General features: G+C 61.9%; 37 protein-coding genes (1 of these 37 running past the window's edge). 28 read left to right on the plus strand and 9 right to left on the minus strand.

Annotated features, from left to right (window positions below):
- Positions 1 to 254: 254 nt before the first annotated feature.
- A complete protein-coding gene (locus tag AB4Z20_RS19710) occupies positions 255 to 1,499 on the minus strand; it encodes an acyl-CoA dehydrogenase family protein (protein WP_442090456.1) in 1,245 nt (414 codons plus the stop codon).
- 375 nt (positions 1,500 to 1,874) lie between these two features.
- On the opposite strand from AB4Z20_RS19710, the gene msuE reads away from it, so the two are divergent.
- The 8 genes from msuE to AB4Z20_RS19750 all read left to right on the plus strand — a co-directional run bounded on the left by msuE (position 1,875) and on the right by AB4Z20_RS19750 (position 10,084).
- Complete coding sequence (gene msuE, locus AB4Z20_RS19715) at positions 1,875 to 2,438, plus strand: FMN reductase (protein WP_253474309.1); 564 nt, start codon at positions 1,875 to 1,877, stop codon at positions 2,436 to 2,438.
- A gap of 39 nt (positions 2,439 to 2,477) precedes the next feature.
- Positions 2,478 to 3,575 (plus strand): dimethylsulfone monooxygenase SfnG, encoded by a 1,098-nt coding sequence (sfnG, locus tag AB4Z20_RS19720; protein ID WP_027911753.1) that lies wholly within the window; start codon positions 2,478 to 2,480, stop codon positions 3,573 to 3,575.
- Positions 3,576 to 3,589: 14 nt separating this feature from the next.
- Positions 3,590 to 4,750 (plus strand): AMP-binding protein, encoded by a 1,161-nt coding sequence (locus AB4Z20_RS19725; protein ID WP_442090457.1) that lies wholly within the window; start codon positions 3,590 to 3,592, stop codon positions 4,748 to 4,750.
- 13 nt (positions 4,751 to 4,763) lie between these two features.
- A complete protein-coding gene (locus AB4Z20_RS19730; protein WP_442090458.1) occupies positions 4,764 to 5,546 on the plus strand; it encodes an ABC transporter ATP-binding protein in 783 nt (260 codons plus the stop codon).
- 327 nt (positions 5,547 to 5,873) lie between these two features.
- Positions 5,874 to 6,755: a branched-chain amino acid ABC transporter permease gene (locus AB4Z20_RS19735; protein ID WP_442090459.1), complete on the plus strand. Its 882-nt coding sequence runs from the start codon at positions 5,874 to 5,876 to the stop codon at positions 6,753 to 6,755.
- Positions 6,756 to 6,766: 11 nt separating this feature from the next.
- Positions 6,767 to 7,834, plus strand: a complete 1,068-nt coding sequence (locus AB4Z20_RS19740) for a branched-chain amino acid ABC transporter permease (RefSeq protein WP_442090475.1) — start codon at positions 6,767 to 6,769, stop codon at positions 7,832 to 7,834.
- Between the two features lie 72 nt (positions 7,835 to 7,906).
- Positions 7,907 to 9,232, plus strand: a complete 1,326-nt coding sequence (locus tag AB4Z20_RS19745) for an ABC transporter substrate-binding protein (protein ID WP_214512245.1) — start codon at positions 7,907 to 7,909, stop codon at positions 9,230 to 9,232.
- Between the two features lie 57 nt (positions 9,233 to 9,289).
- Positions 9,290 to 10,084 (plus strand): ABC transporter ATP-binding protein, encoded by a 795-nt coding sequence (locus tag AB4Z20_RS19750; RefSeq protein ID WP_442090460.1) that lies wholly within the window; start codon positions 9,290 to 9,292, stop codon positions 10,082 to 10,084.
- A 165-nt stretch (positions 10,085 to 10,249) separates the two neighbouring features.
- Here AB4Z20_RS19750 and AB4Z20_RS19755 read toward each other — a convergent pair whose 3' ends face one another.
- The 5 genes from AB4Z20_RS19755 to AB4Z20_RS19775 all read right to left on the minus strand — a co-directional run bounded on the left by AB4Z20_RS19755 (position 10,250) and on the right by AB4Z20_RS19775 (position 16,430).
- Positions 10,250 to 11,353, minus strand: coding sequence for a sigma-54 interaction domain-containing protein (locus AB4Z20_RS19755; RefSeq protein WP_253474330.1), 1,104 nt, complete (start codon positions 11,351 to 11,353; stop codon positions 10,250 to 10,252).
- Between the two features lie 327 nt (positions 11,354 to 11,680).
- Positions 11,681 to 12,712, minus strand: coding sequence for an HlyD family secretion protein (locus tag AB4Z20_RS19760; protein ID WP_442090461.1), 1,032 nt, complete (start codon positions 12,710 to 12,712; stop codon positions 11,681 to 11,683).
- A gap of 6 nt (positions 12,713 to 12,718) precedes the next feature.
- Positions 12,719 to 14,284, minus strand: a complete 1,566-nt coding sequence (locus AB4Z20_RS19765; RefSeq protein ID WP_253474335.1) for an MFS transporter — start codon at positions 14,282 to 14,284, stop codon at positions 12,719 to 12,721.
- Positions 14,281 to 15,729 carry an efflux transporter outer membrane subunit gene (locus AB4Z20_RS19770; RefSeq protein ID WP_442090462.1) on the minus strand — a complete coding sequence of 483 codons (1,449 nt, stop codon included), beginning with the start codon at positions 15,727 to 15,729 and terminating at the stop codon, positions 14,281 to 14,283. Before AB4Z20_RS19770 ends, AB4Z20_RS19765 begins: the two co-directional genes overlap by 4 nt.
- A 329-nt stretch (positions 15,730 to 16,058) precedes the next feature.
- The gene (locus AB4Z20_RS19775) at positions 16,059 to 16,430 is read right to left on the minus strand and encodes a response regulator transcription factor (protein ID WP_253474342.1); all 372 of its coding nucleotides are present in this window, start codon (positions 16,428 to 16,430) and stop codon (positions 16,059 to 16,061) included.
- Positions 16,431 to 16,901: 471 nt separating this feature from the next.
- Between AB4Z20_RS19775 and AB4Z20_RS19780 the strand changes: the two genes are divergently transcribed.
- From AB4Z20_RS19780 to AB4Z20_RS19805, 6 genes are all read left to right on the plus strand, one after another.
- The gene (locus AB4Z20_RS19780) at positions 16,902 to 22,391 is read left to right on the plus strand and encodes a trifunctional serine/threonine-protein kinase/ATP-binding protein/sensor histidine kinase (protein WP_442090476.1); all 5,490 of its coding nucleotides are present in this window, start codon (positions 16,902 to 16,904) and stop codon (positions 22,389 to 22,391) included.
- Positions 22,392 to 22,508: 117 nt separating this feature from the next.
- Positions 22,509 to 23,087, plus strand: a complete 579-nt coding sequence (locus tag AB4Z20_RS19785; RefSeq protein ID WP_258691091.1) for a lecithin retinol acyltransferase family protein — start codon at positions 22,509 to 22,511, stop codon at positions 23,085 to 23,087.
- 95 nt (positions 23,088 to 23,182) lie between these two features.
- Complete coding sequence (locus AB4Z20_RS19790; RefSeq protein ID WP_018601909.1) at positions 23,183 to 23,833, plus strand: response regulator transcription factor; 651 nt, start codon at positions 23,183 to 23,185, stop codon at positions 23,831 to 23,833.
- Positions 23,834 to 24,000: 167 nt separating this feature from the next.
- Entirely contained in the window at positions 24,001 to 25,263 is a 1,263-nt protein-coding gene (locus AB4Z20_RS19795; RefSeq protein ID WP_320390430.1) for a serine hydrolase domain-containing protein, read from the plus strand.
- Between the two features lie 118 nt (positions 25,264 to 25,381).
- On the plus strand, positions 25,382 to 26,719 hold the full coding sequence (locus tag AB4Z20_RS19800) for an alginate export family protein (protein ID WP_320390431.1): 1,338 nt from the start codon (positions 25,382 to 25,384) through the stop codon (positions 26,717 to 26,719).
- 39 nt (positions 26,720 to 26,758) lie between these two features.
- Positions 26,759 to 27,862, plus strand: coding sequence for a polyamine ABC transporter substrate-binding protein (locus AB4Z20_RS19805; protein ID WP_253474354.1), 1,104 nt, complete (start codon positions 26,759 to 26,761; stop codon positions 27,860 to 27,862).
- 68 nt (positions 27,863 to 27,930) lie between these two features.
- Here AB4Z20_RS19805 and AB4Z20_RS19810 read toward each other — a convergent pair whose 3' ends face one another.
- Positions 27,931 to 28,542 (minus strand): TetR/AcrR family transcriptional regulator, encoded by a 612-nt coding sequence (locus AB4Z20_RS19810; RefSeq protein ID WP_253474357.1) that lies wholly within the window; start codon positions 28,540 to 28,542, stop codon positions 27,931 to 27,933.
- A gap of 478 nt (positions 28,543 to 29,020) precedes the next feature.
- On the opposite strand from AB4Z20_RS19810, the gene gabP reads away from it, so the two are divergent.
- The 4 genes from gabP to AB4Z20_RS19830 all read left to right on the plus strand — a co-directional run bounded on the left by gabP (position 29,021) and on the right by AB4Z20_RS19830 (position 35,165).
- Complete coding sequence (gene gabP, locus AB4Z20_RS19815; RefSeq protein WP_214512255.1) at positions 29,021 to 30,421, plus strand: GABA permease; 1,401 nt, start codon at positions 29,021 to 29,023, stop codon at positions 30,419 to 30,421.
- Between the two features lie 307 nt (positions 30,422 to 30,728).
- On the plus strand, positions 30,729 to 32,450 hold the full coding sequence (locus AB4Z20_RS19820; RefSeq protein WP_253474360.1) for a type I secretion system permease/ATPase: 1,722 nt from the start codon (positions 30,729 to 30,731) through the stop codon (positions 32,448 to 32,450).
- Complete coding sequence (locus tag AB4Z20_RS19825; protein WP_214512257.1) at positions 32,443 to 33,813, plus strand: HlyD family type I secretion periplasmic adaptor subunit; 1,371 nt, start codon at positions 32,443 to 32,445, stop codon at positions 33,811 to 33,813. The genes AB4Z20_RS19820 and AB4Z20_RS19825 overlap by 8 nt, the downstream gene beginning before the upstream one ends.
- A 2-nt stretch (positions 33,814 to 33,815) precedes the next feature.
- Positions 33,816 to 35,165: a TolC family outer membrane protein gene (locus AB4Z20_RS19830; RefSeq protein WP_253474363.1), complete on the plus strand. Its 1,350-nt coding sequence runs from the start codon at positions 33,816 to 33,818 to the stop codon at positions 35,163 to 35,165.
- Between the two features lie 606 nt (positions 35,166 to 35,771).
- Here AB4Z20_RS19830 and AB4Z20_RS19835 read toward each other — a convergent pair.
- Positions 35,772 to 41,384, minus strand: a complete 5,613-nt coding sequence (locus tag AB4Z20_RS19835) for a putative Ig domain-containing protein (protein WP_442090463.1) — start codon at positions 41,382 to 41,384, stop codon at positions 35,772 to 35,774.
- Positions 41,385 to 41,799: 415 nt separating this feature from the next.
- Between AB4Z20_RS19835 and AB4Z20_RS19840 the strand changes: the two genes are divergently transcribed.
- From AB4Z20_RS19840 to hemN, 3 genes are all read left to right on the plus strand, one after another.
- Complete coding sequence (locus tag AB4Z20_RS19840; protein ID WP_214512260.1) at positions 41,800 to 42,243, plus strand: CopD family copper resistance protein; 444 nt, start codon at positions 41,800 to 41,802, stop codon at positions 42,241 to 42,243.
- Positions 42,244 to 42,339: 96 nt separating this feature from the next.
- Positions 42,340 to 43,713: a coproporphyrinogen III oxidase gene (locus tag AB4Z20_RS19845; protein ID WP_442090464.1), complete on the plus strand. Its 1,374-nt coding sequence runs from the start codon at positions 42,340 to 42,342 to the stop codon at positions 43,711 to 43,713.
- Positions 43,710 to 45,098, plus strand: a complete 1,389-nt coding sequence (gene hemN / locus AB4Z20_RS19850; protein ID WP_253474369.1) for an oxygen-independent coproporphyrinogen III oxidase — start codon at positions 43,710 to 43,712, stop codon at positions 45,096 to 45,098. The genes AB4Z20_RS19845 and hemN overlap by 4 nt, the downstream gene beginning before the upstream one ends.
- Before the next feature lie 199 nt (positions 45,099 to 45,297).
- Here the strand turns inward: hemN and AB4Z20_RS19855 are convergent, their stop codons facing one another.
- The gene (locus AB4Z20_RS19855) at positions 45,298 to 47,955 is read right to left on the minus strand and encodes an excinuclease ABC subunit UvrA (protein WP_253474372.1); all 2,658 of its coding nucleotides are present in this window, start codon (positions 47,953 to 47,955) and stop codon (positions 45,298 to 45,300) included.
- A gap of 195 nt (positions 47,956 to 48,150) precedes the next feature.
- On the opposite strand from AB4Z20_RS19855, the gene AB4Z20_RS19860 reads away from it, so the two are divergent.
- From AB4Z20_RS19860 to AB4Z20_RS19890, 7 genes are all read left to right on the plus strand, one after another.
- Entirely contained in the window at positions 48,151 to 49,629 is a 1,479-nt protein-coding gene (locus AB4Z20_RS19860; RefSeq protein WP_442090465.1) for a hypothetical protein, read from the plus strand.
- A gap of 353 nt (positions 49,630 to 49,982) precedes the next feature.
- Positions 49,983 to 52,151 (plus strand): transcriptional regulator NosR, encoded by a 2,169-nt coding sequence (gene nosR / locus AB4Z20_RS19865; RefSeq protein WP_320390436.1) that lies wholly within the window; start codon positions 49,983 to 49,985, stop codon positions 52,149 to 52,151.
- A gap of 53 nt (positions 52,152 to 52,204) precedes the next feature.
- Positions 52,205 to 54,124 (plus strand): TAT-dependent nitrous-oxide reductase, encoded by a 1,920-nt coding sequence (gene nosZ / locus AB4Z20_RS19870; RefSeq protein WP_003201412.1) that lies wholly within the window; start codon positions 52,205 to 52,207, stop codon positions 54,122 to 54,124.
- A gap of 25 nt (positions 54,125 to 54,149) precedes the next feature.
- Entirely contained in the window at positions 54,150 to 55,463 is a 1,314-nt protein-coding gene (locus tag AB4Z20_RS19875; protein WP_253474381.1) for a nitrous oxide reductase family maturation protein NosD, read from the plus strand.
- Positions 55,460 to 56,377 (plus strand): ABC transporter ATP-binding protein, encoded by a 918-nt coding sequence (locus tag AB4Z20_RS19880; RefSeq protein ID WP_442090466.1) that lies wholly within the window; start codon positions 55,460 to 55,462, stop codon positions 56,375 to 56,377. Before AB4Z20_RS19875 ends, AB4Z20_RS19880 begins: the two co-directional genes overlap by 4 nt.
- Positions 56,374 to 57,204, plus strand: coding sequence for an ABC transporter permease (locus tag AB4Z20_RS19885; protein WP_046062341.1), 831 nt, complete (start codon positions 56,374 to 56,376; stop codon positions 57,202 to 57,204). Before AB4Z20_RS19880 ends, AB4Z20_RS19885 begins: the two co-directional genes overlap by 4 nt.
- 30 nt (positions 57,205 to 57,234) lie before the next feature.
- Positions 57,235 to 57,671, plus strand: the 5' portion of a protein-coding gene (locus AB4Z20_RS19890) for a nitrous oxide reductase accessory protein NosL (protein ID WP_442090467.1). It continues 91 nt past the right edge of the window; the window shows 437 of its 528 coding nt (coding positions 1-437); its start codon is at positions 57,235 to 57,237; its stop codon lies off the right edge, out of view.

A 57,671-nucleotide genomic window follows, 5' to 3' on the forward strand; every position in this document is an offset into this window, starting at 1 on the left:
CCGAACGCAGGCATTGCGCAGTGGGCATCCCGGCATGGATGCCGGGATAGCCGCGCTGGGCCATGGATGGCCCTTCGCGGCGGGCCCACGGAGCAATGCCGGAGTGAGGGCACACCGAGCCTAGGCGAGGTGCCGAGTGGTGGGGCAGAGCGTTTTTGGTTACTTTTGGCGCTCTTCCAAAAGTGACCCGCCGTAAGGGCGGAACCCTAAGCCGCCGTTACCGCAGCAACGGATATACACACCAACCCATCAACTCAAAGCTGCTTGGACCCCCCGCCAATCTGCCAAACATACGGCGGCTCCGTACCATTGATTTCCCAATCACCAATAATGCGCTCCTTGTAGATCAACGGATTATGCGAAGCAGCAGTGCGGGCATTGCGCCAGTGACGGTCGAGGGCTTTGCTGGTGCTGGTGGCCGAGGCACCCAGGGCATTGAACAGATCACTGGTAGCGCGTAACACCAGGTCGGAAATCACCACCTGGGCCTGGGCCGATTCCAGTTCGGCGGCGATGTTGGCGGTGTGTTCGGTCTCGGCGTTCTGACTGAAGCGGCTTTCGTAGGCGCGTTGGGAGGCGCTCGCGGCTCGCAGGGTGGTGGCTTCGGCGGCATAGACCTGGGCCGAGGCCTTACCGACCACTTGCTGCACCTGCACATCCTGGCTCACTTCGCTGGCGTTGCCGGTGCTGAAGACTCGCGTGCGTTTGCGTACTTGCTCGGTAATGTCATGAACCGCCGCGCGGCCGGCACCGGTCAGCACGGCCAGTAACACCAGTTGATAAAACGCGGTCTGGTATTTGAAGCGGGTAGAGAAGTCGATGAGATTTTCCGCCTCGACCAACGCATTCTCGAACAGCGACGTGCCGCTGCCGGTGGTGCGTTGGCCAAAACCGTCCCAGTCATCGCTTTGCTTGACGCCCGGCTGATGCACACGCACAGCGGCAATCACGTCGGCGCCGTTGTCGTCGCGTTGGGCATACACGTCGATCCAGTCGGCGAAGATACTGCCGGTGCTGTAGTACTTGGTGCCGTTGACGACCCACTGATCACCCTGGCGAGAAACCCGAGTAACGACGTCGCCGATTTTCACGGTGCCGACTTCCGTCCAGGCATTGCCCACCAGTTCACCCTCGACGAAGCGCTTGAACCAGATGTCTTGTGGGCTGCTGGCGTGGGCGTTGAGACGGTCCTCGACAAATGCAAAGTGCCCGCGCAGCGCCTGGGGCAGGTTGGAATCGGCTTCGGCCAGTTCGATCAGCAGTTGCAACAGCTGCGGCAACGAAGCCCCGGCGCCGCCATATTCGACCGGTACGCGAATGGCACCAAAGCCTGCTTCCTTCAGCCATTTCACCTGTTCAAAGGGCAGGCTGCGCGTCTGCTCACGCTCCAGGGCGCCGGCCTGGATGCGTGCAAAGATCGGCCGAAAGCGTTCGGCCAAGGGCTCATAGTCGGTGCCGGTGGACAGGATCGGCGGCAGGTGTTGTTGCTGTGCGGTCATGGTGATGTTCCTTCTTATGACGAATAGGTGGGCAGGGGAGAAACCTGCCGGTGCCAGCGGCTATTGCACAGTCCATGCCTGAGGCCCAACGCCCGTAAATACGGGCCTGTACAGCGTTCATCAGGGAAAGGGCTGCCCTCGCTGCGAACAATCTGTTGCGCAACTGTGTGCCCGGCAACAGTTGCTGCCACACACATCGACGCGGCGAATGTTCGTCAGGCAACAGTGGATCAACAGCTTGTCCGTCAAGCGACAGTGAGATGATCCAGCAAAGCTCCTAAGACATTGATTAATAAATGAATATTCAACTGGCACGGTTGCTGCTCTACACCTTGTGCAGACGCTGAGGTGGCGTCTCCAGGCATGGGGTAAACGATGAGCAAGCAATTCAAAGTGGTGGCGGTGTCAGGCAGCGTGCAGCACCCGTCACGCACGCTGGTCCTGCTCCAGGCATTGGTCGACAGGCTTGGGCAGCAACTGCCGATCGAGCTGCGTCTGATCGAACTGGCCAAGGTCGGCCCCCAGTTCGCCGGGGTCTTGCGTCGCGAGGCGTTGCCGGCTGCCGTGCAGGATGACCTGCAGGCCATCGAGTCGGCTGATCTGTTGATTGCCGCCAGCCCGGTGTATCGGGCTTCGTACACCGGCCTGTTCAAGCACCTGTTCGATTTTGTTCATCACGAAGCCCTCAAGAATGTACCGGTGCTGCTGGCCGCGACGGGGGGCTCGGATCGCCATGCCTTGATCATCGATCACCAACTGCGGCCCCTGTTCGGCTTCTTCCAGGCCCTGAGCCTGCCGGTGGGGGTCTATGCCAGCGAAACCGATTTCACCCAATACCAGATCTCCAGCGCACAGGTGCTGGAGCGTATCGAGCGCGCCGTCGAGTCGGCGTTGCTGAGCCTGGTCCCGAGCGTTCGACGCGACGCCAGTGCCGCCTGATCAATTTCTTCTTTCAAAACGAGCCGTGGAGTACATGCAATGAGCCAGGACACGATCAAATTTGCCTACTGGGTGCCCAACGTCAGTGGCGGGCTGGTGGTCAGCAAAATCGAGCAACGCACCGACTGGGGCATCGACTACAACCGCAAGCTGGCGCAGATCGCTGAAGCGGCCGGCTTCGACTACGCCCTGTCCCAAGTGCGCTTCACCGCCGGTTACGGTGCCGAATACCAGCATGAGTCCGTGGCGTTCAGTCATGCCTTGCTGGCCGCCACCACGCGCCTGAAAGTCATCGCCGCAGTGTTGCCTGGGCCGTGGACACCCTCGGTGTTGGCCAAGCAGATCGCAACCATCGATCACCTGACCGGCGGGCGGGTGGCGGTCAACATCGTGTCGGGCTGGTTCAAGGGCGAGTTCACCGCCATTGGCGAGCCATGGTTGGAACACGATGAGCGCTATCGCCGTTCCGAAGAATTCATCACCGCCCTCAAGGGCATCTGGACCACCGACAACTTCACCTTGCGCGGTGACTTCTACCGCTTCCACGACTACACCCTCAAGCCAAAACCACTGCAGCAGCACCCGGAGATCTTCCAGGGCGGCAGCTCGCGGGCGGCGCGGGACATGGCGGCCCGGGTATCGGACTGGTACTTCACCAACGGCAATACCGTGGAAGGTGTCAAGGCGCAGATCGATGACCTCCAGGCAAAAGCCGCGGCCAACAATCACAAGGTCAAGGTCGGTGTAAACGCCTTCGTCATTGCTCGTGACACCGAAGAAGAGGCGCGTGCGGTCCTTGCCCAGATCATCGACCAGGCCGACCCCGAGGCCGTCAATGCCTTCGGCGATGCGGCGAAGCAGGCCGGCAAGTCCAGCCCGGAAGGCGAGGGCAACTGGGCCAAGTCCAGCTTCGAGGACCTGGTGCAGTACAACGATGGCTTCAAGACCAACCTGATCGGCACACCGCAGCAGATCGCCGAACGCATCGTCGCGCTCAAGGCCGTGGGTGTGGATCTGGTGCTCGCCGGCTTTCTGCACTTCCAGGAAGAAGTCGAGTATTTCGGCCGTAAGGTCCTGCCGCTGGTGCGTGAGCTGGAGCAACGCAAAGTGGCAGCCAAAACGGCGGCAGTCGCTTAGGCGCGGGAGGCAACATGGGCACGTTCACCGACACTCTCGACGCGGCACCGGCCAGCTTGCCCCAGTGGTTGCAGCAACAGGCGCATCGGCATGGCGCGGATGTCGCGCTGCGCCATAAGTACCTGGGTGTCTGGCAGGAGCGGACCTGGGCGCAAGTGGCCGATGAGGTGCGCCGTTTGGCGAGTGCCCTGCAAGCCCGCGGTTTTTCAGCGGGCGCGACCCTGACGATCATCAGCCGACCCAGGCCGCAGGCGCTGCTTGCAGCCTTGGCCGCGCAGTGGCTGGGAGGCGTGGCGAGCCTGTTCGACCCGTTGGAGGCATCGGCCGAGCAGGTGCTATTGCTCGGCACGCTGCAGCCGGATTTCGTCCTGGTCGAAGGCCTGGAGGAGATGCTGCGTCTGCGTGCGGCGCAGGTGGTTGCACGTGTGCTGGTTTATCTCGACAAGCGTGGCCTGGCCGATTCGACGCCATTCGTTCAAGCGCTGGATTACGCCGCGCTGGTTGCCGAGCGCCCAACCGATGAACGGGCACCGCAAGGGCAAGTGCTGCAAACGGCCTTTGTGTTTTATCGCGGGGCTGGGCAGGCGATTGAAGAGCAACGCGTCAGCCACGCCGAGCTGCTGCAGGAGGGCCAGCGGTTGGTGACGCGCGAAGGCCTGGGACGGCAGGAAGAGGCATTGGCCGCCCGGGCGTTCGCCTCGGGCGGACAAGCCCGCTATCTGCTGGCGCCTTGGTTGATAGCCGGTTTTCGCCTGAATTTTCCAGAAAACCTGGCGACCCGTGATCGCGACCGCCGCGAGCTGGGCCCGACGCTGGTGGCTGGAACGCGCGAAACCTATGAGCGTTTGTACCGCTATGCGCTGGAGCGTTTGCCGGCGCCGGGCAGTTGGTCGCGTGGGCTGGTGGACTGGGCGTTGGCGGCCCATCCCGACGTCTTGCAACGGCATTTGGGTGACTGGCTGGTGCGCCGGCCTTTGCGCGACGTGCTGGGGTTCTCCCGGACCCGCGCGCCGCTGCTGGTGGGCGATGCGTTGCCGCCCCAGACCCAGGCGTTTTTCCAGGCATTGGGTATCAGGGTTCGCCAGTGGGGCGATGCGGCCCACTGGGAAGCGCCGACGCATCTTGTGCAGCAAACCACCGATGACTGGAGCGGGCTCCAGTCGCAACTGGCCTGAGAGGAGACGCGCCATGACCCAGACGGCCACCGCACATTTGCTGGAGCTGGACCATATTTCACTGTCATTCAAAGGCGTCAAAGCGGTCACGGACATCAGTTTTCGTGTCGCCACCGCAGAGATCTGCGCCTTGATCGGCCCCAACGGTGCAGGCAAGAGCTCGCTGCTGAATGTCATCAGCGGCGTGTACCAGGCCCAGGAGGGGCATATCCGTTTTGATCGACAGGAGCGGCGCCGGATGCGCCCCCACGATGTGGCGGTACGCGGCATCGCCCGCACGTTCCAGAACATTGCGCTGTTCAAGGGCATGAGCGTGCTCGACAACGTGCTCACCGGACGCAACCTCAAGCGGCGCAGCACTTGGATCGAGCAGGCGCTGCGCATCGGTCGCGCCAGGGGCGAGGATGACCGCCAGCGCGAAGCGGCCGAGCGCGTTATCGCGTTCCTGCACTTGCAGCCCTGGCGCGACACCCTGGTGGGCACGTTGCCCTATGGCTTGCAGAAGCGCGTGGAGCTGGCCCGGGCGCTGGCGGCGGAGCCTCGGCTGTTGCTGCTGGACGAACCCATGGCCGGAATGAACGCCGACGAGAAGCAGCAGATGAGCCGCTTCATCGTCGATATCAATCGTGAACTGGGCACCACCGTGGTGTTGATCGAGCACGATATCGGCGTGGTCATGGACATCAGCGACCACGTGGTGGTGCTCGATTACGGTCGCAAGATCGGCGACGGCTCGCCCGAAGACGTACGGCAGAACCCCGAGGTCATTTCGGCCTACCTGGGCACTCGCCACTGACACCGGATATTCGACGCCTTCCCGCTGGGCTCTGTAGGAGCTGGCGAAGGCTCGGGCCGCGTTCGGACGATCTTTTGACTTTTCGCTTGAGACTTAAGTGTCTGGGGAAAGATCGCAGCCTCGCTCCGCTCGACAGCTCCTACAGGGGATCGCCTGTGTAGGAGCTGGCGAAGCCTGCGATCTTTTGACTTTTCGCTTGAGACTCAAGTGTCTGGGGAAAGATCGCAGCCTCGCTCCGCTCGACAGCTCCTACCGCGCAGCCCAGCGGGAGCAATCTCTGGCCACAGGATCCTCGTTTGTATTGACCGAACAGTATTAGGAACAGCGATGGAATTTTTCTTTGAAGTATTGATTGGCGGGTTGTTGGCGGGAGTGATGTACGCCTTGGTGGCCATCGGTTTTGTGCTGATCTACAAGGCCTCCGGGGTATTCAATTTCGCCCAGGGCGCGATGGTGCTGTTCTCGGCGCTGACCTTCGTCAGCCTGCTGGAACGCGGTGTGCCGTTCTGGCTGGCGTTCCTCATCAGCCTGGCGGCGATGCTGCTGATCGCCGTGGCCGTGGAGCGTGTGGTACTGCGCCCTTTGGTCAACCGTTCGCCGATCACGCTGTTCATGGCCACCCTTGGCCTGTCCTACGTCATCGAAGGGTTCGCCCAGGCGCTGTGGGGCGCCCAGGTGCATGGCCTGGAGCTGGGCATCAGTGACGAACCGCTGGAGCTGGGCGGGATGTTGTTGTCGCAGTTCGACATTTTTGCCGCGTTGAYGGCGGCGTTCCTGGTGCTGCTGCTGTCCTGGCTGTTCAACAAGACCCGGCTCGGATTGTCGTTGCGGGCGGTGGCCGATGACCCGCTGGCGGCACTGGCCGTGGGCATCCGCTTGCAGCGAGTGTGGGTGGTGGTGTGGGCGGTGGCAGGGTTTGTCGGGTTGGTCGCCGGGCTGCTCTGGGGCGCTCGCCTCGGTGTGCAGTTCTCGCTCTCGCTGGTGGTGCTCAAGGCCTTGCCGGTGCTGATCATCGGCGGCTTCACCTCCATCACCGGCGCGATTGTCGGCGGCTTGATCATCGGCGCCTCGGAGAAGCTGGCGGAGGTTTACCTCGGGCCCTTCATCGGCAGCGGCATCGAGAACTGGTTTCCCTACGTGCTGGCGCTGCTGTTTTTGCTGGTGCGTCCGGCGGGGTTGTTTGGCGAACGGGCCATCGAACGGGTTTAGGGGAGCGCATGATGTTTTATCGAGAAGCAGGCCAGTTCAACACCCGCTATGCCCAGGACCGCCGAGTCTTCGCGCTGCGCCAGTACCGTCATGGGCTGATCGCGTTGCTGCTGTTTGCCTTTGTCGTGGTGCCCTGGCTGGGCAATGACTACTGGTTCAGCGCGATCCTGATTCCATTCCTGGTGCTGTCCCTGGCCGGGTTGGGGCTCAATTTGCTCACTGGTTATGCCGGGCAACTGTCCCTCGGTTCTGCGGCGTTCATGGCGGTGGGCGCCTTTGCCACTTACAACCTCGAAGTACGGGTCGCCGGTTTGCCGTTGTTGGTCAGTATCGCCCTGGGCGGGTTGACGGCGGCGTTGGTGGCGGTGCTGTTCGGCCTGCCGAGTTTACGCATCAAGGGCTTCTACCTGCTGGTCTCGACCCTGGCGGCGCAGTTCTTCGTGACCTGGGCGCTGACCCGGTTCAGTTGGTTTTCCAACAACAGCGCCTCGGGCGTGATCAGCGCGCCGCGCCTGGAGGTATTCGGGGTAAACCTCGACGCGCCGGCCGGCCGCTATCTGCTGACCCTGAGCGTGGTGGTGGCGCTGTTCTGGCTGGGCAAGAACCTGGTGCGCAGCGAGTTGGGGCGCAACTGGATGGCGGTGCGCGACATGGACACCGCCGCCGCGGTTATCGGCATTGCGTTGGCAAAAACCAAGTTGCTGGCGTTCGCCATCAGCGGTTTTTTCCTCGGGGTGGCCGGCGCGCTCTGGGCCTTCGCTTACCTGGGCACGGTGGAGCCCCACGGGTTCGACCTCAATCGGTCGTTCCAGATTCTGTTCATCATCATTATCGGCGGCCTCGGCAGCCTGCTGGGCAACTTTCTCGGCGCGGCCTTCATCGTGCTGTTTCCGGTGTTGCTCTCGAACCTGGTGTCGCTGCTGCCCGGCGGGCTGGTGGACGCCGGCCAGGTGGAGAACCTGCAGAAAATGATATTCGGCGCCCTGATCATCCTGTTCCTGATCAAGGAGCCAGAGGGCCTTGCGCGTCTCTGGCAGAGATTTCGCCAGCGCGCTCGGCTGTGGCCGTTGCGCTACTGAGCGAACCGCACCACGCGGGTTTGCAGTTCCATTTTGTTGGCTTACCTATGGCTTCATAACAAGGAAAATCCGATGTTCAAACGATCATTCGCCAGCAGTCTGGCACTGGCCCTGAGCCTCACCGCCGCGGCCTTCACCGTCCAGGCGGACAACGAACAATACTTCCCGCTGCAAAGCTATCGCGTCGGCCCTTATGCGGCCGGCGGCACCGGTTTTTTCGGCGGTTTCATCGACTACCTCAAGTACGTCAACGCCAATGGCGGCGTGAATGGCGTCAAGTTGACCTGGAGCGAGTGCGAGACCGAATACGTGGTCGAAAAAGGCGTCGAGTGCTACGAGCGCCTGAAGAAAGGTTTGAACGGCGCGCCAGCGGCGGCCACCAACCCACTGTCGGTGGGTATTGCCTACGCCACCCTGGAGCGTTCGACGGCCGACAAACTGCCGCTGATCACCATCAACCACGGTCGCACGGACTCCACCGACGGCAGCGTGTTTCCCTACGTCTTCCCGTTGCAGTTGAACCCGTATTCCGAAGTGTCGGCGATCATCAACTACATCGGCCAGAGGGCCGGGGGGCTGGACAAACTCAAGGGCCTGAAGATCGTCACCCTGTATCACGGCTCCCCCTACGGCAAGGAAACCAACGAGGTGCTACAAACCCTGGCCGACAAGTACGGTTTTGCGCTGACCTTGCTGGAGGTGCCGCACCCGGGCAACGAGCAACAATCGCAATGGCTGAATATCCGTCGGGAAAAGCCTGATTGGGTGATCCTGCGCGGTTGGGGCGTGATGAACCCGGTGGCGCTGAAAACCGCACAGAAAGTCGGTTTCCCGGCCGACCACATCATCGGCAACATCTGGAGCAATTCCGAGGATGACGCTGCACCGGCCGGTGCCGCGGCCAAGGGCTTCATCGCCATCACCACGCACCCTTCGGGCACCGATTTCCCGGTGCTGCAGGGCATCAAGAAACAAGTGGTCGACGCCGGCCATGGTGACCTGGCCGACCCCAAGCGTTTCGGCACGGTGTATTACAACCTCGGCGTGGTCAACGGCATTCTCAACGTAGAAGCGCTGCGCATTGCCCAGCAGAAATTCGGCAAGCAACCCCTGACGGGTGAGCAGGTGCGTTGGGGCTTCGAGAACCTCAAGCTCGACGATGCACGACTCAAGGAACTGGGGGCGTTGGGCCTGGTGCAGCCGTTGCAGTTGTCGTGCTCGGACCATGAAGGCGGTGGCGCGGTGCGCTTCCAGCAATGGGACGGTACGCAGTGGAAGCTGATCAGTGACTGGGTACAGGCTGACCGCGCCTTGCTGCGACCGATCATCGAAGCGTCTTCGCACCAGTACGCCCGGGAAAAAGGCATTACCCCGCGTGATTGCAGCAAGGAATCCTGAGGCGTCACGGCGACCGGGCGTGCGTGTCCGGTCGCTACTTGAAAAAGGCGAAACAGCATGACGACGAACGTGCCGATCCTGCAGATCGACGATATTGAAGTCTTCTACGAACAGACCATCCTGGCCGTGCGCAGCGTGTCGCTGGAGGTCGCAGAAGGGCAGGTCGTGGTGTTGCTGGGCGCCAACGGCGCGGGTAAAAGCACCACCTTGAAAGCCGCCTCCAACCTGGTGCGTGCTGAACGGGGCGAAGTGGTGCGGGGGCGGATCGTCTACCAGGGACGGGAGGTGACCCACAGCGCGCCTCACACCTTGGCGGCGAACGGCTTGGTGCAAGTGCTCGAAGGGCGGCATTGTTTTGCCCAGTTGACCGTGGAGGAAAACCTTCTGGCCGGCGCCCTGGCGCGCCAGGTGCCGCGGCGCCAGTTGCTGGCTGACCTGGAGTTGGTCTATGGCCATTTTCCGCGGCTGAAGCTGCGGCGCAAAAGCCTGGCCGGCTACACCTCGGGCGGCGAGCAACAGATGATCGCGATAGGCCGTGCACTGATGGCCAAGCCGCAACTGGTCTTGCTCGACGAACCGTCGATGGGCCTGGCGCCGCAGATCGTCGAGGAAATCTTCGAGATCGTGCGCCAACTCAATCAGCACGAAGGCGTCAGTTTCCTGATTGCCGAACAGAACATCAACGTCGCCCTGCGCTACGCCCACTATGGCTACGTGTTGGAAAGCGGTCGTGTGGTCAGCGAAGGCAGCGCCGAACAACTGGCGGCTCGCGGCGATCTGCAGGATTTCTATCTGGGAGCGAGGGCGAGGGGGCAGGACACGGCCGGGATTGAAGCACAGAGCTCCCCCTAATTGGGCCACTGTCTGGGTTCTGTAGGAGCTGGCGAAGCCTGCGATCTTTTGATCTTTCGCTTGAGGCTCAAGTGTCTGGGGAAAGATCGCAGCCTCGCTCCGCTCGACAGCTCCTACCGTGCCCCCAGCGGGAGCAAGCTCCCTCGCCACGGAGCCCTTTGGAACTCAGGTCGACAGGTTGATCACCCGGCCATCCCGGGTGTCCAGTGCCGGGCGGCGTCGATTGACCACCAGTTCGCCGATCCTGATCAACAACGTGCGGGTGACATTGCGGCTCAGGCCCAACAGGCTGGCGGTGTGGACCTGATTGCAGTTGGCGTAGCGGTAGGCGGTGCGCAGCAACTCGGCCTCGACCTTTTCATACAAGTCGCCATGCTCTTGCTCGAGCAGTTTCTCGAAGGCTTTCTGCAAAAGCGTCTCTGCGCTTTGAGGGGCCGACTCCTGCGAGTTGTCCTGGCGTTCGATACGGAAGTTCGACAGGTGCAGGTCCTGCACGCCGATCACGTTGTTGCGGCAAATCAACAGGGTGTGGTGGATGACATTTTCCAGCTCGCGGATGTTCCCCGGCCAGGAATAGTCGAGCAATTTGCGCTGTGCCTGGGCATCCAGCGTCACCTCGCCGTGCCCGAGCCTGCGGCTGTACTCGGCAATGAAGTGGCGGATCAGCGGCAGGATGTCACCGGGGCGTTCGCGCAGCGGCTTGAGCACCAGGCTGACCACGTTCAGACGGTAATAGAGGTCTTCACGAAAGTGCCCGGCATTGATGGCTTTTTCCAACTGTACGTTGGTGGCCGCCAACACGCGCACATTGATCTTGATGCTCTTGCGCGAACCCAGCCGGACCACCTCGCGCTCCTGTAGCACCCGAAGCAACTTGACCTGGATCGGCAACGGCAAATCACCGATTTCATCCAGGAACAGCGTGCCGCCGTCCGCTTCCTCGAACCATCCGGCCTTGGCTGTCAGTGCGCCGGTGAACGCGCCTTTCTCATGGCCGAACAGCTCGGCCTCCACCAGGGTTTCGGAAAACGCCCCGCAGTTGACCGCAACAAACGGTTTGTGGCGACGGGCGCTGAGGTTGTGTACGTGGCGCGCCACCAGTTCCTTGCCGGTCCCGGTCTGGCCGATGATCAGCACGCTGGCGTCACTGGGCGCGACTTGCTGCAAGTGAGCCAGCAAAGCGCGGGAGGTGGGGTCTTCGAAGACCTGGGCCGTGGCACGAATCGAGGTGGCCAGGCCAGGGGAGGGAGGAAGCGTTAGAAGCTGCATGACGGTGGCCCGTTAATGAGATTGCCGTGACTGAAAATGGGTAAATGCCAACGTTCTTGAGGCAGTACCACGAAGCCATTGGGCTTAAGGCTTAATCTAAATGATCTAAAAAACAGACAACAAATAACCTTTAGTTATTTTCTTAGGGCTTCACCTGCACATAGCGAGGGGATCTGTCCTACCGGGTTCTGTAGGAGCTGGCGAAGCCTGCGATCTTTTGATCTTTTGATCTTTCGCTTGCGATTCAAATGTCTGGGGAAAGATCGCAGCCTCGTTGCACTCGTCAGCTCCTACACAACCCAGCTCGTCACAAAAGCCCTGATGGATTTATTCACCAATACGGATATGCGGTGTGACGGACATCCCCACGCGCAGTTTCGCCGCCCCGGGCTGGTCGGGGTCGATGCGAATGCGCACGGGCAAGCGCTGGACGATCTTGGTGAAGTTGCCTGTGGCATTGTGCGGGGCAATGGCGGAGTAGCTGACGCCGCTGGCCGGCCCCAGGCTTTGCACCGTGCCTTCCAGTGCCTGGCCCGGCAAGGCATCCACTTCGATATCCACGGTTTGTCCGGTCTCTACGCGCGCCAGTTGCGTTTCGCGAAAGTTGGCGGTGATGTAGACGGCGTCCAGTGGCACGATTGCCAGCAAGGGTTTTCCGGCATTGACGAAAGCACCGACGCGTATCGATTTCTCCCCGACGGTGCCGCTGATCGGTGCGGTGATGCGGGTATAGGAAAGTTGCAGTTGCGCGATGGCTTGCGCCGCCTCGGCATGGGCGAGGGCCGCCTTGGCCTTTTCCAGATCGGCCTTGAGGATATCCACGTATTGCCGGGCAGCCTGCAACCCCGCCTGGCTCTTGTCCCGGCTGGCCAGTTGGACGCTCAATTGCGCTTCGGCCTGCTGCTGGGCCTGCACGGTGCCCGACCCGTCGGTGGCCAGGTTGCGATAACGGGCCTGATTGACGCTGGCCAGTTTGAGCGCCGCCTCGTCTGCGGTTACCACCGCTTGGGCCTGACGTATGGTGGTTTCCTGTTGGATCAAGTGCGCTTGCAGGCTGGCGATGCCGGCCCGGGCGCTGGCGACCTGGGCTTGCGCCGCGTTCACGGCAGCGACGAAATCGCGGTCGTCGATGGTTGCCAGCAGGTCGCCTTTGTTCACCGGTTGGTTGTCGTCGACCAATACTGTCTCAACCGTGCCCGACACTTGCGGCGCTACCGTGGTGAAGTCGGCGTGGACGTAGGCATCGTCCGTAGACTGTATCGATGCACTGGATTCAGGACGATTGAAATAGAACGCCGCGCCGATGGCCACTGCGAGCAGTGTGGCGCTGATGATCTGGGCTTTCTTCGGTAATGCCATGATGAGTCACCCGTGTGAGGAGGAAGGTGATGAGGCTGCGTGCATGACAGGGGCGGGGATGTAGGTCAGTCGCAACACCAGAGGAATCAACAGCAGCGCCATCAGGCCCAACACGCGATAGGCATCGGCGATCGACAGCACCAGCGATTGCTGGCCGATGAGACTCATCAGTTGCGTCGGCTCAGGCACAAACGCCAGGCTGTTACCGACCAGTGCTCCCTGGTCCAGCAACATTTCTCCATGGAAGCGACCGCGCACGGTGATGAGCTGGGTAACCGCCGCTGCACCGGCCAGCGATCCGAAGGCGCGCAACGTGTTGATCGTGCCGGACACATAAGGCCCTTCAGCAGGCTGTACCACGCTGGTGATCAGGAACAGCATCGAGACCACCGCCATCGGTTGTCCGAGGGCCTGCAGGGTCTGCGCCATGACGAACTGGTCGCGGTTCCATTCGCTGGTCAGTTGTGAGCCGGCCAGACACGCCAGCGCGATCAAGCACAACCCCAGGGCGAACACGACACGCGCATCGATCTTTTTCTGGTACAGCAGCAGCGCCACCACGGGCCCCAGGACCAGTTGCGGCAGCGCGACGATCAGGCCGACCGACGCCATCTGGAAGGGGCGATAGTCCTGCAGTGCGCCGAGATAGTTGGCCGGTAGCAGCGAGCTGGACATCAACACCACCAGCAGCGCGAAGAACAGGGTGCAGCCCAGTCCCAGGTTGCGACGCCCGAGGATCTGCAACTTGATAAACGGTGATGGGTGATACCACTCGGTCAACAAATAGACCGCCAGCAAGGCCAGGCCAACCAGCAGCGAAGACGTGATCAGCGGTGAATGAAACCAGTCCAGCCGCACGCCTTGGTCCAGTGCGACAGTGATCAAACCGAACGCCGGCACACCGCAGGCCATGCCAAACCAATTGGCCTGTCGAAAACGTGGGACCTGGACGGGTTCCTTCGCCAGCCCCCAGGCGATCAGGCCTGCGGCGATGAGGGCGAGGGGAACGATCTGCCAGTACACCCAGCGCCAGTCCTGCAACCCATCCGTCCAGCGCCCGGCCAACCAGATGGACAGATTAGGCGCGAAGGTCGCGGTCATGGCATACAGCGCCAGGCCATACAGCCGTATGGGGGGCGGCAGGAATTTGAGCGCCGCCATCATCAGCAGCGGGATGGTGGTGCCGCTGGCAATGCCTTGCACAAAGCGCAAGGTCAGCAAAAGCTCCAGGTCGTGGATAAAAGGCAGGATCAAGGCGAGTAGCGTACAACTGCCGAGCATCCACAATTCGAAGCGACGAACCGAGAGCGTGATGGCGAACCACGCCGAAAAGGGCATGGCAATCAACTCGCCGGCGCTGTACACGGTGGTGAGCCAGGAGCCGTCGTCGAAGCCCAAGCCCATCGCGCCTCGCACATCTGCCAGGGCCAATGCGCCGACCCGGGTATTCAACCCCGCCATCATGGCGGCGAGAAAAATGCCGACCAGGCCGACCATCGAGCGTTTCGAGGACGAGGCCTGAGGCCCTGCGCTGGCCGCGACGTGCGCTGGCGACAGTGCGACGCTGTTCATTGGGCAACCTCCGGATTCCAGCCGCCACCCAGGGACTTGTAGAGATTGACCACGGTCAGCGTGGCGTCGGTCGTGTTGGCATTGAGGCGGGTTTGGCTGGCAAGCAGGTTGGACTGGGCCGTCAGTACACTCAAATAGTCGGCGGCGCCTTGCTGATAACCTCGCTCGGCGGCATGCAGCGCCTGCTTGTTCTGTTCATAGGACACCAGCAGCTCATCGTGTTGACGCTGTTGGGCCCCCCAGGCATCCAGGGCGTTGTCCACTTCATGCCAGGCTCGCAAGACGGTCTGGCGATAAGCGAGTGCCGCGGTTTTTTGCCGTGACTCGTTCAGGGCCAGGCGTTGCATCAAGCGTCCGCCCTGGAAGATCGGCAGGTAAACCGTGGGGCCGATGGAGAAGAACCGGGAATCCCAACTGGCGAGATCGCCACTGTCGAAGGCTTGCACGCCGATCTTTCCTTTCAGGCCAATGCGCGGATAGAAATCAGCCTTGGCCACACCAATGGCAGCCGTGGCGGCATGCAGTTGGGCTTCGGCGCGCAGGATGTCGGGGCGCCTGTGGGCCAGTTCAGAGGGGACACCAACCGGGACCCCGGAGGGCAGGGCAGGCAAGGGCAGTGCCTTACCCAGTTGCCCATCGAGGGCACGGGGCTGCTCACCCATCAGCAAGGCCAGTGCGTTCATCTGGGCGTTGCGACGTTGGTCCAGTTCAGGAACCATGGCCTTGATCGTGGCCAACTGCGCCCGGGCGGAGGAGGTTTCGAAGCGTGTCCCGACGCCGTTACGCTCGCGGCTTTCAGCCAGGCCGAGGGTGCGCTCCGCGACCGTCAGGTTTTGCCGGGTGATGTCCAGTTGCGCCTGGGTTCCGCGCAATTGCAGGTAGGTGCGTGCCACTTCGGCGGCCAGGGCCACCTGTGCGGCTTCGCGATCATAAATCGTGGCTTCCAGCGTCGCGGCGGCGCCTTCGCGGCCCCGTTGTGCACGGCCCCACAGATCGATCTCCCAACTGGCATCGAAGCCCAGTTGCCAGAAATTGTTGGGCCCGGTCGGAGCACCCAGGGCTGCGAACTTGCCATGTTCGCTGAGGGCCTCCCGCGTGTAGCTGGCATTGGCGCCTACGCTGGGTAGTAATTGCGACGCGGCGATGCCCAGTTGGGCGCGGCTTTGCTCGATGCGTTCGGCGGCCATCTGCAGATCAAGGTTGCCCGCCAGTGCGCGCGATTGCAGCCCGGTGAGCACGGCGTCATTGAACAGTGTCCACCACTGGGACGGCACCGCGGCAGTGGACGTCGGGATGACGCTTGCGTGCTCTTGTCGGGGCGACAGTTGCACAGCGTCAAGCCCGCTCTCAGGTTTCACGAAGTCTGGGCCTACCGTACAGGCGGTCAGGAAAATCGCGCCGATGAGCGTCAAAATGTGTCGAGGTATTCCGAAGAAAGCCGACATAGCCAGTTCCCCGTAAGGTTGCTGCGTCGCTCGACGAGCGCACGCCTGGGGTCAATGAATCAGCGATTGGCTCGCTGTGAATTCATGGTATTGGGGGACGTTTCCAGGCGCACTTCTACATCGGTTCAGCGAAACCATACGTCAGTGGCGGGGGATCTATACGAAGGTGTGGGGTCGGTGGCGTGATGGAAGCATCGTGGCGAGGTGCTGCTCCCGTTCGACGGCTGTAGGAGCTGGCGAAGCCTGCGATCTTTTGATCTTTCGCTTGAGATTCAAGTGTCTGGGGAAAGATCGCAGCCTCGTTGCACTCGACAGCTCCTACACAGCTCCTACTGGCGCAGGGCAGTGTTGATACAGGCCAGCAGTTTGTCGGCATCACAGGGTTTAGGCAGGCAGGCGATCAGCCTTGGTATGTGCGCCCCAAGGTCCGGGTAAGCGGTAATGAAGATGGTAGGGATTTGAAAGCCCATGGCGCCGAGCTGTTCATGCAGTTCCAGGCCACTCATCCCCGGCATCTGGATATCGGAAATCAGGCAGTGGGTAGCCGCCAGGGCGTTTGCGTCGAGGAAGTCCATGGCGCTGCAATAGGTTCGCACGTCATAACCGCTGGACCGTAACAGGCTTTTGAGGGCGGCCCGAACGGATTCGTCATCATCGACAACGGCAATCGTCGTCGTATTGCGCATCGGGGTGTCATGCATATCGGGTCGCTCGCACAAGCGCCTGTCGTCGTTACAAGATACGCGGTCTCCTGGGGCGCAAAAGTATACCTAGGTATAGCGCGCTAAGACCAAAGGGTTGGCGTTGGATACAACGGTTTGTCCCAGGGCTGCTTCCACTGTACGCAGGTACAACTGACCTGGGCTGACGGCTCACCTAGACTGGCACGCATCGTTCCCCCGGGGTTCAACACCAAACCCCTATGGCGCGTTAATTCGCTGTTCCTCTATGAAATCACTTGAAGGGCTTTCATGAGGGGTTAATCTAGAGATCGGCAACACGACCCGTTCTGGATCCCGACAGAGCCCATCCTCATCGGGCGGCCAGCGCAGCCACGGACGTCGCCCCAGCGCGACGATATCGGCCATGCGACGTGACACTGGATGCCAGCCCGACGGCAACGTGCGACGGATAACTCACTACAAATTGCTCGCGTGCCGATGGAAAACCACATGCAGATTTTATGGGACGATGGTGAACGTGTCTTCTGCCGGGAACTGCGTCCGGGTGTCGAGGGCGATTGCAGCGTACTGGTTGCGCGGCCCGCTGCCGAACAACCGCGTCCCGGCTGCCTTGGCCGTCTGGCCCACGAGTTTGGCCTGAAAGACGAACTCGATGGCACCTGGTCGGTGCGACCGTTGGAGATGGTGCGCGAAGGCGCCCAGACGCAGCTGGTGCTTGAGGATCCAGGCGGCACGCCACTCGTGCAATTGCTGATTGCGCCCATGGAGACGGCCACGTTCTTGCGTCTGGCGGTGAGCATCGCCGTGGCCCTGGATAAGCTCCACCAGCGCGGTCTCGTCCATAAAGACATCAAGCCCAGTCATATTCTGGTGAACTGCTTCGACGGACAGGCCAGGCTCACCGGGTTCGGCCTCGCCTCACGGCTGCCACGGGAGCGGCAGGCGCCCGAGACCCTCGCGGGGACGCTCGCCTATATGGCACCCGAGCAGACCGGCAGGATGAATCGCTCGATCGATTCACGCAGTGATCTCTATTCCTTCGGCGTCACGCTGTACCAGATGCTGACCGGCTCGCTGCCGTTCACGGCATCCGACCCGATCGAGTGGGTGCACTACCATATCGCCAAGAAACCCTTGCCACCTCGCGAGCGGGTTGGAACCATCTCCCAGGTGCTGTCCGACATTGTCATGAAGCTGCTCGCCAAGACGGCCGAGGAGCGTTATCAGACCGCCGCGAGTGTGGAATATGATTTGCGGCGCTGCCTCGCCGACTGGCAGCAACAGCACCACATCAATGCCTTTGCGTTGGGCGAGCATGGCCCGTCCGATCGGTTGTTGATTCCCGAGAAACTCTATGGTCGCGAGCATGAGGTCGACACCCTGGTCGAAGCGTTCTCACGGGTCGTTGCAAGCAGTGCGCCGGAGCTCGTCCTGGTCACCGGCTATTCCGGTATCGGCAAATCCTCGGTGGTCAATGAGTTGCACAAGGTGCTGGTTCCGCCGAGGGGACTGTTCGCCAGCGGCAAGTTCGATCAGTACCGCCGCGACATCCCCTATGCGACGCTGGTGCAGGCCTTCCAGAGCCTGGTGCGCACCCTGCTTGGCAAGAGCGACACGGAACTGGCGAGTTGGCGTGACGCGCTGCAGGAGGCGCTGGATGTCAATGCGCGGCTCATGACCGACCTCATCCCTGAGCTCAAGCTCATCATCGGTGAACCACCACCGGTTTCGGCACTTGATCCACAGCAGGAGCAACGTCGCTTCCTGCTGGTGTTCCGGCGTTTTATCGGTGTGTTCGCCCACGAAGATCATCCGCTGGCGCTGTTTCTCGACGATTTGCAGTGGCTCGATGCGGCCACGCTCGATTTGCTGGAGGATCTGTTGACCAGCGCTGATGTGCGACACCTGTTGCTGGTGGGCGCTTACCGCAGCAACGAGGTGGATGTCACCCACCCGCTGACAGGCAAGCTCCAGACCATTCGGAACGCGGGAGGCAACGTCGTCGAGATCATGCTGGCGCCGCTCGCCAAGGTGCACATCGAGCAGTTAATCGTCGAGGCGCTGCATGATGAGCGGGCCCGCATCGAGCCCCTGGCGCAGTTGGTGCTGGACAAAACCGCCGGCAATCCGTTCTTCGTGATTCAGTTCCTGCAAACGCTCGCCGACGGGCAACTGCTGGCCTTCGATCATGACGCCCGGCAGTGGTGGTGGGACCCGGACCGCATTCATACCGAGGGCTACACCGACAATGTCGTGGACCTGATGGTCGGCAAGCTGGTGCGCCTGCCGGGCGAGACGCAGCAGGCGCTGCAGCAGCTGGCTTGCCTGGGTAACGTCGCCGGGATCGAGGCGCTTTCGACCGTGCTGGGCATTCCCGGGACGCAGGTCCGCGGGATGCTCTGGGAGGCGATTCGCCTGGAACTGGTCGAGCGGCTGGACGATGCTTATGGTTTTGTCCACGACCGTATTCATGAAGCCGCTTATTCGTTGATCCCCCAGGAATCGCGCGCCGAGACGCACCTGCGAATCGGACGATTGCTCGCCGCGCAGACATCCGCGCAAGGGCAGGAAGAGGCGATTTTTGAAATCGTCGGCCAGCTCAATCGCGGCGCCGTGTTGATCACCGACCCGGCTGAGCGGGAGCAGTTGGCTGCGTTCAACCTGATTGCCGGCCAACGCGCCAAGGCGTCGACGGCTTATGCGTCGGCGCTCAACTATTTCACCACCGGGACGCAGTTGTTGGGCGAGGACTGCTGGGCGCGTCGCCATGGGCTGATTTTCGCGCTGGAGTTGAATTGCGCCGAATGCGAGCTCCTGACCGGGCAGCTGTCTGCCGCCGACGAGCGTCTCACGGCGTTGTCGGATCACGCCATGACCGTGATCGAGCGGGCCAATGTCGCGTGCCTGCTAATGGATGTCTACTTGCTCCTGGATCGCAGTGACGGTGCGGTTGCGGTCTGCCTGGCCTACCTGCGGCATGTGGGGATCGAGTGGTCGGCCCATCCGAGCGACGATGACGTGCGCAGCGAGTACGACCGCATCGCAGCGTTACTGGGGGACCGGGCAATCGAGGACCTTATCGACTTGCCGTTGATGGAGGATGCGACATCCCTGGTGACCGTCAATGCGTTGGGGAAACTCTTCGCGCCGGCCCTGCAGAGTGAAGCGAACCTGGCGGACCTGTTGATCTGCAAAGCGGTCAATCTGAGCCTTGAGCATGGCAACTGCGATGCTTCATGTTTGCTCTACGCCAATTTATTCAGGGTCGCCGGTCGCCGGTTCGGTGATTACCAAGTGGGCTTCCGATTCGGTCAGCTTGGCTGCGAGCTCGTTGAAAAACGTGGTTTGGCTCGATTCGAGGCGAGCACCTATCTTTGCTTCTCGTGCTTTGCCGTACGCTGGATGAAGCCTGTGGAGCAATGCCGCGACCTGTTGCGTCGTTCGTTTACGGCGGCGAATCGAATCGGCGATCTACCGTATGGGGCCTACGCGGGCAACAACCTCACTGCCGATCTGCTCTTCGCCGGCGAGCTGTTGTCCGATATACAAGGCGAAGCCGAGCGGGGTCTTGTTTACGCCAGGAAAGTACGCTTCGGGTTGGTGACTGATTTCATCATCACGCAACTGGCGCTGATCCGGATGCTCCGAGGCTCGACGCTAACCTTTGGTCGCCTGGACGACGGCGAGCTAATCGAGCCAGGCTTCGAAACCCACTTGACCAGTAACCCGGATCTGGTACTGGCTGAGTGTTTGTACTGGGTCCGAAAATTACAGGCTCGCTACATGGCCGACGATGCTGAGGCGGCATTGGAGGCCGCTGCAAAGGCGCAGCGTTTACTCTGGGTTTGCCAGTCGTTCTTCGAGGAAGCCGAGTTTCATTTCTATGGTGCCCTGGCCCGGGCCGCTCGCTGCGATAGCCTCCCTGTAGACGAGCATGGGCAGCACTTGCTGGCGATAGTTGCCGATCAGCAGTGGCTCCAGACCTGGGCGCAGCAGTGTCCGGAAAATTTCGCCAGCCGCGCCGCGCTGGTGGATGCCGAAATCGCCCGTGTTGAAGGGCGCATGATCGACGCCGAGTTGCTTTACGAGCAGGCTATTGATTGCGCGCAAGAGAGTGGCTTCGTGCACATCGAGGCGCTTGCCAATGAACTCGCGTCGCGCTTCTACGCGGCGCGGGGCTTCGGGAAAATTGCTCGGGTCTATTTGCAGGATGCCCGCTACGGTTACCAGTGTTGGGGTGCCGATGGCAAGGTGCGGCAACTGGAGAACAAGTACCCATCGTTGAGGGCCGAAGCGCCTGAACTCGGCCCGACGACAACGATGGCGACACCGGTCGAACACCTTGACCTTGCCACTGTACTCAAGGTCTCCCAAGCCGTATCGGGCGAAATCGTCCTGGAAAAGCTGATCGATATGATCCTGTGCACGGCCATCGAACAGGCCGGTGCCGAACGCGGGCTGTTGATCCTGTCCGATGGCGGCGAGCACCGTGTCGCGGCGCAAGTGACTACTGGCGGCAAAACAACGCAGTTACGCGATGAGCGGGTGAGTGCGGCGCTGTTGCCCGAGTCGATTCTCTATCATGTGCTGCGCACCCGAGAGAGCGTTTTCCTTGACGATGCCGTGGCCGAGGCGCCGTTCGCCACAGACCCCTATATCCGGCAGCAGCGGGCCCGTTCGATTCTCTGCCTGCCGTTGATGAACCAGGCCAAGCTCGTCGGCGCGCTCTATCTCGAAAACAATCTGGCGGCCCGTGTGTTCAGTCCGACCCGGATCGCCGTGTTGAAGCTGGTGGCTTCACAGGCTGTCATCTCGCTGGAAAATGCTCGCTTATACCGTGAGGTCGCGGAACGCGAAGCGAAGATCCGGCGCCTCGTGGACGCCAACATCATTGGGATCCTCGTGTGGAACGCCGACGGCGAGATCATCGAAGCCAACGATGCGTTCCTTCGTATGCTGGGATACGAACGAGCGGACCTTGCCTCGGGCCATCTGCGCTGGACAGACCTGACGGTCCCTGAGTTTCGAGAACTCAGCGAACGCAGGTTGGCTCACGCTTTGCTGACCGGGCATGCTCGACCCTACGAGAAAGAATATTTGCGCAAGGATGGCAGCCGACTGCCGGTCATCGTCGGCCTGGCGATGTTCGAAGCCGGCAGCAGGGAAGGGGTCGCCTTTGTGCTGGACCTGACCGAGCGCAGGCAGGCGGAGGAAAAGATCCGCGAAAGCGAGCGGCGCTATCGCGAAGTACAGACCGAGCTGGCCCATGCCAACCGTGTCGCGACCATGGGGCAGTTGGTGGCTTCGATCGCCCATGAGGTCAACCAACCAATTGCCGCGGCCATCCTCAACGCCAATGCCGCATTGCGCTGGTTGAACGTGCAACCGCCGGAGATCGGGGAGGTCCGGCAGGTGCTGGACCGCCTCATCTTCGATGCCAACCGAGCGGCGGACGTGCTGGGTCGCATCCGTGGACATATCCGCAAGGCACCACCGCAAAAGGGACCGGTAGACATCAACGCGGCGATCAGCGAGATGATCGACTTCACCCGTGGCCAGATCAGCAAGAGTGGCGCCTCGATACAGACGCAGCTCATGGACGGTTTGCCCGCCATCGAAGGCGACCGTGTAGAGCTGCAACAGGTGTTGCTCAACCTGATCATGAATGCGCTCGAGGCCATGAGCGGTGTCAGCGAAGGCAAGCGGCAGTTGCTGATCTGCACGGTGCGCGATGATGCCGGGTGCATCGTGGTGAGTGTCAGTGACACCGGGCCGGGGTTCGCCTCGGACAGTACCGACCTGGTCTTCACTTCCTTCTACACCACCAAGCCTACGGGCTTGGGGTTGGGGTTATCGATCTGTCGTTCGATCATCGAATCCCATGGCGGCAGTTTGAGGGCAAGCGTCAACCCACCCCGCGGTGCCACTGTTCAATTCACGCTGCCCATCGCAGTCTTGAGCTCAACGACAGCGTCTTGATTAATACTTAGGTTTAAGACCTGTATATCAACCGCTCATTGAAATCAGTCCCATGTACAAATGAAACTCCGCAACCCCGGCGATACAGTGTTTTCAAGGGTTGCGGAGTCTCTTCTCATGAATAATCTAACTGCCCATGCCGTGGATGAGTTTTCATCACTGCGTTCCGTTGTGCTTATTTTCCTGGCACTGATGACAACGAATGTTTGCTATCGCTTGAGTGCGCCCACGTCCCTGGGTCAACTGCCGAAGGACATGTCGGATGTCTCATTGAAACCGGTCAACATCGAGCAAGCCCTGGGCAGCGTGCCCATAGGCGCCCACCTGGTCAGCCCTCGCCGGTTCTACCTGCATCACGGCATATACCTTGGCGGCGCAGAAGTTGCCCATTACTCGGGGTTCAGCGGTTCCCTCAAGTCGGGGCCTATCGAAGTGACCGATCTTGAGCATTTCGCCAAAGGCAAGCCCGTGTGGATAGTTGACGAGCACTGTGAATATTGCGCCGAAGAAGTGGCCCATCGGGCGCGTTCGCGACTAGGCGAAGACCAATACAGGGTCTTATCCAATAACTGCGAGCACTTTTGCAGTTGGTGCACCACCGGGGAAAGTTACAGCAGCCAGATCAATGCATACTTGCATCGGCCTCGTCATCTTTTTGCACTGATATCAGCGCTGCATCCCCAGCTCATTGCATAGCGCCTACATCACGGTTCGGGCCATTACTACCGTACTTTCCGGGCCGAGGCGCTGTGCTACAATTTTTTTCCGCCCACTCCCCAAGAGGATCGTGCATGAACGGCAATTCCCCATCCAATGACCCGAGCAGCAAGGATTCAATTGTGTTCGTGGTGGATGACGATGCCTCAATGCGCGATGCATTAAGCAACCTCTTGCGCTCGGTCGGCATACGCGTCGAGACGTTCGCCTCCACGGCGGACTTTCTCCAACAACCCAAGACCGAAGGTGCCAGTTGCCTGGTGCTCGATGTACGGCTTCAAGGTAGCAGCGGCCTGGACTTTCAACGTCAGTTGGCGGGGTCGAACGTCACTATCCCCATCATTTTCATCACCGGCCATGGCGACATCGAAATGTCGGTCAAGGCAATGAAAGCCGGTGCCGTGGATTTCCTGGCCAAACCCTTTCGTGAACAGGATTTGTTGGACGCGGTGTCAGCCGCACTCCAGGCCGACGTCAAGCGCCGGGCCGTCGAGGGTCAGCTTGCGGACCTGCATGCCCGCTACGAAACGCTGACGGCCCGTGAAAAAGAGGTGATGACGTTCGCAGCCAAAGGCCTGATGAACAAACAGATTGCCGGGCAGATGAACCTGAGCGAAATCACCGTGAAAATCCACCGCGGCCACGCGATGAAAAAAATGCATGCCAAATCCTTCGCTGACCTGGTGCGGATGGCGGAGTCATTAGGTGCCGGGCAGGGCCATTGAACAGAGCGACAGGCCTGCATGAACGCCAGTTCCTGGACTTGCGACGCCGCGCAGGCGGCGACGGTTAGCTAATTGCTGATAAAAAGATTTATTGACTAAAGAATTACATCGGGTAATTATTTCCCTGCATCTGCTTTCACGCAGAGTCATTTTGCAGGGGCAACCCGATGAATCAGAACACCGTGCCTTCACTGGCCAGTCTTTACGTCGAGACTCACGAATCGCCATTTGACGCACGCCTGGCGCCTTCGCTCATGCAAGGCTTTCCCGCCGAACCCCACCGCCGCGTCACCTGGCACAACTGGATGAGCCCACCGTTCAGCCAATGGGGTTTCCGCAACCTGGCGCGCTTGCGTCCTTCCATCGACGTGCAGGCCGGCAGCGGGCCGGTCAGCGCGTTCAAGCAGGCGCTCCAGCCGCTGGATGAGCTGCACTTCGACAGCGAGTGTGGCTTGAGCATCAGCGTGATCGATCACCTGGTCGCCAGCCAGACCGATGCTTTCCTGGTCCTGCAGGGCGACACCGTACTGTTTGAGCGCTACTTCAACGGCCAGTGTCCCGAGGACCGACACATCATGTTTTCGGTGACCAAGTCGCTGATCGGTGCCTTGGGCGAGCAACTGGTCTGCGAAGGCCTGCTGGACCCTACGTTGACCGCCACCCATTACGTACCGGAACTGGCGGGCAGCGCGTTCGGCGATGCGACCGTGCGCCAGTTGTTCGACATGGCGGTGGCCGTCGATTACAGCGAGGTCTATGAGGATCCGGATTCAGAGAGTTCCCAATACGGTTACGCCTGTGGTTTCCAGCCGGCGCCAGCGCAGTACGCGACCTTCGAATCCCTGTATCAGTACTTGCCCTCACTGAGGAAACGCGGCAGTCACGGCGGCTTTTTCCATTACGTGACGGCCACCACCGAGGCGTTGGCCTGGGTCATGGAGCGGGCGTCTGGCAAGGCTTGTCACCAGTTGCTGCAAGAGGTCTGGAGCCAGTTGGGTTGTGAGCGTGACGGCTACTTCCTGGCCGATCCCTGGGGCCGCAGCGTCGCCGGTGCCGGTTTCAGTGCGACCTTGCGTGACATGGCGCGCTTCGGTCGCCTGCTGGCCAACGATGGCCGCCAGGGTGGGACACAACTGCTCTCGGCCGAGGCCCTCGCCGGCATCGCCGCAGGGGCCGACCCGGCGATCTATGCCGCATGCGCCGATTTCTCGAGCTGGACCCCAGGCGCGTCCTACCGCAGCCAATGGTATGTCTTCAACGACCACAGCCAGGCGCTCATGGCCGGTGGCATCCATGGTCAATACCTGTTCATCGACAAACCGTCCGGCGTGGTGATCGTCAAGCAGTCGTCCCTGGGCGAGGCTGTCAGCCCATTCGACGGCGACAGCGTGCGCATGTTGCGCGCCATCGCGGCACACCTGACGCCCTGACTTCACCCGATAAACACAACAATTTTGCGTTCCGCTCACCTGGCCCCACCAGGTGTTGGCGCGGGTTTGCGCCGCCATTTACTGCCCTGTAACAACAATAATCACACAGGAGCTCCATATGGTTTCCATGATGCGTTTGTCCCGAACGTTCCTCGTGCTCGGGTTACCCTTGACCGCCCAGGTTGCCTGGGCGGGCTACACCTTCGAGGAGGGCAACCTCAAGGGCGAAGTCAACTTAACGGCCGGTGGCGCAGCCCTGTCCACCCGCAACGTCAATTTTGGCGGCGGCGTGGTGGACATGCGCAGCGGCAAGAATGGCGGCACGAAAATCGACTGGCAGGAGTTCTACGTCAAGCCGGGCATCAAGTTGGAATACGCCGTGCAGCCGGATTTCAGCCTGTTGGCTGGCGGCTCCCTGGTGGGCGCGACCACCTTCGGTGATGGCGATGCCGGTGGCTTCACCCGTAGCTCCGACGGCAAGGTGTCGACCGAAGAGTTCTATGGCGGTTTCCGGGCCGGGGAGTGGACGGTCACGGGCGGTCGCCAGAACTACATGATCGGCAACGGTTTCATCGTGATGGATGGCAACCTCGACCAGTTGAACGACGGCGCCTACTGGCTCGCCCCACGCACCGCCTTCAAGGATTCGGCGGTGATCGCCTGGGACCATGGCGCGTTGAAGGTCCAGGGCTTCAGCCTGGGCACCGACAGCGACCTGGGTGATTTCCGCATGAGTGGCGTGAACCTGGACTACAACCTCGACGACCAGGTGACGCTGGGCGCCACCGCGTTGAAGGTCAAGGCCATGGGGCCCAAGGGCAGCACGTTGCCGCGCCGCCGCGATGGCATGCTGGTGTACAACGTCAGGGCGTTGAACGCCAAGCTGCCGGGCATCGCGGACCTGACCCTCAATGCCGAATACGCCCTGGAGCGAGGCAGCGGCGAAGGCGTGGATTACGACGCCAAGGCCTGGTACGGCCAGGCGGATTACACCTTCGGCACGCTGCCGTTGACCCCGGTGATCGGCTACCGCTACGCGAGCTTTTCCGGCGACGACAACCTCACGGACAACCGACAGAAAGCCTGGGATCCGTTGAGCAAGGGCTTCGTCGACTGGAGCACCTGGCTGATCGGTGATGTCGTCGGCAACTACCTGCTGTTCAACAGCAACGAAAACGTCCAGCAGTTCTCACTCAAGACCCACCTCAACGAAACCCTTACGCTCGGTGCGATCCACTACCAGTTCTGGCTCGACGAAAAAAACTACATGGGCACCGCCGTCAGCGACAAACGGTTTGCCGACGAGAGTGTAGTCTTCCTGGATTGGGCGCCTTCGAAGTCGCTGTCCACCTCGCTGTCCTATAACTGGGTCAAGCCGATGGCAGCGGCCAAGCAAATCTTCGGCGACGACCGGAAATTCAGCGCGCTGGAACTCTACTTCACCTACCGCTATTAAGTGCCGCGAGCCTTCGCGGCCGCGCTGGAGTGTTTGATCATGCGTACATCTTTGCGTAATACCTTGTTGGGCGCTGTCGTTTCGATGCTGGTCAGTGGCGCAAGCCTGGCCGAAGAGCGGACGGTGCGAATCTACAACTGGATCGAGTACCTGCCGCCTGAAATCCTCAAGAGTTTCGAGGAGGAAACCGGCATCCGTCCCATCTACGATGTGTTCGACAGCGTCGAGACCTTGGAGTCCAAACTCCTGACCGGCAACTCCGGGTATGACGTGGTCTACCCGAGCAGTTCCAACGTCAGCCACCTGATTGCCGCCGGTGCCGTCCAACCCCTGGACCGCAGCCAACTGCCGAACTGGGAGCATCTGGACCCCGAGTTCATGAAGTCCCTGGAAGCGGTGGGCGACCCGGGTAACCGCTATGCGGCGCCGTACCTGTGGGGCACGACCCTGATCGGCTACAACGTCGACAAGGTGCGCCAGGTGCTGGGTGCCGATGTGCAAATGAACACCTGGGACATCCTGTTCAAGGAAGAGAACATGGCCAAGCTGGCCAGTTGTGGCGTGGGTCTGCTGGACGCCGCCAACGAGATCGTGCCCATTGCCTTGCACTACGAAGGGTTGGACCCCAACAGCGAGAAACGTGAGGATTACGCCAAGGCACAGGCAGCCATGCTCAAGGTTCGACCGTACATCACCTACTTCAATTCATCGCGCTATGGCATGGACCTGGCCAACGGTGAGATCTGTGTCGGGGTGGGTTGGTCCGGTGGGGTGGCCCTGGCCAAGCGACTGGCCGAAGACGCAGGGAAGGGGGTCAAGGTGGAGATGGCGCTGCCCAAGGAAGGCGCACCGATGTGGTCGGACGTGATGATGGTGCCCACCAATGCGCCTCATGCCAAGGAGGCTTACGCGTTCATCAACTACATCTTGCGTCCCGACGTCATTGCCCGGATCAGCAACAAGATCGGTTACCCCAACCCGAACAAGGACTCCACGACGCTGGTCAATGCTGAAATTCGCAACAACCCCGCCATGTATATACCGGACGAGGCGCGCAAGACTCTGTTCGCGTTGGAGCCGGTGCCGGCGGCGGTGGAGCGGATCCGCACCCGTACCTGGACCAGCATCAAGACGCATCGCTGATCAGTGTGACCCGGCGTTGCGGCGCCGGGTCCGTATCGGTGGAGTGTTCGTATCGGTGAAGTGTTCGCTCAGGCGCGCATGCCCAGGAAGAGCAATTCGGTGATACGTCGGACCTGGGTAGAGTGGGCCTCGATGTCCGGCTGTTCCTGGTTGACCAACCTGAACAGCTGCAAGTGCGAATAGTCGTTCAACAGGAAGGCGGCGAGGTCGACGTCGAGGTCGGCGCGCAGCTTTCCGGCCTGTTGCAATTCCCTGATCAGCCCACTGATTTCGGCCCTGAGCGCATCGTTCATGGCGCGATAACCCTCGGGCAGCCCGTTGTCGCCGCCAAACAGAATCAGCGGCAGCAACTCGCGCCAAAGGCTCGGATGCATGACCTCCAGCGCGTAACCGGTCAACAGTCGTTCCAGATAACACAGTGCTTCGACCGGGTCTTCGATTTCAGGGATCTGGTTGCGGGTGTCCGTGAGTGCGCGCTGGTCGGCGTCGTGCAGGATCTCCAGGATGATCTCCTGCTTGTTGCCGAAGTACTTGAAGACGGTAGGCGCCGATACACCGGCCTGGTTGGCGATCTGCTCGATGGTGGTGTTCTGGAAACCCTGGCGCTCGAACAGTTCGACCGCCGCCTTGCTGATGGCTTGGCGGCGTTCGGCTTTTTGACGTTCACGCAGTCCGCTCACGGGAGGTCCTTGTTGGAAAGCAGCGATTAAAGGCCTTGGTACACCAGCCCTGTGGGAGCGAGCTTGCTCGCGATAGCGTTGGATCAGTCGCATTGAAGTCGACTGAAATACCGCCATCGCGAGCAAGCTCGCTCCCACAGGGTTCCTGGTTAACAACAGACCGGGCATAGGCATGCAAAATACTTAACCCAGTAAAGTTTTTAAAGGGTTTATTTCATGGCTCTCCCTCAAGGACGGGGCTGAATGCCGCGATCCAGACGCCTGGCATGAGGCAAAACGCCATTCCTACTTGGCGAAATCAGGCACGGGGATGGCGCGTTCAGGTAACTAACTCGGGAGGGAAGACAGGTAACGTGGCGCGACTTTTCAACGGCCATGCACACGTTCGCGACGGGGACCGTCTTCAGGAGAGGATGAAATCACAAGCACCGACCGTCCCTAAGCGCGTCTCAATGTTCGATCACAAGAGAATAAGAAAATGACCAGCCCCAGCTTCAAGGATTCGAACGGCCATTTGGCACAGGGCTTCAAGCCTCGTCACGTCACCATGCTGTCTATTGCCGGAATCATCGGTGCGGGTCTGTTCGTGGGATCGGGCCATGCCATTGCCGCCGCCGGCCCGGCCGTCATGCTGGCCTATCTGTTCTCCGGGCTGTTGGTGGTCCTGGTCATGCGCATGCTGGGCGAGATGGCGGTTGCCAATCCGGACACCGGCTCCTTCTCCACCTATGCCGACCAGGCCATCGGACGCTGGGCAGGCTTCACCATCGGTTGGCTCTACTGGTGGTTCTGGGTGCTGGTGATTCCCATCGAAGCGTTGGCCGCCGGTCATGTGCTGAACCAGTGGTTTCCCGCCGTTGATGCCTGGCTGTTCGCCTCGGTGTCGATCGTTCTGTTGGCCGTGACGAATCTGTTCAGCGTGTCCAAATACGGCGAGTTCGAGTTCTGGTTCGCCATGGCCAAGGTCGTGGCAATCATCGGCTTCATCTCCCTGGGTTTCGCGGTGCTGATGGGGTGGATTCCCGAGCGTGAAGCCAGCGGCCTGAGTCGCTTGATGGAGGAGCATGGCGGGTTCGCCCCCAATGGCCTGTCGGCGGTGGTGGGCGCGTTCATTACCATCATGTTCAGCTTCATCGGTACGGAGGCAGTGACCATCGCAGCAGCCGAATCCGATAACCCTGCGCAGAACATTGCCAAGGCCACCCGTTCGGTGATCTGGCGCATTGGTGTGTTCTACCTGCTGTCGATCTTCGTGGTCATTTCCGTGGTCCCCTGGAACGATCCGCTCCTGGCTTCAGTGGGTTCCTACCAGCGGGCGCTGGAGCTGATGAACATTCCCCACGCCAAATTCCTGGTGGACGTGGTGGTGTTGATCGCCGTGGCCAGTTGCATGAACTCCTCGATCTACATCGCCTCGCGGATGCTGTACTCCCTGGGGCGCCGCGGCGATGCGCCAAAGGCACTGAAGGTCACGTCCTCGGCCGGTGTGCCACGGTCGGCGGTGATTGCCAGTACCGTGCTGGGCGCGGGTGTCACCTTGTTCAGCTACTTCATGCCCGCCGGCCTGTTCCAGTTCCTGCTCGCCAGCTCCGGCGCGATCGCCTTGCTGGTGTATCTGGTGATCGCCATCTCGCAACTGCGCATGCGCCGGATGTTGCAACGGCAGAATATCGAGCTGCCTTTTCGCATGTGGTTGTTCCCCTGGCTGACGTGGTTGGTCATCGTGTTCATCTCGGCGGCGCTGGCGGTCATGATGGTCACGCCCGAGCATCGCAGCGAGGTCAGTACCACCCTGGGCCTGGCGCTGATCATTTCCTTTATCGGCCTGGCGACATCGCGGCATTCGCCTCAGCCTGAGAGCGTCGCCTCCCTCGGTTAGCCTGTCATTTCTGCCCTGTTGACGTCACGTTACTGGCGTCAACAAAACCGCCTTTTCAGCCCATTCAAGACGCAAAAACCTCCGTCCTGAAGCGCGGCCCGTCCGCCTGTCACCCACTTGCAAGCACACCCCTGCAAACCGGCACTAACCCGCGCCTGCGTTGTCAGTAATTGGCGCCTGTAGGGATGAGGATCGCCCCTGATAACAGCACGCCAGCTGGATTAGTTTTTTCTCGATCACTCTCGGGAAAAAAGCCTTGCGATGGATTGCGTCCTGGACCGACCATTTCTCTTGCAGGCGATTTCCCATGGGGTTTCTACTCGATCCGCGTCATGACATTGATGCTGCCTTATTGAGCTACCGCCGGGTGTTCTGGGCGCTGGCATTGTTCAGTGGCGTGATCAATCTGCTGGTGCTGGTGCCGTCGCTCTACATGATGCAGGTCTACGACCGGGTCCTGACCAGCCGCAACGAAACCACCTTGTTCATGCTCACCTTGATGGCCCTGGGGCTGTTCATGTTCAGTGCCCTGATCGAGTGGGTCCGTGGCGAGGTGATGATTCGCATGAGCGCGGGGCTGGACGAAGCCTTGGGCGAGCGGATTTTCGACGCCGCTTTTGCCCGCAGCCTGCGCGAGCACAACGCCAACCCGGCGCAGGTGCTCACCGACCTGGCGACGTTGCGCCAGTTGATCACCGGGCAGGGTTTGATCGCGTTGCTCGACGCCCCTTGGCTGCCGATCTTCCTGCTGGTGGCGTTCATCTTTCACCCCTGGTTCGGCGTGCTGACGCTGGTGCTCGCCCTGGTGCTGATCGGCTTGGCGCTATGGGGTGAACTGGCGACGCGCACGCGCCTGGGCGAAGCCAATCGCCTGGGGGTGCAGTCGTCGATCTATGTCAACAGCACGCTGCAGAATGCCGAAGTCATCCAGGCCCTGGGCATGCTTGGACCATTGCGCCAGCGCTGGAGCTTGTTGCAGCAGCGCATCATTGCCGCCCAGGCCCATGCCAGCGATCGCGGCGCGCGCATCACCTCGGCGACGCGGTTCGTGCGCATCTCCGGGCAGTCCCTGTCCCTGGGCCTGGGAGCCTTGCTGGTGCTCGAAGGCCAACTGTCGGCGGGCATGATGATTGCGATGTCGCTGTTGCTGGGGCGGGCCCTGGCACCCGTGGAAATCGCCATCGGCTCGTGGAAACAATTCAACGCCGGGCGCCAGAGCTACCAGCGCCTGAGCCAACTGCTGGCCCAGCACCCGCGCGAGCGCCTGCGCATGCCGTTGCCACCGCCCACCGGCGCGGTGCGCCTGGAACAGTTGTATGTCGGTCCGCCAGGTGCTTCGCAGCCGATCCTGCGCGGGATCAATTTCAGCCTCGCCAAAGGCGATGTGCTGGCGGTGGTCGGGCCCAGCGCCAGTGGTAAATCGACACTGGCGCGCGCCTTGGTCGGGGTCTGGCCGGCCATGGGCGGGTCGGTGCGGCTGGACGATGCCGAGATCAGCCAGTGGTCCCACGACGCCTTGGGTCCCTACCTTGGATACCTGCCACAGGACATCGAGTTGTTCGATGGCACGGTCGCCGACAACATCGCCCGCTTCGGTGAGCAGGACGCCGACAAGATCATCGCCGCCGGGCGTCATGCCGGCATCCACGAAATGATCCTGCGCTTTCCCAAGGGCTACGACACGCCGCTGGGCCCTGGTGGGCTTGGCTTGTCCGGTGGGCAAAAACAACGCCTGGGCCTGGCTCGCGCGCTCTACGGGCGGCCATCGCTGATCGTGCTCGATGAGCCCAACTCCAACCTCGATGAAGCCGGAGAATTGGCGCTGGTGCAGGCCATCAGTACGCTCAAGGCGGCTGGCAGTACCGTGGTGTTGATTACCCACCGTCCCAACGTACTGGCGGTGGTCGATCACATCCTGGTGCTCAAGGACGGTACTCAACAAGCGTTCGGCCCTCGGGACCGGGTGCTCAAGGCATTGATGCCGGGGCCGAGACCGGCCGCAGTCAGGGAGGCGGGCGGCGATGCGTGATCTGACTCCGGGGGCGCAAGCGTATAGCGAGCAAGGGCTGAGCGTGCGCAGCACCACGACGCTGCCCAGCGCCAGCACCGACGCCGGGAGCGCGGCGCGTTATGGCGTGGGATTCCTGGTCCTGACGCTGGGCGGTTTCCTGCTCTGGGCCTGCCTGGCGCCGCTCGACCAAGGGGTGGTAGGCAGTGGCACCGTGGTGGTGGCGGGGGAGCGCAAGGCCGTGCAGTCGCTGGTCGGCGGAGTAGTGGAAAAGCTACTGGTCAGCGACGGCGACCGCGTCACCCAGGGGCAATTGCTCGTGCAGCTCAATACGGTGCAGGCGCAATCGCAACTGGACGTGACCCTGGGCAAGCTTCTCAATGATCGCAGCATCGAAGCGCGCTTGATTGCCGAGCGCCTGGGCAACGCCGAGATCCAATGGCCCGCGGACCTGCTGGCCCACGCCGACGAACCGCGAGTCAAGGCGGCCATGGCCTTGCAGAGCCAGTTGTTCATCACCCGCCGCGCGGAGCTGGGCAGCCGCTTGCAGATCATCGAGCACGAAGCCGCGGCCTTGCAGCAGCAATTGCTTGGCTACGAAGGCGTCAAGCGCAACTACGACGCGCAGATGCGCTTCCAGCAGCAGGAGCTCGAAGGCCTGCGTGATTTGGCCCGGGAGGGCTACGTTCCGCGCAACAAACTCTTCGAGGCCGAGCGCAACGCAGCCCAGTTGGCGGGGCAGATCGCCTCGGGGGTGGGTGATGTCGGCAGGACTCGCCAGGCGATCAACGAAAGCCGGCTCAAGGCCTTGCAGGCGCAGCAGGAGTTCCGTCGCGATGCCGAAACCCAGCTCAGCGAAGTCTCGGCCGAGGCCGCCGGTTATGCCGATCAGATTCGTGCCTTGCAGTTTGAAGTCGACAACGGTGCGATCCGTGCGCCGGTGGCCGGGCAAGTCATGGACGTGAGCATTCATACCGTCGGCGGTGTGGCACAGGCCGGCCAGACCCTGATGCAGGTCGTGCCGCTGGATGCACCGATGGCGATCACCGCGCGTTTCGAGCCGCTGATGGCCAACAAACTGCGCCCGGGCCTGCCGGTGCATGTGCATTTCACCGCGCTGCAACGGGTGGATACGCCGACGGTGACCGGCACGGTGACGACGGTGTCGGCGGACCAGTTGATCAATGAGCAGACACACCAACCGTACTTCTCCGCCAAGGTCGAGATTCCCGCCGACACCGTGGTTGCGTTGCAGAGCGCCGGCCTGCTGGTGCGCCCGGGCATGCTCGCCGACGTCACGGTGGTGACGGGCGAGCGCACCTTGATGAATTACCTGATGAAGCCTTTGCGTGAACGCTTGCTTGCAGCCTTCAAGGAGGAATGAGCATGGTCGATCGTTGTCGCTACCGTTTGCGTGTATTGCTGAGCCTGTGTGCGGGTTGGGCGGCGCTCAGTCCGGTGTGGGCCGCTGAGGGAGGCCTGAGCCTGACCGCCGCCTATGATGCCTCGCGCCTCAACGATCCGACCGTGCAGTCGGCTGCCCACGCTTTTGAAGCTTCGCGGCATGAAGAGGACATCGGGCGTGGCGGCCTTTACCCGCAAGTGTCGCTAAGCTCGCGCTACGGCTACGGCGGGCGGACCGACGGCGGTGACGACAACACCTACGTCAACAGCAACGATTACCAGGCGAACAACGTGACCCTGGCGGCGCAACAGCCACTCTACGACAAGGCACGCTGGGCGGCGTACCAGGAGGGCAAGGCGCGCGGTCAACTGGGCACCCAGGTGTTCGATGTGGCCGGCCAGACCCTGTATGACCGGGTGGCGAAGGGGTATTTCGATGTCGCTCGGGCCGAGAACGAGATCAAGTTGATCGTCCAGCAGAAGAGCGCTATCCAAGGTTTGGTCGTTCAAAGTAAAAAGCTTTATGAAGGCGGCCAAGGCGCGATCACCGATATCGACGAAGCCCAGGCGCGGCTCGACCTGGTGCAAGCCCAGGAGGCTGAAGCCCAGGCGCGGCGCGTGGCGGCGTTGCGGGCCTTGTCCGGGCGTGCCAGCGTGCCCATCGATGACATCCTGCCGATGCGCGAAGAACTGGCTGCCGGTAGTCCGATCCCGCCGGAGCAGGACTTGCCGTACTGGACGGCGATTGCCCGTGAAGCCAGCCCCGAGCTGGCTGCCCGGCTGGCGGCGGTGAAAGTCGCCGAGGCCCAGGCTGACAGCCAGCGCGCCGGGCATTATCCAACCTTGTCGCTGACCACCCAGTTGACCCGCCGGGAAACCCGTCAATACCAGGAACTCGACCCGCGCCAGGACACCTACTACGTGGGTGTGCAATTGGATATTCCGTTGTACCGCGGCGGGGCGGTACGGGCCTCGGTGGCCAAGGCCGAAGCGCAACTGGCCGGCGCCCAGTCCGACTACGACGTGCAACGCCAGCAACTGGCCGAGGATATCGAGACCGATTACCTGGGCGTCGTCGCCGGGTTTACCAAGAGCAAGGCCATGCAGCGGGCGGTGGAGTCGAATCAGCGAGCACTGACCTCGACGGAAAAAGGCTTCCAGGGCGGTGTGCGCTCCACGGTGGATATTCTTGACGCGCAGCAGCGGCTGTTCCAGGCCCGTCGAGACCTGCTCAATACCAAGCTCGACATGCTGCAAAGCTATGTGAGCCTGCACACCCACACTGGCCAGATGAATCGTGCGGTGCTGGAGCAGGTACAAAGCTTGTTCTAGACCATCAGTGCTCAAGTTTGCACTTATCCCTGTGGCGAGGGAGCTTGCTCCCGCTGGGCTGCGGTAGGAGCTGCCGAAGGCTGCGATCTTTTGATCTTTCACTTAACACTCAACAAGGCCTGAAAAGATCGCAGCCTCGCTTCGCTCGACAGCTCCTACAGCGCAGCCGAGCGGGAGCAAGCTCCCTCGCCACAAAAACGGTCCGGGCCCAGTGCATGCCTTCAGCACAACACGCCCCCCTGTGGGAGCGAGCTTGCTCGCGATGGCGGAGGGTCAGCCAGCATCAATGTTGAATATTCCGAGGCCTTCGCGAGCAAGCTCGCTCCCACAGTTTGATCTGTGGTTGTCCTTGATTTTTATGGCGCCGCCAGTCCCCTTGTGGGAGCGAGCTTGCTCGCGATAGCGGTGGGTCAGCCAGCATCAATGTTGAATATTCCGAGGCCTTCGCGAGCAAGCTCGCTCCCACAGTTTGATCTGTGGTTGTCCTGGAATTTTCTGGCACAGCACGACCCTGTGGGAGCGAGCTTGCTCGCGATAGCGGTGGGTCAGTCAGCATCCTTGCTGAAGGTGCCGCCGCTATTGCGGGCAAGCCTGCTCAGGGGGCAATCAGGCGGTGAAGTCGCTGGCGTGCAGCTCCTTGACGCCGACCAGTTCGAATTCGAACTCGGGGGTAGCGTTGGCGTTGGTACTGCCGGAGAGGATGCCATCGGCAAAGCGCAGCTGGCCGGTGGCGTTGGTGGGGTCGAAGGCGTTGCTGCCGATGAACGTGAAGGCATCGACTGTGGCGGTCAGCGGGTTGGCGTCCAGGCCGGTGAGGTCCAACTTGTCGAACTCCGCGCTTTTGAAGCCGCTGATCACATCGCGCAAGGCCCCGACGCCCATGTCCGACAGCGCACCAAACGCGTAGGTGTCCGCGCCAGTGCCACCGTTGAGGTTGTCGGTGCCTGCGCCGCCGATCAATCGGTCATCGCCCGAACCACCCACCAGCGTATCGTTGCCGGCCCCACCGTCGAGGACGTTCGCCGCGCTGTTTCCCGACAGCGTGTCGGCGTAGGCGCTTCCCTTCAGGTTCTCGATGAACTTCAAGGTGTCGAGCCCGGACCCCACGGTGTTCTGTTGCGCCGACGTCGAGAGGTTGACGGTCACGCCGGACAGCGCGCGTTCGAAGCTGGCCGTGTCAATGCCATCGCGTCCATCCAGTACATTGTTGCCGGCCCCGGCGAACAGCGTATTGTCCAGCGCATTGCCGGTGCCATTGGCGGCGCCGGTGCTATCGACATACAGGTTCTCGACGTTGTTGCCCAAGGTATAGGCCGCCAGGCTGCTGTGTACGCTGTCGATCCCGCCGGTCACGGTGTTGCTGTTGGTCTCGATCACACTGTCATCGGCATTGTCGACAAAGTAGCTGTCGTTGCCATCGCCACCGCTCATGCTGTCGGCCCCCGCAGCGCCGTCGAGTACGTTATGGGCGGCATTGCCGGTGATGAAGTTGCGCCGTTCATTGCCGGTGCCGTCGATCTCCGACACGCCGGTGAGCACCAGGTTTTCCAGATTGGCGCCCAGGGTCCAACTGACCGAGGCTTGCACCGTGTCGATCTGCGACGTCGAGGTGTTGGTTTCCACCACGCTGTCGAAGGCATTGTCGACCACGTAGATGTCGTTGCCGTCGCCACCGGTGAGGGTGTCGGCGCCCAGGTCGCCGTTCAGCGTGTCGTTGCCCGAACTGCCCACCAGGGTGTCGTCCTGGTCGGTACCGGAGATCATCCCGCCCTGGTTCTGGGCGTTGTCGAAGATGTCCTGCACGCTGTTGTTGTCGTTGGGATTGCCATGGAAGCCCAGGTCATCGGCAATGTAGTCCGCCAGGCGTTGACCGACGATTTCCGCCGACTCCTCGTGCAGGTGCCAGACGTCATCGGGATACACCAGCGGGTCGACTTCGTAGCGCAAGGGCAGGTCGGTGTAGTCCACCGCCAGCTTGACGTCGGCGCGCTCGGCGGCCATGGCTTCCTGGGCGGCGCGCACATAACCGACGCCCTCGACGATGGACGCGATCTTCTCTTCCGAATATCCCCGGGCCCGAGCCGCGTCTTCTGAGTAATGACCGGTTTCCATCAGGTACACACTGAAATTGCCGAACTGGGCGTGCAGGTAATCGAAGACTTTCAGGGTCGCGGCCTTGTACGCCGCCGCAGCTGCGGCTTTGTCCGTGGCGCGGGCGATTTCCTGGGCGGCTTCCTCGCCCTGGCCCCAGATGATGCCCATGGTGACATTATCGATCGCCTGCAGTTCGGTGCGCTGGTCGCGCAGCAATGTCACTGCCCGCAACAGCGCCTGCCCGGGTTGGTTGGTGTCGGTCAGCCACCAGCACAGCTTGAGTTCCTCGGCGCTGAGCGTGGACAGGCCGTTGACCGTGCTGCCGCCCACCGCGATGTCGATGCCGTTGCCATCGGCATCGGTGAACTGGCTGCGCACGTCATAGGTGGTGTAGCGGTCCAGGTCATTGACCAGCATCGAGGTGCCGGATTGGTTGTCGTCCTCGGTCATGCGCAGCAGGCGCGCGTTGGATTGGCCGAGGGTCGGCAGGTAGAGAATGTCCTGCTGGGCGCGCTCGCCGAAGACGAAGTCGCTGGCGGTGAGGGTGTTGAGGTAGTTGCCGTTGAGGGCGATTTCGAAGCGATTGCCGTCGGCATCGGCTTCGGCGGACTTGATGTAGGTCTTGTCGCCGGCTGCGTTCAGGGTCATGTACAGCGTGCCGTTGCTGCCATCGCCGAGGCCGAGAAAGCCCAGCCCCGAGACGTTGATTTTGTCGACGCCGACGGTGAAGTCATAAATCGTGTCGGTGGCCGTGACGCCCCCGGTGTCGTAGTCGCGGTAGCTGTCGAGCAGGTTGCTGTAGCGGAACGTGTCGGCACCGTCGCCGCCGTACAGCGAGTCGCGTCCGGCGCCGCCGTCGACGATGTCCGCACCGGTGCCGGCCTTGATCGTGTCGTTGCCGCCCAGGCCAAGGATCAGGTCCGCGCCGGTCGTACCGTTGAGGGTCTCGGCATTGTTGGTGCCGGTGATCGTGTTGGCGGGCGCATCGGCCACCACCAGGGCGAAGTTGTCACTGACCGAGGCGCCCGACGGGTCGGTGGCCTTGACCAGCACGTCGTAGTTGCCTGCCGCAGTGCTGGTCGGCGTGCCGCTGAAGGTCAGGCTGGTGGCATTGAAACTCAGCCAGGCGGGCAGGGCGCTGCCGTTGGCGAGGGTCGCGGTGTAGGTCAGTACATCCTGGTTGGCGTCGGTGAAGCTGTTGCTGGCCACGGTGTAGCTGAACGGTGTGCTTTCACTGGCGTTCTGGTCCAGCAGCGGGGTGGCCACGACCGGCGCCACGTTGGTTGGGGTGTTCTGGTCGGCGAAGACAAAGTGACTGGCCGTCAGGCTGCTGAGGAAGTTGCCTGCCATCGAGACCTCAAACCGGTTGCCGTTGGCATCGACCGTCAGGTCCTTGAGGTAGGTGCGGTTGGTCGACGAACTGTAAGTGACCTGCAGGGTGCCGTTGAGCCCGTTGCCCAGGCCGGTATAGCCAAGCGCCGACACATCGATCTTGTCCGCAGTCAGGTCGAAGTCGAGGATCTGGTCACTGGCGCTGGTGGAACTGGTGCGGTAGCTGTCGAGTTTCGAGGTGTAGCGGAACACATCGGCCCCAGTGCCGCCGGTGAGCTTGTCCACCCCGGTGCCGCCGACCAGGATGTCGTTGCCGGCGCCGCCATTGAGGGTGTCGTTGCCCGCGCCACCGAACAATTGCTCATTGGCTGCGGTGCCGGTCAGCGTGTCGTTGTTCGGCGTGCCATTGATCACAATGGCGGTGGGAACGTCCTGCACGGCGAGGGTAAAGCTGTCGCTGACGGTGGCGTTGCTGCCGTCGCTCGCAGTGACCTGGATGGCGTAGGTGCCCGACGCGGTGTCGGGTGGCGTGCCGCTGAAGGTGCGGGTGGCGGCATCGAAGACCAGCCAGCTGGGCAGGGCGCTGCCGTTGGCGAGTTTGGCGGTGTAGCTCAGGCTGTCGTTGTCCGGATCGGTGAAACTGGTGGCCGGCACCACGTAGCTGAACGGAGTGTTTTCGGTCGCGTTCTGGTCCACCAGCGGCGTTGCCAGTACCGGCGCCTGGTTGGTCGGCGAGGTGGTGGCGAAGACGAAGTTGGCGCTGGTCAGGGTGTTGAGGTAATTGCCATCCAGCGCCACTTCGAAGCGGTTGCCATTGGCGTCGGCTTCCAGGGACTTGATGTAGGTCTTGGTGCCGCCACTGTTGAGCACCAGGTACACGGTGTTGTTCTTGCCGTCCCCCAGGCCGGTGAAGCCCATGGCGGAGAGGTCGATCTTGTCGGCGCTGATGTTGAAGTCGGTGATCAGGTCGCCGAGGTTGGCGCCGCCGGTGTTGTAGTTGCGGTAACTGTCCAGGCGGTTGGCGAACACGAAGGTGTCCGCCCCGGCGCCCCCGGTGAGGGTGTCCATGCCAGCACCGCCGTCGAGCTTGTCGTCGCCGGCGGCGCCACTGAGGCTGTCATTGCCCGCCAGGCCGAGCAGGGTGTCGGCCGCATCGCTACCCAGCAGCGAGTCGCTGCCGCTGGTGCCGGTGATCACGCGATTGAAGATGAAATTACTGGCGGTCAGGGTACTGGTCAGGTTGCCCGTGAGGATCAGTTCGAAGCGGTTGCCACTGGCATCGGCGTCGAAGTCCTTGATGTAGGTGCGGTTGTTGCTGGCGCTGTAGCTGACCTGCAGGGTGCCGCCACGGCCGTTGCCCAGGCCGGTGAAACCGAGGCCGGCGAGGTCGATCTTGTCCTGGGTGACGTCGAAGTCGGTGATGGTGTCATCGAAACTGGTGGTCGCGTTGCGGTAACTGTCCGACTGGGCGACGAACCGGAACGTATCGGCACCGGTGCCACCGGTGAGTTTGTCGATACCGGCGCCACCGACGAGGATGTCGCCACCGGCCGCGCCATTGATCGTGTCGTTGCCCGCGCCGCCATAGAAAATCTCGCTGGCGGCGCTGCCGAGCAGGGTGTCGTTGCCCGCCGTTCCTTGCACGGTGGTCATCGGCACCGTCGCACTGACGTAGCTGCCGTCGCCATAGACCAGCGTGGCGCCATTGCTCGTGTGGCTGATGGTGTTGGCGATGATCGCGTTACGGTCGGTGCCGTCTTCGTTGCGCTCTGCAACGCCGTAGGTCGACAGGTTGCTGCCGCTGATGATGTTGCCCTGGATGGTGTTATCGCTGCCGTTGAAGTACTTGCCGGACACACCCAGGGTGTCGTCGTAGGACTGGATGATGATTTCCGGTACGGCGCCGCCCAGGGAATTATTGTTGAGGGTGTTGTCGATGATTTCGACGTGGTTGCTGCCGTAGATGCGGATCCCGGCGCTGCTGTTGTCGTGGATGTCGACGCCGGTGACGGTCACTTCGCTGGAGAGCTTGATCAGCACGCCTTCGGCGCCGTTGCCATACACCTCGCCGCCGGTGATGGTGATGTTGTTGGGCGAGGGGATGTCCTCGCTGCCGCGCTGGATCACGATGCCATTGCCGCCGTTGTCGTAGGCGACGTTATTGGTCATGGTGAAATCGTGGGTGCTGGTGACGACGTTGAAGCCGTGGCGGTCGTTGTCGTAGGCGACGTTGTTTTCGAAGGTGCTGTCGCTGAGGAAGTCGGCGACGAAGCCGTCCAGGCCGTTGCCGTGGGACACGCTGTTCTTGATGACCATGTTGACGGTTTGCTCGTGGGGGTCGAAACCGTACCCGGAGCAATCCTTGATCTCGACGCTGTCGAGGGTGACGTTGGAATCGTAGCCTTCCTGGCCTGGAATGTAGCCGTTGAACCAGCCGTCGACCTTGCCGGTGGTGCTGTCACGGTTGCCGTCGATGGTGAGGTTGCTGACGCCGAAGTCGTGGGTCTCCTCGCCGTAGGCCGAGCGGATGATGCCGGTGATCTTGGTGTCGGAGCCGTCGACCAGCTTGACCGTGGTCTCGCCCATGCCGTCGCCGTACAGATAGACGTTGCTCTTGAGCATCAGGCAGCCATCGGAAGGTTCCACTCCTCCCGAAACGATGTAGGTGCCGGTCGGCATGTACACCTGCCCACCGCCGGCCGCGGCCGCCGCATCAATCGCACTTTGGATGGCTGCCGTGTCGTCGGTGATGCCATCTCCTTTGGCGCCAAAATTTTGTACGTTGAAAATCATGAGCTTATCTCCGTATCAGGCTTAAACCTAGGTAGACGTCAACATTCCATCGACGACCTTCGTGTTATGACCCAACGGAGCGCAAAAGTTGTGACCGCATATCGGGGAAAGTGTCAAAAAGCCGGACTAACTGATCAGCGGTTGTGTATGGGTTGCGCAGGCGCAACGTTCCGTTGACGCTTTCTCAACGCCGACGATGCTCTTTCCTGTGGGAGCGAGCTTGCTCGCGATAGCGGTGCACCAGTCAACCTTGATGCAACTGATCCGACGCTTTCGCGAGCAAGCTCGCTCCCACAGGGTTTGGTGGTGTGGCAGGCAGTGCGGTTTCCTTGATTGGCATCAACCCCACTTTCGGGATGGCGCGATAACCTCGAATAAACCATCGCCCCACTGAAGAGGGCGACTGAGGAACCCCATGAGTTATCCGCTGTTTCTGACCTTGCACCTGTTTGCCGCGCTGGTTTTCATCGGCACGGTTTTCTTCGAAGTCCTGTTCCTGGAGAGCATTCGCAAGCAATTGCCTGCCAAGGTCATGGTGCTGCTGGAGCAAGGCATCAGCCAACGCGCCCGGCAGTTGATGCCGTGGGTGCTGCTGGTGCTGTTCGGCGCGGGCATTGGCATGGTCTGGCTGCGCTATTGGCCGGTGCTCTCGTCACCGTTGCAATCGTCCTTCGGTTTGCTGCTGGGGCTCAAGATCCTGTTGGCGGGCAGTGTGCTGGGCCATTTCCTCTGGGCCATGTGGCTGTTCAGGAGCGGGCGCATGAACGCCCGCTACGTGCACATCATCCATACCAGCGTGTTCCTGCACATGGTCGCGATCGTGCTGCTGGCCAAGGCCATGTTCTACGTCACCTGGTAAGCGCCGGTGACGTGGTTCCAAGGCGCTTGATACAGGTCAAGGTGACCCGGCGGGTTACCCCGCAAACTGCTTGCGCACAGCCACTCGGAGATTGTCATGTTCGACCCGTTCCATACCCTCGGTGAGCGACCTTCGGGCCGTGCGCCTGTGGTGGCTGATTTCGATTGTCCGGTCGGTACACGTAGATTCCACACAGGCATCGGTTCACTCGACCTGCTTCGAGGGTTGCGCAGCAGCCGTCAGAAACGACGGCCCCTGTCCGTGGCGGTGCACCTGCCTTCGCGCTTGCGGCTGGCGTCGTGTTCGCCCCTGGCCAGTGACTGCCGCTGCGGCGAGATCGAGGGCTACCTGCAACGCCTGACGTATGAGATGGGGCTGGTCGGTTGCCACTTGGGCGCAGGGCGGCACGTCGAGCAGTTTTGCCTGACCGGCGGCACACCGGTGATCGCTCATCTGCAGAAGTTGATGAGTGACCTGCGCAAGCGCTTCGACTTCAGTGAATACGACGGCGGCGACCACAGCATCGAGGTGGACCTGCACCACACGGATTGGTCGACCATGGGCCTGATCCGTGACCAGGGTTTCACTCATGTCAGCATCGGCGTCCCCGACATTGGCGTCGACAGCGACCTGTCGGTCGATTGCTACCAGAATCCGGCTCCGATCCATTCGTTGATCGATGCGGCGCGCACCTTTGGTTTTCGCTCCATCAACATTGACCTGGGCTACGGTCACGCTTGGCAGACACCCAGCAGTTTCGCCCTGAAACTGGCGACGCTGATCGAACTGGAACCGGACCGGCTGCACGTTTTCGACTATGCCCGCGCGCCTTATCGTTACCGCTCGAAGAACACCGGGGTGGCCGGTGCCTTTTGCAGCCCGGCTGATAAGGACGCCATGCGGCGGATCTGCTGCGAGCAACTGATTGGCGCCGGTTATCACTACATCGGCCTGGGCCAGTTCGTCAGGGCCGACGATGACCTGGCGGTGGCCCAGGAGCACGGACGCCTGCATCGCAATTGCCAGGGTTTTACCCGTCACGGTTGCTGCGATCACGTGGGCTTCGGGCTGTCGGCCATTACTCAGATCGAGCACCTGTACGTACAGAACACCGACGACCTGCATCAATATTGCCAACAGCTGGACGCCGGGCAGTTGCCGGTGCGTCGCGGCTGGCGCTGTGACGCGCAGGATCAGGTCAAGGCGAGCGTGACCGAGCAGCTGTCCTGTGACCTGGAGCTGGATATCCTGGCCATCGAGGCACGCTTCGGCCTGGTGTTTCGCGAGCATTTCGCGTCCGTCTGGCCGTCGCTGGAAGTGTTGCATGACCAGGGATTGATCGAACTGTCGAGCCGGTTTATCGGCATCCTGCCCGCCGGGCGCTTGAACGTGGATGCGATCTGCAATCTGTTCGACTCAGGACTGGATGACGCAGGCCCACACCCTTTTGAAAAGTTGAACCCATCATGAATGCTGCATCCGGTTTCAATCGTGCCCTGGTGGAGAAATACGACCGCCCGGGGCCGCGCTACACCTCTTATCCGACGGCGCCGCAGTTCCACCAGGCCTTTGCCATGGACGAATACCAGCAGGCTGCCCTGCGCAGCAACCAGGCGCCGCAGCCCAAGCCGTTATCGGTGTACATCCATATCCCGTTCTGCCAGAGCCTCTGCTATTACTGCGCATGCAATAAGATCATCACGCGCAAGACCCATCGTGCCGTCGAATACCTGACCTACCTCAAGCGCGAAATTGCCCTGCAGGCGGGCTTGTTCGATCGCTCGCGCAAACTGACCCAGCTGCATCTGGGCGGGGGCACGCCGACTTACCTGACCCATGAGCAACTGGCCGACCTGATGGACTGCCTGCACCAGTCGTTCGACATGGACGACAGCGACGCCCATGAGTTTTCCATCGAGGTCGATCCGCGGACCGTCGATGCGCAACAGATCCAAGGCCTGCGTCAGCTGGGGTTCAACCGCCTGAGCTTCGGCGTCCAGGATTTCGATGCCCAGGTGCAGATCGCCGTCAATCGAGTGCAAAGCGAAACCCAGGTCGTCGAGCTGGTGGAAGCCGCGCGCGTGGCGCGCTTCAAGTCGGTCAGCGTCGATCTGATCTATGGCCTGCCTTTGCAGACCATCGCCAGTTTCGATGTCACCTTGAGCAAGATCATCGCCCTGCGTCCGGACCGGATCGCGGCCTACAGCTACGCCCACCTGCCGCAACGGGTGCGGGCGCAACGGATGATCCGACCAGAAGACATGCCGCCGCCAGAGCGCAAGCTGGAGTTGCTCGAGCTGACCATCAATCGCCTGACTGAAGCCGGCTACGTCTACATCGGCATGGACCACTTTGCCTTGCCGGATGACGAACTGGTGCGCGCCCGCGCCCAGGGCAGCCTGCAGCGTAATTTCCAGGGTTATTCCACCCACGCCGACTGCGACCTGATTGGCCTGGGGGTCTCCTCGATCGGCAAGGTGGGCGACAGCTACAACCAGAACGTCAAGGAGCTTTCCCAGTATTACGCCCGGTTGGATCAAGGCTTGCTGGCGGTGCAGCGTGGTTATCGGCTGAGCGACGACGATCGCCTGCGGCGCGAGGTCATCAGCGAATTGATGTGTCACGCACGCATCGATTTCGGCCGGATCGAGAGCGCCCACGGAATTCGATTTACCGAGTACTTCGCCGATGCCCTGGAGCGGCTCCAGGAGCTGGTGCGCGACGGGTTGCTGGACCTTCGCGACGACGAGCTGGTGTTGTTGCCCCAGGGGCAATTGATGATGCGCAACGTGGCCATGGCTTTCGACGCGTACCTGGGGGCGGACCAGACGGTTCAGTATTCGCGTACGGTCTGAAAACTCAAGCTCGCGCTGGGTCTGTAGGAGCTGGCGAAGCCTGCGATCTTTTGATCGTTCCCACGCTCTGCGTGGGAATGCATCCCGTGACGCTCTGCGTCACATTCCAGAAACGGAACGCGGAGCGTCCCTGGCGACATTCCCACGCAGGAGCGTGGGAACGATCGACGGGGGGCGTGGGCGGGATTTGGGCCAGGTTTTATCTTCCAGGCTGCAAAGCCCTTTTCAGAAACTCCGCCGTCCGGCTTTCCCGGCAGGCCGCGACTTCCTCCGGAGCCCCGCAGGCCACGACGTTCCCACCTTGGGAACCCGCGCCCGGGCCGATGTCGATGACCCAGTCACTCTGCGCCACGACGCGCATGTCATGTTCCACCACAACCACCGTGTGACCGTCCTCCACCAGGCGATTCAACTGCACCAGCAAGCGATCCACGTCTTGGGGATGCAGCCCATTGGTGGGCTCATCCAACACATACAACGTCGCCCCCCGGGCCTTGCGCTGCAGTTCTGTCGCCAGCTTGATCCGCTGGGCTTCGCCGCCGGACAGCTCCGTGGCCGGTTGGCCCAGGCGCAGGTAGCCCAACCCGATATCCTGCAGCACCTGCAATGAGCGCCTGGCCGCCGCTTGTTCGGCAAACACCTCGAGTGCCTGGTTTACGGTCAGTTGCAGCACTTGGGAAATGTCCAGGCCTTGCCAGTTCACCGCCAGGGTCTGCGGGTTGTAGCGCGCGCCGTGGCAGGTGGGGCAGGGCGCGTACACGCTGGGCATGAACAACAATTCCACGCTGACGAAACCTTCACCTTCACAGGTCTCGCAACGGCCCTTGGCGACGTTGAAGGAAAACCGTCCGGCATCGAACCCCAGTGCTTGCGCCTGCGCTGTCGCGGCGAACAGTTTGCGCACGTGATCGAACAGCCCGGTGTAGGTGGCGAGGTTGGAACGCGGGGTGCGGCCGATGGGTTTCTGGTCCACCTGCACCAGCCGCCTGACCGCTTCAAGCCCAGCGGTAACGCGCCCGCCGCTGGTTTGCACGGGTTCGTCTTCCAGGCTTTGCTCATCGGGTTCGGCGTTGGGGCTGGCCTGGCCCAGGTGGGCGCCGACCAGATCCAGCAGGGCCTGGCTGACGAGGCTGGATTTGCCTGAGCCGGAGATGCCGGTCACGGCGGTGAAGCAACCCAAGGGAAAGGCCGCGCTCAAGTTGTCGAGGTTGTTGCGGGTGATGCCTTCCAGGCGCAGCCAATCCCTGGGCGTCCGAGGGCTGCGTGCCGTAACGTGTTCCTCACCAAAGAGGTAGGCGCGGGTGCGTGATTCCGGCACTTGGCCAAGGCCTGCTGGCGGGCCGCTGTAGAGGACTTTCCCGCCTTGTTCGCCGGCGTCCGGGCCGACGTCGATGAGCCAGTCGGCGCGGCGCATGGTATCGAGGTCATGTTCGACCACAAACACCGAGTTGCCCGCTGCCTTGAGGCGTTGCAAGGCGCCAAACAGCGCCTCGCTGTCGGCCGGATGCAGGCCGGCGGAGGGTTCGTCCAGCACGTAGATCACCCCGAACAACTGGGAATTGAGCTGAGTCGCCAGGCGCAGGCGTTGCAGTTCGCCGGACGAAAGCGTCGGCGTGCTGCGTTCCAGGGCGAGGTAGCCCAGGCCCAGGTCGATCAGGGTGACGATCCGCTCCAGCAGCTCGGCGGCGATGCGTTGGGCGGCCAGGCGTTTCTCCAGGGAGAGGTTGGGAGTGTGGCGCGCGTCGGGCCCACCCGCGTGCGGGTTGTCGCCCCTGGCGGCGCGTTGCTCGCGGGCTTCTCGGGTTTGCTGGTGGCTGAGGACGTCCCCGGTTTCTTCGGCCTGACCCAGGTAGTCGGGTGCCAGGACGCGCTTGAGCACTTCGGCCAGTTCAAGCAACGGCAGGTGCGACAGTTCGGCGATGTCCAGGCCGGCAAAGGTCACGGTCAACGCCTGGCGTTTGAGGCGCTTGCCTTCGCACACGGGGCAGGGGCTGGCGCGCATGTATTGCGCCGCGCGTTTGCGCATCTGCGCGCTTTGGGAACGCATGAACGTGTGCAGCAGGTAGCGTCGGGCGCCGCTGAACGTGCCCTGGTAGCTCGGTTCGAGCTTGCGTTTGAGGGCGGCGCGGGTCTGGGCCGGGGTGAGCCCGGCGTATACGGGAACGGTAGGGGTTTGTTCGGTGAAGAGAATCCAGTCCCGCTGCTTCTTCGGCAGTTCGCGCCAGGGGATGTCGACGTCATAGCCCAGCGTCACCAGGATGTCCCGCAGGTTCTGGCCCTGCCAAGCCATGGGCCAGGCGGCCACGGCGCGCTCGCGGATGGTCAGCGACGGGTCCGGCACCATGGACGCTTCGGTCACCTCATAGACCCGGCCCAGGCCATGGCATTCCTGGCAGGCACCTTGTGGCGTGTTGGGCGAGAAGTCTTCGGCGTAGAGCATCGGCTGGTCGGCCGGGTAGCTGCCGGCGCGGGAGTAGAGCATGCGAATCAGGCTCGACAGGGTGGTGACGCTGCCCACCGATGAGCGTGCGCTGGGGGTGCCGCGCTGTTGCTGCAAGGCGACTGCCGGCGGCAGGCCCTCGATGCTGTCCACGTCCGGCACGCCCACCTGATCGATCAGGCGTCGTGCATAGGGTGCGACGGACTCGAAGTAGCGACGCTGGGCTTCGGCGTAAAGCGTGGAGAAGGCCAGCGACGATTTGCCGGACCCCGACACACCGGTGAACACCACCAGGGCATCGCGGGGGATGTCCACGTCGACGTTCTTGAGGTTGTGTTCGCGGGCGCCACGCACCCGGACGAAACCGGTGCCTTGCGGCACGTCAGCGGTTGAAGCGTGGGCGGAGCGTGGGGGCATCGGGCATTCCTTGTGGACGTTGGTGCAACGCTTCAGGGCGTTATGGCGCTGCATTATGGCGATGGCAGAGTGGACTGGATCACAGCGCTGACAATTATGCGACCGGGTTCAACCGTTCGCGTGCGATAAAAATTTACTCCGGGTGCAAGAGATGAGAAAAGCTCTGCAGATTTTTCCCATGGATACGGACGCCTCATGCCTCGATCGAAGTTGTTCTCCACACTGTTCGTCGCGCTGCTGGCCGGTGCCGCGCTCTGGTACATCTGGATGATTGCCAGCGCCAAGCTGGAGTTGGGCGGCGATAGTCCTGACGAGCAACAAGTCGGTGAAGTGAAGGACACCGAGTTGCGAGCGATGACCTCGTATTGCACGGGCGTGACGGTGACGCCACAGGGAACCTGGCTGGTGGCGCGCCTGGAGAGGGAGGCCCGGGAGCTCGAACCGTCCGCTGAGGTGTTGGACCTGGATGCGCTGGTCTATGGCCAGCCGAAGCAGCCCAATGAACCGGAAGAGTCTGGAACCTTTGCCGGTTTGTTTTCTCATGGTGACAAGGAAACCACCTTCATTTCCCGCCTGGACGCCCAAGGGCAATTTCAGCTGGTGGCACATGTCAGCGGCAGCGCTTGTATGGTGGCCAGCCCCGACGGCACCAGTGTGTTCCTGCTCACGGGCCTTCGTCGGCCTGAAACGGCGAATACCCATGATCCCGATCAGACCGTGGTCTTTCGCACGGATGATCAAGGCCAGCGCTGGACCTGGTTGACCAAGGGTTGGTTTCCCGAGGCCGAATCGTTGGCCTGGAGCCTGGCTCCCTATTTCCACGGCTCGAATGAAGTCTGGGCCGTGGGCACGCCGGACGCGGTGGATGAAGACGGCGATGAAGAGAAGCCGACTGCCGTTTCCACCGGTGTCTTCTACTCGGCTGATCGGGGGGCGAACAGCGCGCCGATAATGGCGCCCGAGTCGCTGCTGGTGCCCGCCAAATACGCCCACGGCAAACGCCCTGACATCACTGACTGGGGCACGAATACAGATGAACATGGGGAAATCCAGACCAATGTCCTGCAACTGGATGCACAGACGGCCTTTATCTGGGTGTCCCAACGCTTCTGGGGCGTCCATCCAGATGGCGTGAGCGACAATATCGCGATCAACGTCACCACACGGGCCCGGTTGCAAGCCAAGGCCGGGCAGTGGCAGGTGGCCGACGTACAGCGTGCCGACAACCTGTTTGTGAGCAAGCTGATACAGAACGACGCCGGGCGGGTGATTGGGCTGATTGAGCAGGGTGACCGTGGGCGAGATGTTGTCGCCGAACTGGATACCGCCGCGCTGACCTGGACGACCATGGGTGAGCTGCCCAGTGTGTTTGCACCCCTGGCATCGCAGACCCAGGTGCGCGGCGACAATCTCTGGCTGGGCCAGAACACCCTGCTGATCAACACAACCAGCGATCACCATCCGCCGCGCTGGCTCTACTGGTGGTCGGACGCGAACATCTCCGCCGATGGGGTGTTCTATTCCAAGGATTGGGGGCGCTCCTGGCAGCGCCTCGCCATCGACGGTTACCTGGGCATTCTCGGCTTTCAACCGGCGCAGGACCGGGTGTTCTGGGCCAATGGCAACTGGTACGACAATAATGACGGTCGTATCTATTCCTATGGGTTGCGCTGAGCACAGATAGTCCCTGACACACGCACCGCCGAACCGCTCTTGTGGCGAGGGAGCTTGCTCCCGCTGGGCTGCGGTAGGAGCTGCCGAAGGCTGCGATCTTTTGATCTTTTGATCTTTGACTTAACACTCAACAAGGCCTGAAAAGATCGCAGCCTCGCTTCGCTCGACAGCTCCTACAGCGCACCCCAGCGGGAGCAAGCTCCCTCGCCACAAAAGCAGTTTTCATCTGCTGGACGTCCGCGTCTGCTTACGGATTCAGGGTTAAGTCTCCCAAGTTGATTTCAATCAAGGGCCGAAGAAGGGGCCGGCCCCTACCATGATCGCCAAGATCCTGTCTTTAAGCCCTGGCGTCCATGACCCGTTCCTCTGTGATGTTGTACCCATCCCGCTCCTGGCTCCCCGGGCTGTTCGTTTTCCTGCTGTTGTTCACGGGCCTGGCCCAGGCCAAGGACTACGGCGACACCCCGCAACAGCGCATCCACCACGTCCTGAACCAGACCGACTCGATCTCCGAGCCCGAGGGGCGGTTCAAGGTGCGCACGCTGTCCGCTGCCGGCAAGGTCCTGGGCTATGTGTTCCAGAGCCTGGACGTGGTGGACATTCCCGCCTATTCCGGCAAGCCGATCAACGTCCAGGTCATTCTCGATCCTGCGGGGGTGATCCTCGATGCCTATGTGCTCGAACACCATGAGCCGATTCTGCTGATCGGCATCGCCGAAGAAAAACTCCACGCGTTCAGCGCGCGCTACAGCGGCATCAAGGTCAACCAGCGGGTGGTGGTGGGGCATTCCAGCGACCCGAATGCCGTGACCGTGGATGCCATCGCCGGGGCTACCGTGACGGCAATGGTGGTCAACGAAGTCATCATGCGCGCCGCCCACGATGTCGCGGTGTCCCTGGGCCTGGTCAAGGGCGATGCGGGGTTGGCCGTGGCGCCGGCGCGTGTGCGCGAGGACATCTACGAGGCCGCCGACTGGAAGACCCTGACCGGCAACGGCGCTATCCGCCGTCTGCTCCTGACCCGCGGCCAGGTCGATGCGTCCTTCAAGGGCACCGAAGCCGAACAGGTCGAGACCGCCAGCGGCGAGCAGGTGAATGACACGTTCATCGACCTCTATGCCACCCACCTCAATCCACCCACCATCGGCCGCAACCTGCTGGGCGAGGCGCAATACCGCACACTGATGGCCGAGCTCAAGCCGGGCGAGCAGGCCATAGCGGTGATGGGCAGCGGTCGTTATTCCTTCAAGGGCTCGGGATACGTGCGTGGCGGCATCTTCGACCGGGTGCAGTTGCGTCAGTCCGGCGACACCATCAGCTTTCGCGACTTGGATTTTCAGCGCCTGAATGACGTGGCCCTCGATGACATGCCGGACTTCGATGAAATGGCGATTTTCATCATCCGTGCCTCCCACCGTTTCGACCCTGGCTCACCCTGGAACCTGGAACTGCTGGTGCGCCGCCAGACCGGACCGGTCAGCGGCACCTTCAGCAGCTTCGAGCTGGCCTATCAGTTGCCGGAGCCCTACCTGGAGCGCCCATTGCCCACCGCCGAGCAACTGGCGGCCGCCGAAGAAGCCAGCCGGCCGATGTGGCTGACGCTCTGGTATCAGAAGAGTGTCGAAATCAGCGTGCTTGGGGCCGCGTTGCTGGTGCTGACGGCGATCCTGTTTTTCCAGGATTCACTGGCCCGGCGGCCGACGCTGTTGCATTGGCTGCGGCGTGGTTACCTGGTCTTCACCGTGGTGTTTCTCGGCGGCTACGCCTTGGCCCAGTTGTCGGTGGTCAACGTGCTGACCTTCGTCCACGCCTTGTTCGAAGGCTTTCGCTGGGAGCTGTTCCTCACCGATCCACTGATCTTCATCCTCTGGGTGTTCACCGCCGGCAGCATCCTGCTGTGGGGGCGTGGGGTGTTCTGTGGCTGGCTGTGTCCGTTCGGCGCGTTGCAGGAGTTGATCAACGAACTGGCGCGCAAGCTCAAGGTGCCCCAATACGAGTTGCCGTTCGCCGTGCATGAGCGGCTGTGGGCGATCAAGTACATCATTTTGCTGGTGCTGTTCGGCGTTTCGCTGGAGTCGATGGCCACCGCCGAACGGCTGGCCGAAGTGGAACCCTTCAAGACCGCCATCACCCTCAGGTTCGACCGCCAGTGGTGGTTCGTGGCGTACGCCGTGGGCCTGCTGGTGATCAATATCTTTACCCGCAAAGTCTATTGCCGCTACGTCTGCCCGCTGGGTGCGGCCCTGGCGATGCCGACCCGGTTGCGGCTGTTCGACTGGCTCAAGCGCCGCAAGGAATGTGGCAACCCCTGCCAACTGTGCGCCAAGGAATGCGAGATCCAGGCGATTCATCCCGATGGCCGGATCAATGCCAACGAATGCCATTACTGCCTCGACTGCCAGATGACCTGGCACAACGAAAACAAATGCCCGCCGCTGATCAACAAGCGCAAGAAGCGCGGCAAGGCAACCGCGACCGATCCGCAACTGATTCCCGTGGTGCAGGTGAACCCGGCGCCTTGAGGCACCCCAATGGCCTGTCCCTTGACCGTTTCATTCTTCATGGAGCACACAGCATGAGCGACAAAAAAAACCAGACCCCAGGCTCGGTGGAAGAACCCAGGGGTGTCAGCCGGCGCAGTTTTCTCGGCACTGGCGCGGTAACCGGTGCCGTACTGGCCGGCGCGACGGCGCTGGGGGCCGGGACGTTCACCCGTGAGTCGTGGGCTGCGGCGGCCAAGGAGGCCAAGTCCAAGATCCACGTCGGGCCTGGGGAGCTGGACGAGTACTACGGTTTCTGGAGCGGCGGCCACCAGGGCGAGGTGCGGGTGCTGGGCGTGCCGTCGATGCGTGAGCTGATGCGCATCCCGGTGTTCAACGTCGACTCGGCCACCGGTTGGGGCCTGACCAACGAAAGCAAGCGCATCCTGGGCGACAGCGCCAAGTACCAGAACGGCGATTGCCACCACCCGCACATCTCCATGACCGACGGCAAGTACGACGGCAAATACCTGTTCATCAACGACAAGGCCAACTCCCGGGTCGCGCGCATTCGCCTGGACATCATGAAGTGCGACAAGATCCTCACCGTGCCCAACGTGCAAGCCATCCACGGCCTGCGCCTGCAAAAGGTGCCGTACACCAAGTACGTGTTCGCCAACGCCGAGTTCGTGATCCCGCACCCCAACGACGGCCACACCTTCGACCTGCAGGACAAAAACAGCTTCACGATGTTCAACGCCATCGATGCCGAGAAAATGGAAATGGCCTTCCAGGTGATCGTCGACGGCAACCTGGACAACTCCGACGCTGACTACACCGGCAAATACGCCGCCAGCACCTGCTACAACTCCGAGAAGGCCTACGACCTGGGTGGCATGATGCGCAACGAGCGCGACTGGGTGGTGGTGTTCAACATCCCGCGTATCGAGGCGGCGATCAAGGCTGGCAAGTTCATCAACCTGGACGGCTCCAAGGTGCCGGTGGTCGATGGCCGCAAGACCGATGGCAAGGACTCCGAATTCACCCGCTACATTCCCGTGCCGAAGAACCCCCACGGGCTCAATACCTCGTCGGACGGCAAATACTTCATCGCCAACGGCAAGCTGTCGCCTACGGTCTCGATGATCGCCATCGATCGCCTGGACGATTTGTTCGCCGACCGCTTCAAGGACCCCCGCGAGGTGATCGTCGCCGAGCCGGAACTGGGACTCGGGCCGTTGCACACCACGTTCGACGGGCGCGGCAATGCCTACACCACCTTGTTCATCGACAGCCAGGTGGTGAAGTGGAACATGGACGAGGCCATCCGTGCCTACAAGGGCGAGAAGGTCAACTACATCAAGCAGAAACTCGACGTCCAGTACCAGCCTGGCCACAACCATGCGTCTCTCACCGAAACCAGCGAGGCGGACGGCAAGTGGCTGGTGGTGTTGTGCAAATTCTCCAAGGACCGCTTCCTGCCCACCGGCCCATTACACCCGGAAAACGATCAGTTGATCGACATTTCCGGTGAAGAAATGAAGCTGGTGCACGACGGCCCGGCGTTCGCCGAACCGCATGACTGCATTCTCGCCCGGCGTGACCAGATCAAGACCCAGAAAATCTGGAACCGCAACGATCCGTTTTTCGCCGACACCGTGGCCCGGGCGAAGAAGGACGGCATCAACCTGGAAACCGACAACAAGGTCATCCGCGACGGCAACAAGGTGCGGGTGTACATGACGTCGATGGCGCCGGCCTATGGCCTGACGGAGTTCACCGTCAAGCAAGGCAACGAGGTGACGGTGACCATCACCAACATCGACCAGATCGAAGACGTCACCCATGGTTTTGTCATGACCAACCACGGCGCGAGCATGGAGATCAGCCCGCAACAGACCTCGTCGATCACCTTCACCGCCGACAAGGCCGGTTTGCACTGGTACTACTGCAGCTGGTTCTGCCACGCCCTGCACATGGAAATGGTCGGGCGCATGCTGGTTGAAAAGGCCTGAGTCATTCACTAGGGAGACAGGCGCAATGACCGGGAATATGCAGCATCCAAACGTTCGTCGACTGGTCATTGCCCTGGTGTTCAGCCTGTTGTCGGGCGGCGCGCTCGGTGCGCCGCAGCCGATCACCGATTTGCCTTTGCAGGCCGAGGGCGACCAGCAATGGCGCCTGCCTGCGGGCCAGTACCGGGGCTCGTTCAGTATCGACCAGCCCATGACCCTCACGTGTGCGCCGGATGCGGTATTCCAAGGGCAGGGCGAGGGCAATGGGCTGATCATTCGCGCCCCGAACGTTCAGGTCCAGGGCTGTACCTTCCTGGACTGGGGCCACGACCTGACGGCCATGAACGCGGCCGTGTTCATCCAACCGGTCGCCCAAGGAGCGGTGGTGCGTGGCAACCGGATGCAAGGCCAGGGCTTCGGTATCTGGGTCGATGGCACGCGGGACGTCAGCCTGATCGACAACCGCATCCAGGGCGACCCCAGCCTGCGCTCCCAGGACCGTGGCAATGGCATCCATTTGTATGCCGTACACGGCGCCCGGGTCATCGGTAACCAGGTGCATGAAACCCGCGACGGTATCTACATCGACACCTCCAGCGGCAATCTGCTCCAGGGCAATGTCCTGGAGGACCTGCGCTACGGCGTGCATTACATGTTCGCCAACGATAATCGCCTGCTGGATAACGTCACCCGGCGTACCCGCACCGGTTATGCCTTGATGCAAAGCCGCCAGTTGACGGTCATCGGCAATCGCTCCGAACAGGATCAGAACTACGGGATCCTGATGAACTACATCACCTATTCGACCCTGCGCGACAACTTCGTCACCGACGTGCGCGACGGGTCCACCGGCGACACCATGATCAGCGGCGCCGAGGGCAAGGCCCTGTTCATCTACAACTCGTTGTTCAACCGCATCGAAGGCAACCATTTCGAGCGCAGCGCCGTGGGAATCCACCTGACGGCCGGCTCGGAGGACAACCGCATCGCCGGCAATGCCTTCGTCCACAACCAGCGCCAGGTCAAATACGTGGCCACGCGGTTGCAGGAGTGGTCGGTGGATGGCCGCGGCAATTACTGGAGCGACTACCTGGGCTGGGATCGCAACGGCGACGGCCTGGGCGATGTCGCCTATGAGCCCAACGACAACGTCGATCGCCTGCTGTGGCTGTACCCCCAGGTGCGGCTGTTGATGAACAGCCCGGGGATCGAACTGCTGCGTTGGGTGCAGCGAGCCTTCCCGGTGATGAAATCCCCCGGGGTGATGGACAGTCATCCGCTGATGGAAACGCCTGTCCAGCCCCCGTCACGCAACAGTGCCCAGGAGGACGCGTCTTGAACGTCGTCGAGATCGAAGGCGTCAGCCAGTACTATGGCGATGTCGCCGTGCTGCGCGGGCTGGACTTGAACCTGGCCCAGGGCGAGGTGCTCGGGCTGTTCGGGCACAACGGCGCGGGCAAGACCACCACCATGAAGTTGATCCTCGGTTTGCTGCAAGCCAGCGAGGGCGAGGTGCGTGTCTTCGGTCGCGCGCCCAGCGACCCGAGGGTGCGGCAGATGCTCGGGTACCTGCCCGAGAACGTGATGTTCTATCCGCAGTTGAGTGGGCTGGAAACCTTGCGCCATTTTGCCCGGCTCAAAGGTGCCGCGCCGGAGCAGGTGGAGCGTTTGCTGGAAGAGGTCGGGCTGGCGGCTGCCGCGACACGGCGCGTGAAAACGTATTCCAAGGGCATGCGCCAGCGTCTCGGTCTGGCCCAGGCGCTGCTCGGCCAACCGCGCCTGTTGTTGCTGGATGAACCGACCGTGGGCCTGGACCCTATCGCAACCCAGGACCTCTATCAGTTGCTCGACCGCCTGCGTTGGCAGGGCACCAGCATCATTCTCTGTTCTCACGTCTTGCCTGGCGTGGAAGCGCACATCAACCGCGCCGCGATTCTCACCCGCGGGCGCCTGTTGGCCCTGGGCAGCCTGGCCCGGCTGCGCGAGGACGCCGGGTTGCCGACGTTGATCCGCGCCTCGGGCCTGTCGCGGGCCGACTGGCTTCGCCAGCATTGGCGCAGCGAAGGGCACGCCACCCAGGGCTGGGGCGCCGAAGGGGTGCAGGTGTCCGCGCCGGATGGCAGCAAGCTTAAACTGCTGCGCCAGTTACTGGCCCAGGATGACCCGACGGATGTCGAGATCAAGCCGCCGTCGCTGGAGGATTTGTACCGGCATTACATGGTCCGTGCCGCAGCCGAGGAGACCAGCCTATGAATCCGGTCTGGAACATGGCCCGCAAGGAATTCAGCGATGGCCTGCGCAATCGCTGGTTGTTGGCGATCAGCCTGTTGTTCGCGGTGCTGGCGATCGGCATCGCCTGGCTCGGCGCGGCGGCGTCCGGTCAATTGGGGTTCACCTCGGTGCCGGCCACGGTGGCGAGCCTGTCCAGCCTGGCGACCTTCCTGATGCCGCTGATTGCCTTGCTGTTGGCCTATGACGCGATTGTCGGCGAGGACGAGAGCGGCACCTTGCTGCTGTTGCTGACCTACCCGTTGGGTCGCGGCCAATTGTTGCTGGGCAAGTTTGTTGGGCACGGCTTGATCCTGGCCCTGGCCACCTTCATCGGTTTTGGCTGCGCGATGCTGGCCATCGCCCTGTGGGTGGACGATGTCCAGTTGAGCCTGCTGCTCTGGGCCTTCGGTCGGTTCATGGTGTCCAGCACGCTGCTGGGCTGGGTGTTCCTCGGGCTGGCCTATGTGCTGAGCAGCTTGTCGGCAGAGAAATCCACCGCAGCCGGATTGGCGCTGGGGGTGTGGTTTTTCTTCGTGCTGGTGTTCGACCTGGCCTTGCTGGCGTTGCTGGTGCTGAGCGAAGGGCGCTTCAGTCCGGAACTGTTGCCATGGTTGCTGCTGTTCAACCCTACCGACGTGTATCGGCTGATCAACTTGTCCGGGTTCGATGCGGCGTCCAGCGGCGCCGCGGTGCTGACCTTGGGCAGCGACCTGCCGGTGTCGGCGCCTTTGCTCTGGCTGTGCCTGGGCCTGTGGATGGCGGTGCCGTTGTGGTTGGCCTATCGGTTGTTCAATCGCCGGTGCCCGTGAATTTCAATCTTGATAAGGGAGCATGCAACGATGAACAGGGTGTATTTCAAGGCGGGTCGCCTTTGGGTCGGGGTGGTGATGTGCCTGGCACTGGCGGCCTGCGGCAAGGCCGAGCCACCTGCGGCCAGCGAGGCGGCGCTGGCGTTCCATCCCAGTGACGAGTGCCATGTGTGCGGGATGGTCATCACTGACTTCCCCGGGCCCAAGGGCGCGGCGGTCGGGGCAGGGGGCGTGAAGAAATTCTGCTCGCCGGCGGAGATGCTGGGCTGGTGGTTGCAGCCGGAAAACCATCGGGCCGACGTCAAGCTGTATGTCCACGACATGGGCAGCAGCCATTGGGATACGCCGGATGACGCCCACCTGATCGACGCCCGGACCGCCTACTTCGTCATCGGCAGCGGGCTTAAAGGCGCCATGGGCGTTGTCCTGGCCTCGTTCTCCGACCCCCAGGCGGCACAAAAACTCGC

The sequence above is a fragment of the Pseudomonas sp. KB_12 genome (assembly GCF_052114545.1).
GTDB lineage: Bacteria > Pseudomonadota > Gammaproteobacteria > Pseudomonadales > Pseudomonadaceae > Aquipseudomonas > Aquipseudomonas brassicacearum.

Excerpts from the sequence above, each read along its gene's own strand:
- AB4Z20_RS19710 (WP_442090456.1), bottom strand. The coding sequence starts at position 1,499 with ATGACCGCACAGCAACAACACCTGCCGCCGATCCTGTCCACCGGCACC.
- msuE (WP_253474309.1), top strand. The coding sequence starts at position 1,875 with ATGAGCAAGCAATTCAAAGTGGTGGCGGTGTCAGGCAGCGTGCAGCAC.
- sfnG (WP_027911753.1), top strand. The coding sequence starts at position 2,478 with ATGAGCCAGGACACGATCAAATTTGCCTACTGGGTGCCCAACGTCAGT.
- AB4Z20_RS19725 (WP_442090457.1), top strand. The coding sequence starts at position 3,590 with ATGGGCACGTTCACCGACACTCTCGACGCGGCACCGGCCAGCTTGCCC.
- AB4Z20_RS19730 (WP_442090458.1), top strand. The coding sequence starts at position 4,764 with ATGACCCAGACGGCCACCGCACATTTGCTGGAGCTGGACCATATTTCA.
- AB4Z20_RS19740 (WP_442090475.1), top strand. The coding sequence starts at position 6,767 with ATGTTTTATCGAGAAGCAGGCCAGTTCAACACCCGCTATGCCCAGGAC.
- AB4Z20_RS19745 (WP_214512245.1), top strand. The coding sequence starts at position 7,907 with ATGTTCAAACGATCATTCGCCAGCAGTCTGGCACTGGCCCTGAGCCTC.
- AB4Z20_RS19750 (WP_442090460.1), top strand. The coding sequence starts at position 9,290 with ATGACGACGAACGTGCCGATCCTGCAGATCGACGATATTGAAGTCTTC.
- AB4Z20_RS19755 (WP_253474330.1), bottom strand. The coding sequence starts at position 11,353 with ATGCAGCTTCTAACGCTTCCTCCCTCCCCTGGCCTGGCCACCTCGATT.
- AB4Z20_RS19760 (WP_442090461.1), bottom strand. The coding sequence starts at position 12,712 with ATGGCATTACCGAAGAAAGCCCAGATCATCAGCGCCACACTGCTCGCA.
- AB4Z20_RS19765 (WP_253474335.1), bottom strand. The coding sequence starts at position 14,284 with ATGAACAGCGTCGCACTGTCGCCAGCGCACGTCGCGGCCAGCGCAGGG.
- AB4Z20_RS19770 (WP_442090462.1), bottom strand. The coding sequence starts at position 15,729 with ATGTCGGCTTTCTTCGGAATACCTCGACACATTTTGACGCTCATCGGC.
- AB4Z20_RS19775 (WP_253474342.1), bottom strand. The coding sequence starts at position 16,430 with ATGCATGACACCCCGATGCGCAATACGACGACGATTGCCGTTGTCGAT.
- AB4Z20_RS19780 (WP_442090476.1), top strand. The coding sequence starts at position 16,902 with ATGCAGATTTTATGGGACGATGGTGAACGTGTCTTCTGCCGGGAACTG.
- AB4Z20_RS19785 (WP_258691091.1), top strand. The coding sequence starts at position 22,509 with ATGAATAATCTAACTGCCCATGCCGTGGATGAGTTTTCATCACTGCGT.
- AB4Z20_RS19790 (WP_018601909.1), top strand. The coding sequence starts at position 23,183 with ATGAACGGCAATTCCCCATCCAATGACCCGAGCAGCAAGGATTCAATT.
- AB4Z20_RS19795 (WP_320390430.1), top strand. The coding sequence starts at position 24,001 with ATGAATCAGAACACCGTGCCTTCACTGGCCAGTCTTTACGTCGAGACT.
- AB4Z20_RS19800 (WP_320390431.1), top strand. The coding sequence starts at position 25,382 with ATGGTTTCCATGATGCGTTTGTCCCGAACGTTCCTCGTGCTCGGGTTA.
- AB4Z20_RS19805 (WP_253474354.1), top strand. The coding sequence starts at position 26,759 with ATGCGTACATCTTTGCGTAATACCTTGTTGGGCGCTGTCGTTTCGATG.
- gabP (WP_214512255.1), top strand. The coding sequence starts at position 29,021 with ATGACCAGCCCCAGCTTCAAGGATTCGAACGGCCATTTGGCACAGGGC.
- AB4Z20_RS19820 (WP_253474360.1), top strand. The coding sequence starts at position 30,729 with ATGGGGTTTCTACTCGATCCGCGTCATGACATTGATGCTGCCTTATTG.
- AB4Z20_RS19825 (WP_214512257.1), top strand. The coding sequence starts at position 32,443 with ATGCGTGATCTGACTCCGGGGGCGCAAGCGTATAGCGAGCAAGGGCTG.
- AB4Z20_RS19830 (WP_253474363.1), top strand. The coding sequence starts at position 33,816 with ATGGTCGATCGTTGTCGCTACCGTTTGCGTGTATTGCTGAGCCTGTGT.
- AB4Z20_RS19835 (WP_442090463.1), bottom strand. The coding sequence starts at position 41,384 with ATGATTTTCAACGTACAAAATTTTGGCGCCAAAGGAGATGGCATCACC.
- AB4Z20_RS19840 (WP_214512260.1), top strand. The coding sequence starts at position 41,800 with ATGAGTTATCCGCTGTTTCTGACCTTGCACCTGTTTGCCGCGCTGGTT.
- AB4Z20_RS19845 (WP_442090464.1), top strand. The coding sequence starts at position 42,340 with ATGTTCGACCCGTTCCATACCCTCGGTGAGCGACCTTCGGGCCGTGCG.
- hemN (WP_253474369.1), top strand. The coding sequence starts at position 43,710 with ATGAATGCTGCATCCGGTTTCAATCGTGCCCTGGTGGAGAAATACGAC.
- AB4Z20_RS19855 (WP_253474372.1), bottom strand. The coding sequence starts at position 47,955 with ATGCCCCCACGCTCCGCCCACGCTTCAACCGCTGACGTGCCGCAAGGC.
- AB4Z20_RS19860 (WP_442090465.1), top strand. The coding sequence starts at position 48,151 with ATGCCTCGATCGAAGTTGTTCTCCACACTGTTCGTCGCGCTGCTGGCC.
- nosR (WP_320390436.1), top strand. The coding sequence starts at position 49,983 with ATGACCCGTTCCTCTGTGATGTTGTACCCATCCCGCTCCTGGCTCCCC.
- nosZ (WP_003201412.1), top strand. The coding sequence starts at position 52,205 with ATGAGCGACAAAAAAAACCAGACCCCAGGCTCGGTGGAAGAACCCAGG.
- AB4Z20_RS19875 (WP_253474381.1), top strand. The coding sequence starts at position 54,150 with ATGACCGGGAATATGCAGCATCCAAACGTTCGTCGACTGGTCATTGCC.
- AB4Z20_RS19885 (WP_046062341.1), top strand. The coding sequence starts at position 56,374 with ATGAATCCGGTCTGGAACATGGCCCGCAAGGAATTCAGCGATGGCCTG.